Origin of the sequence: Mycobacterium sp. SMC-13, from assembly GCF_045311035.1 — a bacterium.
GTDB lineage: Bacteria > Actinomycetota > Actinomycetes > Mycobacteriales > Mycobacteriaceae > Mycobacterium.
On the sequence record NZ_JBJIAI010000004.1, the window covers coordinates 1 to 57,671 of the forward strand.

General features: G+C 68.3%; 50 protein-coding genes (1 of these 50 running past the window's edge). 20 read left to right on the forward strand and 30 right to left on the reverse strand.

The window, feature by feature from the left end; translation table 11 throughout:
• Positions 1-111: 111 nt before the first annotated feature.
• Together ACJH6I_RS07745 and ACJH6I_RS07750 are read right to left on the reverse strand one after the other, a co-directional pair.
• Entirely contained in the window at positions 112-1,470 is a 1,359-nt protein-coding gene (locus ACJH6I_RS07745; RefSeq protein WP_406783902.1) for a WS/DGAT/MGAT family O-acyltransferase, read from the reverse strand.
• Positions 1,471-1,514: 44 nt separating this feature from the next.
• Positions 1,515-3,002 (reverse strand): amino acid permease, encoded by a 1,488-nt coding sequence (locus ACJH6I_RS07750; RefSeq protein ID WP_212807951.1) that lies wholly within the window; start codon positions 3,000-3,002, stop codon positions 1,515-1,517.
• Positions 3,003-3,112: 110 nt separating this feature from the next.
• Between ACJH6I_RS07750 and ACJH6I_RS07755 the strand changes: the two genes are divergently transcribed.
• Both ACJH6I_RS07755 and ACJH6I_RS07760 read left to right on the forward strand, forming a co-directional pair.
• Positions 3,113-4,030, forward strand: coding sequence for an alpha/beta hydrolase (locus ACJH6I_RS07755; RefSeq protein WP_406783903.1), 918 nt, complete (start codon positions 3,113-3,115; stop codon positions 4,028-4,030).
• 271 nt (positions 4,031-4,301) lie between these two features.
• The gene (locus ACJH6I_RS07760; protein ID WP_020103427.1) at positions 4,302-4,571 is read left to right on the forward strand and encodes a hypothetical protein; all 270 of its coding nucleotides are present in this window, start codon (positions 4,302-4,304) and stop codon (positions 4,569-4,571) included.
• An 81-nt stretch (positions 4,572-4,652) separates the two neighbouring features.
• On the opposite strand, the gene ACJH6I_RS07765 is transcribed toward ACJH6I_RS07760, so the two are convergent.
• From ACJH6I_RS07765 to fadD4, 7 genes are all read right to left on the reverse strand, one after another.
• Positions 4,653-5,798, reverse strand: coding sequence for a Rieske 2Fe-2S domain-containing protein (locus ACJH6I_RS07765; protein ID WP_406783904.1), 1,146 nt, complete (start codon positions 5,796-5,798; stop codon positions 4,653-4,655).
• A 43-nt stretch (positions 5,799-5,841) separates the two neighbouring features.
• The gene (locus ACJH6I_RS07770; protein ID WP_406783905.1) at positions 5,842-7,392 is read right to left on the reverse strand and encodes an FAD-binding protein; all 1,551 of its coding nucleotides are present in this window, start codon (positions 7,390-7,392) and stop codon (positions 5,842-5,844) included.
• 11 nt (positions 7,393-7,403) lie between these two features.
• Entirely contained in the window at positions 7,404-9,086 is a 1,683-nt protein-coding gene (locus ACJH6I_RS07775) for an AMP-binding protein (protein ID WP_406783906.1), read from the reverse strand.
• Positions 9,079-9,636: a nuclear transport factor 2 family protein gene (locus ACJH6I_RS07780; RefSeq protein ID WP_318984801.1), complete on the reverse strand. Its 558-nt coding sequence runs from the start codon at positions 9,634-9,636 to the stop codon at positions 9,079-9,081. The genes ACJH6I_RS07775 and ACJH6I_RS07780 overlap by 8 nt, the downstream gene beginning before the upstream one ends.
• Positions 9,637-9,850: 214 nt before the next feature.
• Positions 9,851-10,882, reverse strand: coding sequence for a CdaR family transcriptional regulator (locus ACJH6I_RS07785; RefSeq protein ID WP_212807944.1), 1,032 nt, complete (start codon positions 10,880-10,882; stop codon positions 9,851-9,853).
• A 19-nt stretch (positions 10,883-10,901) separates the two neighbouring features.
• A complete protein-coding gene (locus tag ACJH6I_RS07790) occupies positions 10,902-11,885 on the reverse strand; it encodes a MaoC family dehydratase (RefSeq protein WP_371824504.1) in 984 nt (327 codons plus the stop codon).
• Position 11,886: 1 nt separating this feature from the next.
• The gene (gene fadD4, locus ACJH6I_RS07795) at positions 11,887-13,404 is read right to left on the reverse strand and encodes a fatty-acid--CoA ligase FadD4 (protein WP_212807943.1); all 1,518 of its coding nucleotides are present in this window, start codon (positions 13,402-13,404) and stop codon (positions 11,887-11,889) included.
• Between the two features lie 267 nt (positions 13,405-13,671).
• Here fadD4 and ACJH6I_RS07800 point away from each other — a divergent pair, with 267 nt between their 5' ends.
• Positions 13,672-15,381, forward strand: a complete 1,710-nt coding sequence (locus ACJH6I_RS07800) for a GMC family oxidoreductase (RefSeq protein WP_212807942.1) — start codon at positions 13,672-13,674, stop codon at positions 15,379-15,381.
• Here ACJH6I_RS07800 and ACJH6I_RS07805 read toward each other — a convergent pair.
• The 3 genes from ACJH6I_RS07805 to ACJH6I_RS07815 all read right to left on the reverse strand — a co-directional run bounded on the left by ACJH6I_RS07805 (position 15,282) and on the right by ACJH6I_RS07815 (position 20,219).
• A complete protein-coding gene (locus ACJH6I_RS07805; protein WP_212807941.1) occupies positions 15,282-16,565 on the reverse strand; it encodes a sodium:proton exchanger in 1,284 nt (427 codons plus the stop codon). The genes ACJH6I_RS07800 and ACJH6I_RS07805 overlap by 100 nt on opposite strands.
• Positions 16,566-17,177: 612 nt before the next feature.
• On the reverse strand, positions 17,178-19,007 hold the full coding sequence (locus tag ACJH6I_RS07810; RefSeq protein WP_212807940.1) for a phosphoenolpyruvate carboxykinase (GTP): 1,830 nt from the start codon (positions 19,005-19,007) through the stop codon (positions 17,178-17,180).
• Positions 19,008-19,223: 216 nt separating this feature from the next.
• Entirely contained in the window at positions 19,224-20,219 is a 996-nt protein-coding gene (locus ACJH6I_RS07815; RefSeq protein ID WP_212807939.1) for a hypothetical protein, read from the reverse strand.
• A 110-nt stretch (positions 20,220-20,329) separates the two neighbouring features.
• On the opposite strand from ACJH6I_RS07815, the gene trmB reads away from it, so the two are divergent.
• The 3 genes from trmB (at position 20,330) to ACJH6I_RS07830 (ending at position 24,904) form a co-directional block, all read left to right on the forward strand.
• Entirely contained in the window at positions 20,330-21,133 is an 804-nt protein-coding gene (gene trmB / locus ACJH6I_RS07820; protein WP_371824503.1) for a tRNA (guanosine(46)-N7)-methyltransferase TrmB, read from the forward strand.
• A gap of 14 nt (positions 21,134-21,147) precedes the next feature.
• Positions 21,148-21,828 carry an NYN domain-containing protein gene (locus tag ACJH6I_RS07825; RefSeq protein WP_244872895.1) on the forward strand — a complete coding sequence of 227 codons (681 nt, stop codon included), beginning with the start codon at positions 21,148-21,150 and terminating at the stop codon, positions 21,826-21,828.
• A gap of 97 nt (positions 21,829-21,925) precedes the next feature.
• Entirely contained in the window at positions 21,926-24,904 is a 2,979-nt protein-coding gene (locus tag ACJH6I_RS07830; protein WP_212807936.1) for an MMPL family transporter, read from the forward strand.
• On the opposite strand, the gene ACJH6I_RS07835 is transcribed toward ACJH6I_RS07830, so the two are convergent.
• A complete protein-coding gene (locus tag ACJH6I_RS07835) occupies positions 24,864-26,036 on the reverse strand; it encodes an AI-2E family transporter (RefSeq protein ID WP_212807935.1) in 1,173 nt (390 codons plus the stop codon). The two genes, ACJH6I_RS07830 and ACJH6I_RS07835, sit on opposite strands and share 41 nt — an antisense overlap.
• A 99-nt stretch (positions 26,037-26,135) precedes the next feature.
• Between ACJH6I_RS07835 and ACJH6I_RS07840 the strand changes: the two genes are divergently transcribed.
• The 3 genes from ACJH6I_RS07840 to ACJH6I_RS07850 are packed head-to-tail and all read left to right on the forward strand — an operon-like array spanning position 26,136 to position 28,858.
• On the forward strand, positions 26,136-27,299 hold the full coding sequence (locus tag ACJH6I_RS07840) for a YbhN family protein (RefSeq protein ID WP_244872709.1): 1,164 nt from the start codon (positions 26,136-26,138) through the stop codon (positions 27,297-27,299).
• Entirely contained in the window at positions 27,286-28,497 is a 1,212-nt protein-coding gene (locus tag ACJH6I_RS07845; protein WP_212807934.1) for a M23 family metallopeptidase, read from the forward strand. The genes ACJH6I_RS07840 and ACJH6I_RS07845 overlap by 14 nt, the downstream gene beginning before the upstream one ends.
• Entirely contained in the window at positions 28,487-28,858 is a 372-nt protein-coding gene (locus ACJH6I_RS07850; protein WP_212807933.1) for a DUF3054 domain-containing protein, read from the forward strand. Before ACJH6I_RS07845 ends, ACJH6I_RS07850 begins: the two co-directional genes overlap by 11 nt.
• Before the next feature lie 52 nt (positions 28,859-28,910).
• On the opposite strand, the gene ACJH6I_RS07855 is transcribed toward ACJH6I_RS07850, so the two are convergent.
• Both ACJH6I_RS07855 and ACJH6I_RS07860 read right to left on the reverse strand, forming a co-directional pair.
• The gene (locus ACJH6I_RS07855; RefSeq protein ID WP_212807932.1) at positions 28,911-29,282 is read right to left on the reverse strand and encodes a heme-binding protein; all 372 of its coding nucleotides are present in this window, start codon (positions 29,280-29,282) and stop codon (positions 28,911-28,913) included.
• Positions 29,283-29,409: 127 nt separating this feature from the next.
• On the reverse strand, positions 29,410-29,949 hold the full coding sequence (locus ACJH6I_RS07860; RefSeq protein ID WP_212807931.1) for a hemophore: 540 nt from the start codon (positions 29,947-29,949) through the stop codon (positions 29,410-29,412).
• A 410-nt stretch (positions 29,950-30,359) separates the two neighbouring features.
• Here ACJH6I_RS07860 and ACJH6I_RS07865 point away from each other — a divergent pair, with 410 nt between their 5' ends.
• Complete coding sequence (locus ACJH6I_RS07865; protein ID WP_135357940.1) at positions 30,360-33,278, forward strand: MMPL family transporter; 2,919 nt, start codon at positions 30,360-30,362, stop codon at positions 33,276-33,278.
• Entirely contained in the window at positions 33,275-33,814 is a 540-nt protein-coding gene (locus ACJH6I_RS07870; RefSeq protein ID WP_135357928.1) for a helix-turn-helix transcriptional regulator, read from the forward strand. Before ACJH6I_RS07865 ends, ACJH6I_RS07870 begins: the two co-directional genes overlap by 4 nt.
• A gap of 81 nt (positions 33,815-33,895) precedes the next feature.
• On the opposite strand, the gene ACJH6I_RS07875 is transcribed toward ACJH6I_RS07870, so the two are convergent.
• A complete protein-coding gene (locus ACJH6I_RS07875; protein ID WP_212807930.1) occupies positions 33,896-34,585 on the reverse strand; it encodes a hypothetical protein in 690 nt (229 codons plus the stop codon).
• Positions 34,582-35,262, reverse strand: coding sequence for a hypothetical protein (locus tag ACJH6I_RS07880; protein WP_135357930.1), 681 nt, complete (start codon positions 35,260-35,262; stop codon positions 34,582-34,584). Before ACJH6I_RS07880 ends, ACJH6I_RS07875 begins: the two co-directional genes overlap by 4 nt.
• Positions 35,263-35,321: 59 nt before the next feature.
• Between ACJH6I_RS07880 and ACJH6I_RS07885 the strand changes: the two genes are divergently transcribed.
• Entirely contained in the window at positions 35,322-37,295 is a 1,974-nt protein-coding gene (locus ACJH6I_RS07885) for a M13 family metallopeptidase (protein WP_406783907.1), read from the forward strand.
• Between the two features lie 61 nt (positions 37,296-37,356).
• Here the strand turns inward: ACJH6I_RS07885 and ACJH6I_RS07890 are convergent, their stop codons facing one another.
• Complete coding sequence (locus ACJH6I_RS07890; RefSeq protein WP_061006520.1) at positions 37,357-38,442, reverse strand: L,D-transpeptidase family protein; 1,086 nt, start codon at positions 38,440-38,442, stop codon at positions 37,357-37,359.
• A gap of 223 nt (positions 38,443-38,665) precedes the next feature.
• Between ACJH6I_RS07890 and ACJH6I_RS07895 the strand changes: the two genes are divergently transcribed.
• The 4 genes from ACJH6I_RS07895 (at position 38,666) to ACJH6I_RS07910 (ending at position 42,770) form a co-directional block, all read left to right on the forward strand.
• Entirely contained in the window at positions 38,666-38,965 is a 300-nt protein-coding gene (locus ACJH6I_RS07895) for an MTH1187 family thiamine-binding protein (protein WP_061006521.1), read from the forward strand.
• Between the two features lie 85 nt (positions 38,966-39,050).
• On the forward strand, positions 39,051-40,475 hold the full coding sequence (locus tag ACJH6I_RS07900) for an allophanate hydrolase (protein WP_061006522.1): 1,425 nt from the start codon (positions 39,051-39,053) through the stop codon (positions 40,473-40,475).
• Complete coding sequence (locus tag ACJH6I_RS07905) at positions 40,472-41,170, forward strand: cysteine hydrolase family protein (protein ID WP_061006523.1); 699 nt, start codon at positions 40,472-40,474, stop codon at positions 41,168-41,170. Before ACJH6I_RS07900 ends, ACJH6I_RS07905 begins: the two co-directional genes overlap by 4 nt.
• Before the next feature lie 13 nt (positions 41,171-41,183).
• A complete protein-coding gene (locus ACJH6I_RS07910) occupies positions 41,184-42,770 on the forward strand; it encodes a hypothetical protein (RefSeq protein WP_061006524.1) in 1,587 nt (528 codons plus the stop codon).
• A gap of 70 nt (positions 42,771-42,840) precedes the next feature.
• Here ACJH6I_RS07910 and ACJH6I_RS07915 read toward each other — a convergent pair whose 3' ends face one another.
• Positions 42,841-43,170: a metal-sensitive transcriptional regulator gene (locus ACJH6I_RS07915; RefSeq protein ID WP_061006525.1), complete on the reverse strand. Its 330-nt coding sequence runs from the start codon at positions 43,168-43,170 to the stop codon at positions 42,841-42,843.
• Between the two features lie 75 nt (positions 43,171-43,245).
• Here ACJH6I_RS07915 and ilvD point away from each other — a divergent pair, with 75 nt between their 5' ends.
• Both ilvD and ACJH6I_RS07925 read left to right on the forward strand, forming a co-directional pair.
• The gene (gene ilvD / locus ACJH6I_RS07920) at positions 43,246-44,946 is read left to right on the forward strand and encodes a dihydroxy-acid dehydratase (protein ID WP_061006526.1); all 1,701 of its coding nucleotides are present in this window, start codon (positions 43,246-43,248) and stop codon (positions 44,944-44,946) included.
• Between the two features lie 82 nt (positions 44,947-45,028).
• Positions 45,029-46,195, forward strand: coding sequence for an ankyrin repeat domain-containing protein (locus ACJH6I_RS07925; RefSeq protein WP_406783908.1), 1,167 nt, complete (start codon positions 45,029-45,031; stop codon positions 46,193-46,195).
• Here the strand turns inward: ACJH6I_RS07925 and ACJH6I_RS07930 are convergent.
• The 7 genes from ACJH6I_RS07930 to ACJH6I_RS07960 form a co-directional block, all read right to left on the reverse strand.
• On the reverse strand, positions 46,132-46,962 hold the full coding sequence (locus tag ACJH6I_RS07930; RefSeq protein WP_406783982.1) for a PaaX family transcriptional regulator C-terminal domain-containing protein: 831 nt from the start codon (positions 46,960-46,962) through the stop codon (positions 46,132-46,134). The two genes, ACJH6I_RS07925 and ACJH6I_RS07930, sit on opposite strands and share 64 nt — an antisense overlap.
• Before the next feature lie 94 nt (positions 46,963-47,056).
• Positions 47,057-48,268 (reverse strand): saccharopine dehydrogenase family protein, encoded by a 1,212-nt coding sequence (locus ACJH6I_RS07935; protein ID WP_406783909.1) that lies wholly within the window; start codon positions 48,266-48,268, stop codon positions 47,057-47,059.
• Positions 48,265-49,335: an alpha/beta hydrolase family protein gene (locus ACJH6I_RS07940; protein WP_406783910.1), complete on the reverse strand. Its 1,071-nt coding sequence runs from the start codon at positions 49,333-49,335 to the stop codon at positions 48,265-48,267. Before ACJH6I_RS07940 ends, ACJH6I_RS07935 begins: the two co-directional genes overlap by 4 nt.
• A 75-nt stretch (positions 49,336-49,410) precedes the next feature.
• Positions 49,411-50,157: a DAPG hydrolase family protein gene (locus ACJH6I_RS07945; RefSeq protein ID WP_133425791.1), complete on the reverse strand. Its 747-nt coding sequence runs from the start codon at positions 50,155-50,157 to the stop codon at positions 49,411-49,413.
• A complete protein-coding gene (locus tag ACJH6I_RS07950) occupies positions 50,154-51,494 on the reverse strand; it encodes an FAD-binding oxidoreductase (protein WP_406783911.1) in 1,341 nt (446 codons plus the stop codon). The genes ACJH6I_RS07945 and ACJH6I_RS07950 overlap by 4 nt, the downstream gene beginning before the upstream one ends.
• A 78-nt stretch (positions 51,495-51,572) precedes the next feature.
• The gene (locus ACJH6I_RS07955) at positions 51,573-51,968 is read right to left on the reverse strand and encodes a hypothetical protein (RefSeq protein ID WP_267324442.1); all 396 of its coding nucleotides are present in this window, start codon (positions 51,966-51,968) and stop codon (positions 51,573-51,575) included.
• Positions 51,968-52,633, reverse strand: coding sequence for an O-methyltransferase (locus ACJH6I_RS07960; protein ID WP_267324441.1), 666 nt, complete (start codon positions 52,631-52,633; stop codon positions 51,968-51,970). Before ACJH6I_RS07960 ends, ACJH6I_RS07955 begins: the two co-directional genes overlap by 1 nt.
• Before the next feature lie 85 nt (positions 52,634-52,718).
• On the opposite strand from ACJH6I_RS07960, the gene ACJH6I_RS07965 reads away from it, so the two are divergent.
• Positions 52,719-53,723, forward strand: coding sequence for a DUF4331 family protein (locus ACJH6I_RS07965; protein ID WP_406783912.1), 1,005 nt, complete (start codon positions 52,719-52,721; stop codon positions 53,721-53,723).
• Positions 53,724-53,824: 101 nt separating this feature from the next.
• On the opposite strand, the gene ACJH6I_RS07970 is transcribed toward ACJH6I_RS07965, so the two are convergent.
• The 4 genes from ACJH6I_RS07970 to ACJH6I_RS07985 form a co-directional block, all read right to left on the reverse strand.
• Entirely contained in the window at positions 53,825-54,316 is a 492-nt protein-coding gene (locus ACJH6I_RS07970) for a TIGR04338 family metallohydrolase (RefSeq protein ID WP_406783913.1), read from the reverse strand.
• Complete coding sequence (locus ACJH6I_RS07975) at positions 54,313-55,062, reverse strand: DUF2786 domain-containing protein (RefSeq protein WP_406783914.1); 750 nt, start codon at positions 55,060-55,062, stop codon at positions 54,313-54,315. The genes ACJH6I_RS07970 and ACJH6I_RS07975 overlap by 4 nt, the downstream gene beginning before the upstream one ends.
• 76 nt (positions 55,063-55,138) lie before the next feature.
• Positions 55,139-56,167 carry an alpha/beta hydrolase family protein gene (locus ACJH6I_RS07980; protein ID WP_406783915.1) on the reverse strand — a complete coding sequence of 343 codons (1,029 nt, stop codon included), beginning with the start codon at positions 56,165-56,167 and terminating at the stop codon, positions 55,139-55,141.
• A complete protein-coding gene (locus ACJH6I_RS07985) occupies positions 56,164-57,003 on the reverse strand; it encodes an alpha/beta hydrolase (RefSeq protein WP_406783916.1) in 840 nt (279 codons plus the stop codon). Before ACJH6I_RS07985 ends, ACJH6I_RS07980 begins: the two co-directional genes overlap by 4 nt.
• Before the next feature lie 60 nt (positions 57,004-57,063).
• On the opposite strand from ACJH6I_RS07985, the gene ACJH6I_RS07990 reads away from it, so the two are divergent.
• Positions 57,064-57,671: the 5' portion of a sigma-70 family RNA polymerase sigma factor gene (locus ACJH6I_RS07990; RefSeq protein WP_060999196.1), read on the forward strand. It continues 424 nt past the right edge of the window; 608 of the gene's 1,032 nt are visible here — the first part of the coding sequence; it begins with the start codon at positions 57,064-57,066; its stop codon lies off the right edge, out of view.

A 57,671-nucleotide genomic window follows, 5' to 3' on the forward strand; every position in this document is an offset into this window, starting at 1 on the left:
GACACCCCAGCCCAACGCCTAGCCGCGCTCTTGAACCAAGCCGCCTAGCCACGTTGCACTAATCGATTGACTTTGAGCGCGAAAAGTCGCCATCTTCTTCACGTTCGGCGGCTAGCGGACCGCCGCCTCCAGGTCCGTCAGCGAGTCTTCGAGGTGGCCCAGCAGTCGCTGCAGGTGCGGCACGCTGTGCCGGCAGCCGACCAACCCGAAGTCGAGGTTGTCGCCGTTGTTGACCAGCGTGATGTTGAGCGCCTGCCCGTCGAGCGCGATCGACAGCGGATAGTTCCCGTCGAGCCGGGCGCCCTTCCAGTACATCGGCACCCGCGGCCCCGGCACGTTCGAGATGACGATGTTGAACGGCGGCGGGGTGGCGTCGACGAAACCCGGCACGGCGGACAGCGCGATCGGGGACAGCAGCAGCGCCGACAGGGCCATGGACTCCGTCTTCGACAGCCCCGAGAACACCTGCTTGTTGCCGCGCATCGAGTCGGCGATGGTCTGCAGCCGCGTCGCCGGATCCTTGACGTCGGTGGCCAGGTTGCACAGGAGCGCGCCGACCTGGTTGCCGCCGGCATCCGCGTCGGCCTCGGACCGCAGGCTCACGGGGACCATCGCGATCAGCGGCGCGTCGGGCAGGGCGTTCTGCTCGAGCAGGTAGGCCCGCAGCGCACCGGCGCACATGGCCAGTACGACGTCGTTGACGGTGACGCCGCCGGCGGCCTGCTTGACGGCCTTGATCCGGGCGATCGGCCAGGACTGCGCCGCCACCCGCCGGGCGCCACCGATCTTGACGTTGAACATCGTCTTCGGCGCACTGAACGTCCGGGTCAGGTTCTGCTCCAACAACACCGCGCGAGCCACCCGGAACGCCGATGGCGCCAGACCGGCCGCCGCGCCGACGGTGCCCACCGCCGAACCGATCAGGGACGGGCTCTGCTTCGGCGCACGCTTGCGGGACGGTAGGTCCCACGGCACCCGGACCTCCTGCTCGGACGGGTCGTCGGACAGCGTGCGCATCGCCATCCGGAGAGCGGAAACCCCGTCCAGCAGCGCGTGGTGTGCCTTCGAATAGATCGCGAACCGGCCGTCGTCAAGGCCTTCCACGAGGTACGTCTCCCACAGCGGGCGGTGCCGGTCCAGCAGGCTGGTGTGCAGCCGCCCGCACAGGTCGAGCAGCTCACGAATCCGTCCCGGCGTGGGCAGCGCGGAGCGACGCAGGTGGTAGTCGACGTCGATGTCGTCGTCATACGTCCAGCCGAAGCTGGCGATGCCGCCGAGAATCCGCGCCGGGCGCTTGCGGTAGGTGGGGTTGAAGTTGGTGTGCGCCAACATGTCCCGGTGCAGGTCATGGATGAACTCGGGCCCGGCGCCCTCCGGCGGGGTGAACAGCTGCAGTCCGCCGACGTGCATCGGGTGTTCCCGCGACTCGCCGAGCAGGAACATGGCATCGGTCGGCGACATGATCTCCACCAGCCAAGTAAACCCCTAATCGGCCGGCGGTAAACCTCAACGCGTCAAGGTTGACGTTCGCCCGGTGGCGGCGGGTTGGCGACCACCGGGAACTGGCCGGTGAAGCCCTCGCGCTCCTTGGCGATCGCCAGGACCCGGCCGCGCGCCGCGTACCAGCCCAGGATCAGTGCCGGGATGATGAGCACCAGCGTCGCCACCGTCCAGGTGCCGACCGGCTTGTCGAACGCCATCAGCACCAGCACCGCGGCCAGGAACGCCAGCGTGGCGTATCCGGTGTACGGCGCGCCCCACATCCGGAACGCCGGCCTGGCGATCTCACCGCGCTGCGACCAGCGGAACAGTTGCAACTGACAGATCACGATGGTGGCCCACGACGCGATGATGCCCAGCGCCGCCATGTTCAGCACGATCTCGAAGGCCTGCGCCGGCACGACGCCGTTGAGCACGACACCGAGCAGGCCGATGCTGGCGGTCAGACAGATACCGCCATAGGGCACACCACGTTTCGACATGACGCCGGTGAACTTCGGGGCGCTGCCGTTCATCGCCATGGAGCGCAGGATGCGGCCGGTCGAGTACAGCCCGGCGTTCAGGCTGGAGAACGCGGCCGTGAGCACGACGACGTTCATCAGGGTGCCGGCGCCCTCGAAACCGATCTTCGAGAAGAACGTGACGAACGGGCTCTCCCCCGGCTTGTATGCCGAGTACGGCAGCAGCAGGCCGAGCAGCACCAGCGAGCCGACGTAGAAGAGCGCGATGCGGAAGATCACCGAGTTGATGGCGCGCGGCATGATCTTGTGCGGTTCTGCCGTCTCACCCGCCGCGGTGCCGACGAGTTCGACTGCGGCATAAGCGAAGACGACGCCCGAGGTCACCACCACCAGTGGTAGCAGGCCGGTCGGGAACAGGCCGCCGTGGTCCGCGATGACGCTGAAGCCGGTGGACTGACCGTCGACCTTGAAACGGCCCGCGAGGAACACCGTGCCGACGACCAGGAAGGTCACCAGCGCCACGACTTTGATCAGGGCCGCCCAGAACTCGAGCTCGCCGAACAGCGTCACCGAGATCAGGTTCATGCTCAGCACGATGGCCAGGGCGATCAGCGCGATCAGCCACTGCGGGATCGCGTCGAACGCCGACCAGTAGTGGAAGTAGGTGGCGATGGCGGTCGAGTCGACGATCGACGTCATGGCCCAGTTCAGGAAGTACATCCAGCCGGCGACATAAGCCGCCTTCTCCCCGAGGAACTCCCGCGCGTACGACACGAACGACCCCGACGACGGCCGGTGCAACACCAGCTCGCCCAGGGCCCGCAGGATCAGGAAGACGAACCCGCCGCAGATCAGGTAGACGAGGAACAGCCCCGGCCCCGCGTTGTGCAACCGGCCACCGGCACCCAGGAACAGGCCGGTGCCGATGGCGCCGCCGATCGCGATCATCTGCAGCTGACGCGGTTTGAGGGTGTGGTGGTAGCCCGCGTCCTCGGCCGTCAGACCGGGCGGCTCGGCATGCTTGTGCGGCGTGGAAGTCATAGCGTTTCAGTGAACACTGATGCTCAGTTTCGCGCAGGACAACGAGTTTCCTGTGTGTGAACTGCAAGCGTGTCCCGCCCTGACGCGCGCCGATCAGTAATGTCGGTTGAATGCCGGGCCTCTCGCAAACAGTCGACTTCCACCCCGAGCTGGCGCGGGCCGCACGGTTCATGCCGCGTAGTCCCATCACGCCGTGGAACCTCCGCTTCGTCCGCGTACTGTCCGACCTGCAGGAACGCCGCACCCCCGACAACGTCGAGGTGCTGACCCTGCCGTCGGGCGTCGGGATCCGGCTGCACCGCCCGTCCACCGGCGCGGACCGGGGCGGCGCGCTGCTGTGGATTCACGGCGGCGGCTACGTCATCGGCAGCCCGGCGCAGGACGACGCGCTGTGCCGGCGTTTCGCGGACGCCCTGGGCATCACCGTGGCCGCGGTCAAATACCGGCTGGCGCCCGACAATCCGTATCCGGCCGGGCTAGAGGACTGCTATACGGCGCTGCGCTGGCTGGTCGACCTGCCGGCCGTCGACCCGGCACGGGTGGCGGTCGGCGGCGCCAGCGCCGGCGGCGGCATGAGCGCGGCGTTGGCCCAGCTGGCGCATGACCGCGGTGAAATACCCCTGGCAGCACAGCTTTTGGTATATCCGATGATCGACGACCGGTCGGGTAGCCGGCCCGGGCTGGACCATCCGGGGCACCGGCTGTGGACCCAGAAGTCGAACCGCTTCGGCTGGCGCGCGTATCTTGGCGGCGCCGACCCCGCGGTGGCCGTCCCCGCCCGGCGCGCCGACCTGTCCGGTCTCCCGCCGGCCTGGGTCGGGGTCGGGACCTTCGATGTCTTCCACGACGAGGATGTCGAGTACGCCGAGCGGCTGCGGGCGGCGGGCGTGCCGTGCGAACTGGAAGTGGTGCCGGGCGCTTATCACGGGTTCGACGGCGTCGCCGCCAAGACCCAGGTGGCCCGGGCGTTCTTTGCCAGCCAGGTCGAGTTCCTGCGGCCGCTGCTGAACCCGGCGGTCGTCGGCTAGCCCCGACGGCTAACTCATCGCGCGCCGGCACCGCCGATGCGGCTGCCGCAACCCGCTGCGGCACTGACGATCCCGCCCGCCAGCTGCCGCGCGAACGTGATCTTCGTTACTTAGATTATACTATCTAATTGATGTTTATGCAGGTCATGCGTGGTTTTTGAAATATTAGCCGATCAAATAAACCCTTGCGGGGAAGCATTTCGGGGCGCATGGTTGTTGAACAGACCAACGACCACCTCGGTCGTGATCTTCACCGAGAAGAGGCACGGCAATGACCACCCTGACCCATCAGACGACCGAAAACATCGGCCCCCTGCGGCAGCTGTTCCGGCGTTCCACCGCTGTGGTGGTGCTGACGGCAGCAGGTCTGGGCGTGGCCGGCTACATGGCCCTCGGCATGCTGCAGGACAAGCCGGCCGACCCGGTGCTGCCCGCGTTCTCCGCGGTCCCCGTCCCGTCCGCTCCGGACATGGACAAGCTGCAGAACCTGGGCCAGCTGGCCGCCATCGTGCAGAGCCCGCAGGCGCACCCGGCCCGCTGAGCCCCGCCCGCTGAGTCCGACACCCCGATCTGACCACTGAGCCGCCCTCGAAAACGAGAGCGGCTCAGTGCTTTTCGGCGACTACTGGACGGCGTGTGCCTTGCCGACCGGAGTGCGGTTGGCCAGATTCTTGGCGACCTCTTCGCGCCACAGGTCGTTGGCGTGCGTGGTGTCGACCTCCTGCTCGAAGCGGGCGACCATGTCGGGCTTGATGTCGGCGACGTCGACATAGAACTGCTCGTACCAACGGCGGTGCTGGTAGACCGGACCGTCTTCCTCGGTCAGCAGCGGGTTCTCGATGCGCGTCTTGTTCTTCCAGATCTCGACGTCTTCCATGAAGCCGTCGCCGAAACTGCGGCTCAACGACGCCGCCAGCTTCTCGGTCTTGTCCGCCGGCAACGCCGGATTGTTCTGCACCGCCACTCCCCACTGCAGCACGAACGAATCATGCGTCACGGGGTAGTGGCAGTTGATCAGCGCGATCTCGACCGTGAAGTTCGGGGCCAGATCGTTGTGCAGCCAGTTGATCATGTACGCCGGCCCGAAATACGTCGCCTCCGAGCGCAGGTAGGTGCCGTCCCACAGCTCACGGGTCGCGTAGTCCGGGCGCGGCTTGGACTCCATGAACTGGCTGGCGGTGTGGCCCTCGATGACGTTCTTGAAGTACGTCGGGTAGGCGTGGTGGATGTAGAAGAAGTGCGCCATGTCGACGTTGTTGTCGACGATCTCGCGACAGTGCGACCCCTCGATCAGCAGCGAGTTCCACTGCCACGGCGACCACTGGCCCTCCTCGTAACCCTCGATGGTCGGCGGGGTCAGCTCCGGCCCGGGCGTCGAACCCTCGGGGTCGTGCCAGAGCAGCAGCTGCCCGTTGACCTCGGTGGTCTGCCAGGCGCGGGTGCGGGCCAGCCGCGGCGTGCGCTTGGCGTACGGCACCAACTGACACTTGCCGTCCCCGCCCCAACGCCAGTCATGGAACGGGCACGCCACCGCGTCGCCTTTCACGGTGCCCTGCGACAGGTCACCACCCATGTGGCGGCAGTACCCGTCGAGCACCTTGATGGCGCCGGTGGAGTCGGCGAACACCACGAGCTTGGTCCCGAACGCCTGCACCGAGTGCGGCTTTCCGTCCCGGAACGACTCGGCCAGCCCGATGCAGTGCCAGCCGCGCGCGAACCGCGTCATCTCGACGCCGGCATCGATATGCCGGACCTCGGCCTCAGTCATCTTGTGCCCCTTTCGAATTCGCCGAGCCCTGGAACCAGGACCCTTACGAAGACTCTCGTTTGACCATATCGAGCACCGCCAGGTGGGAGAACACCATGCTGGTGCCGATCGGGTTGCCACCGCCCGGGTAGGCGTAGCCGCTCGGCGCGGCCATGGTGTTGCCCGCCGCGTACAGCCCGGGAATCAGGTTGCCGGCGGTGTCGAGCACCTGACCGGTGGTGTCGGTGCGCAGGCCGCCCTTGGTGCCCAGGTCGGAGATGCCGAACTTGGCAGCGTGGAACGGCGCCTTGTCGATCCGGACCATCGGGCAGGCGCCGCCAGAGAAGGCACGGTCGTAGGCCTCGTCGCCGCGGCTGAAGTCGGGGTCGGAGCCCGCGTCGGCGTATTCGTTGAACTGTTTGACGGTCGCGGCGAGCTGCTCGGCCGGGACACCGATCTTGACGGCCAGCTCGTCCAGGGTGTCCGCGGTGTGCCACAGCCCGGCATCGACGTACTTCTCGGTCTCGACCATCGACACGTTGGTCGCCTTGATCGGCGGCACCCCACCATCGGTGTCGTCGTAGATCATCCAGAACGGCAACGTCATCTCGCCCTTGGCCAGCCGGTCCACGACGACGCGGCCGATGCGGTCGTACGCCGCGGATTCGTTGACGAACCGCTTGCCGTCCTGGTCGACGAAAATGCCGCCGGTGAACCACAGCGCGAACGCGCTGCGACCGTCCGGATGGGTCAGGCCGGGTGACCACCACGCCTGCTCCATCAGATCGGTGTCGGCGCCCACGGCGATGCCCGCCTCATGCGCCTGACCCAGATTTCCCCAGGGCCCCATGGTGTCTCGCGCCTCGCCGGGCACGCCGTACTTGTGCCGCAGCTCGTCGTTGCCCTCGAAGCCGCCGGCCGCGAGCAGCACGCCCTTGCGTGCCCTGATCGCCTTGCGGACCCCGTCGGTCTCGACAACAGCTCCGACGACGGCGCCGTCCTCGGTGACCAGCTCGACCAGTGCGGTGTTGAGTTGTGTTGTCGCCGAAGGGTATTGCTTCAGCGCCACCAGGAAGCGGGCGATCAGCGCCCGGCCGCCGATGAAGTAGTCGTCGGGCTGCGGGACGCCGAGCCGGTCGTTGTCGAGCGGGCCGCGCACCAATTCCTTGAATTCAGGCGCCTTTTCGATCTTCAGCGGACGGGCCGCGACGTGCCGCTGACCGTCCAGCCGGGCCTTGGGCATCTTCCCGAAGTAGTCGGGCCAGGGCAGCATGTCGAACTTGATGTTGGGATCGGCTTCCAGGTACTCCATCAGCGGCGCGCCGCCGCGGACGTAGGTGTCCTGCAGCTCGCGCGGCGTCCGGTCGCCGACGACGGCGTGGTAGTACTCGAGCGCATCCTCGATGGTGTCGTCGGTGCCGGCCCGCTGCAGCACGGGGTTGCACGGGAACCACACGCCACCGCCACCGGAGTAGGCAGTGGTGCCGCCGAACTTGTCGGTGGCCTCGACCAGCAGCACCTCGAGTCCCTCACGCGCGGCGGTGTAGGCGCCGGTGACGCCACCGCCACCAGAGCCCGCCACCAGCACGTCAACCGTCGAGTCCCAGTCCGTCATGCCCAAACTCCCTATAGGTATCGCTGCCGTCCGTACTGCGTGAACTCATCGTCCAACGCGCGCTTGGCATCGTCCGACATCAGGCCGTAAACCGGTACGCCCCGACCCACCCAGCGGTACACCAGTTCGTCGGTGTGCCACTTGTCCGCCTGCAGTTCGCGCTTGAGCACCTTGTTGGAGCCGGTGACCGGCAACGAATCCGAGATCCGCAGGAACCGCGGCATGCCCTTCTTGCCGAGGTCGTCCTGGTCGTTCAGGTACTGCACGAACTTGTCGACGCCGAACAGGATGGGGTCAGCGACCTCGATCGCGGCCATCACCTGATCGCCCGAGCGGGGGTCCGGCACCGCGTATACCCCGGCGGCGATCACCTCGGGATGGCGCCGCAGCACACGCTCGATCGACAGGGCCGACGTGTTCTCGCCGTCGACCCGAATCCAGTCCCCGCGCCGGCCGGCGAAGTAGATGAAGCCGTTCTCGTCGAGGTAACCCAGGTCGCCGGTCCAGTACCAGCCGTTTCGGATGCGGTCGGCGTCGGCGGAGTCGTTCTTGTAGTAGCCCTCGAACTTCTTGGTGCCGAGCTTGTCGACGATCTCGCCGACGGCGTCGTCGGGGTTGAGGATGCGGCCGTGCCGGTCCAAAACCGCCGGGACACACTCGATCATCGTTTCGGGGTTGACGATCGCGACACCCGGATGGGCGGGACGGCCGAGTGCCCCCTCGGGCTGGTTCGGGTCGAGTACGACGGCGCCGCCGCCCTCGCTGGAGCCGTACCCCTCGTACAGCTCCGCGCCGAACCGGCGCTTGAAGTAGGCCTGGTCCTCCGGTGAGGCCTCGGTGCCGAACCCGCGGTTGAGCGGGTTGTCGGCGTCGTCGGGCAATTCGGGGGTGGCCAGCAGATAGCCGAGTGCCTTGCCGACGTAGGTGAAGAACGTCGCACCGAAATACCGCACGTCGGGCAGGAAGCCGGACGCCGAGAAGCTCGGGGTCAGGCAGACGGTCGCGCCGACAGCCAGCGCCGGCGCCCACAGCGCCATGATGGCGTTGCCGTGGAACAGCGGCATACAGCAGTAGTCGACGTCGTCGCGGACGTGGTTGAACTTGTCGACGGCCGAGTAGGCGATCCACGCCAGGCGGCCCTGGCTGCACTTGACGGCCTTCGACGCGCCCGTCGTGCCGGAGGTGAACAGCAGCAGCATCAGCGTTTCGGCGCCGACGCCGTCTGCCACAGCGATTTGTGCACGATTTTCCGCGCCGGCCGCGGATTTTCGTGCACAAATCGCTTCTTGGTAGGTGGGGTCGTCGACGACGAGGATGCGGTCGGGCGTCAGCCCGAGGTCGAGGCCCGTAAGCCGTTCCCGCCCAGCCGAATCCGTGACGATCAGCTGACAGTCCGCATGGCGGACCTCGCCGGCCAGTTCCGTGTTGCCGCGCGTCGGGTTGATGCCGACGATCGTGGCCCCGGACAGCGCGGCGCCGCCCAACCAGAAGATGAAGTCGGGCACGTTGTCCAGCAGGACGCCGATGTGAAACGGCCCGTCAGCCCGCAGTTCGGCGGCGTACGCGCCGCGGGCAGCGGACTCGCGGACCACCTCGTCCCAGGTCCAGTCCTGGTCCCGGGTCCGCAGCCCCAGCCGCTCATCGCCGAGGCGGTCGAGCAGCAGGGCTGCGATGTCCTCGCGGCGTTCAGGCATTGGCGGCGGCGGCCTTCTGGTCGATGTACGCCTGCGGCAGGTCTGCCACACCGAGCTTGGTGACGCTGACCGGGCCGGTCTGATACGCGTCCTCGCCGATGATCAGGCCGTCGGCGTCGATCGGCCAGTTGATCAGCTGACGGAACACCAGCAGGTAGTCGCCGTTCGGGTCGTCGACGTCCACACCGATGGCCTGCGCGGACGCGCCCGGGTAGATCATCTTCATCCAGCCTTCGGTCATCACCAGATCATCGTCGACGGCGAGGCGATCGACCTCGAAGACCAGATGATTCGCGCCACTGGCCACGAACGCCTCGTAATAGGCGCGCACGCCTTCGGTGGTCTTCGGGCCCATGTCGGTGTTGGCGTACCAGAAGTGGTAATCCGGTTTCGGGGACAACGTGGCCATCAGACGATCCATGTCCGGCACGGCCTCCGCCTTCATGTGTTCGAGCACGATGCCCAGCACCTGGCGGTGGCGCTCGTTCGTGGTGCGCGACAGGCGTTCCTCCACCAGTTCCCAGGTCTTGGTGGGGTCGATGACGGCCATGTGGGTACTCCTTGAGTCTGTGACTGAGCGTGGGCTGTTCACGCTTGTGTGGCCATCATCACGAACCCAACGATGTCGGGTCATCCGACATACGTCGCGTCTTGGAGGGATATTTCCCGACGATCGTCGGCCGAGCGCGGCGACTACCCGCGAATGTGCAGCCAGAGAGCGAGATCTCGAAAATCGGCGATCTAGCTGCACGCTCGCGCGCCATTCAGTCCGTCAGCTCCGCCGACGACAGCGCGATCCGGCGGATCATCAGCACGAGGGTCGCCGAGAACCGGTCCAGCGGATCGTCCATATCCCAGCCCAGCTGGGATTCGATGTGCGCCAGCCGCGCCGCCACGGTGCTGTGGTGCACGTGCAGCTCCTCGGCCGTCCGCCGCAGCGAACCGAACACGCAGAACGCCTCGGCCGTCTCGACCTGCAGCCGGCCGGTGGGTGTCGCCGCGATCTCGTTGATGCGGGCCAGCGCGTGACTGCCGCGCGTGGCCTCGGGCGGCAGCTCGGCCAGCAGCTCGAGCGCGCTCAACCGCTCGTAGGCGACGGCACGCCGCCCGAAACCGGTCGACGACGCGAAGCGCAGCGCCCGCAGCGCCTGGGACCACGAGGTCGGCGCCGCGAACACGCCGCCAGCCGCCCCGAGACCGACCCACGGCCCCCGGTCGGCGCCGACCGGTAACGGCGCCGGGAATGCCGTGACGATCGCCTGGTCCAGTTCGTCGGACAGCGCACGCGTGTCGGTCCGGCCCTGGCACACCACCGCCGTCGCGGTGCCCAGGTCCGCGGTCCGCACCGACACCGCGGTCAGGGCCGACGTGATGACTCGCAGGGCTTCCGGCGACGACTGTGCCGACACCGCCAGCACCCTGACCTCGCGGGACTCGTCGAGCCCCAGCAGCCTGATCGCCCGCGCCCGGTCCTCCGGGCGCTCCCGGCTCGACAGCACCACCTCGACCAGCGCCGGGTCACCGAAGCTCGGCGGCACCCGGGCGCCGATGTCACCCAGCGTGTGCCGCACCCGGTCGAGCAGGACGCCGTCCAACGGGTGGGCCGGGGCGTCGCGCTCCAGCCAGACCTCTGGTGCCGAGCCGTCCCACCGCACGTGGACGGGACACCCGGCGACGACCTGCGCCGCCTCCAGCACCCCGTCGACACCCGAGGCATCGAGGTCGTCGAAAAACCGGACCAGCCGCAGCACCGACTCCGGGTCACTGCCCAGATCGGACAACCGCAACGCGCTCACGCCGCCATTCTGACAATGCTCAGAACTGCAGGACGCTGAACCGCCAGTCCAGTACCTGCCGGTCGGGTCCGTCGGCGTCGACCGCGAACACCACGGACCGCAGATCGAGTGTCCCGCCGCGGCCCGGCGTCTCGTGCGCGGCCTCGACGTGCAACTCGCTGTAGAGAGTGTCGCCCTCGTGCACGGGGCCGGTGTGGTCGCAGGACTCCCAGCCCAGGACGGTGACGATGTTCGGCAGGAGCCGGGTGGCCTGGGCAAGCGCCAGGCCGATGGTGTGCCCGCCGTACACCAGCCGAGTGCCGGCCACGCGCGAATCATGATGCGTGGCAGCGACGTTGAGGGTCAGGCGGGCCAGTTCCGGGGCGCTGCTGACGACGTCGGCCGTGCTGGTGAACACCTGGCCGGCGAGCTCCGGATCGAAATTCTCGCCGGGCGCCCCCGAGCGCCACGCGTCGGCATTCCACTCCGAAGTCGGGTCCGGGAGCCCGGGCGTGGCACTGCCGATGGTGCTGAGGTCGTCGGCGTGGCCGGTGTCGTCGGCGTCGTCGCGCAGGGGCAGCATGGCGCACCGGTGGAAGTCGAGCACCGTGCGGCCGTCCTGGTCGATGGTGATCATGCGCAGCGCCGCCAGCCCCGTACGCGGCCGGCCCGGCTTGACTGAATTCTGTTTGAGCCCAACGACTTCGGTGCGGGTGGTGATGGTGTCGCCGATGTGCGGGAAGCGGTGGAACCGCAGCCCGCGGTAGAACAGATTCGCCTTGACTCGTCGGGTCACCAGCGTCGACTGACCGATCGCGATGTCGCACACCAGCGCGGGGTGCGCCAGCGCCCGCGGTGATCCGGTGACCGCGGCGGCCAGAGCGGCGTCCAACGGCAGCCGCATCCGGTCACCGACGATGGCCTGGTGTACCGCCGCCGCACCGTCGGTGAGCGTCATGCCGGGCGCCCAGTCGAAGACCTGACCTATGCTGAGGTCCTCGAAAAACGGTCCGCCAGTGGGCACGTCACACAGAGTACTTCTCGATCAGCGATTGCTTGTACAGCTTGCCCGTGTCGGTCCGCGGTAATTGCGCTTCGAAGGAGATGGACCGCGGGCACTTGTAGTGCGTCAGCCGGTCCCGCAACCAGGTCAGCAGCTCCGCACCGAACTCCTCGGTGCCGTCGGCCGGATCCACGGTCTGCACAACCGCTTTCACGCTCTGGCCCATCTCGGCATCCGGAATACCGAACACCGCGGCGTCCATCACCTTGGGATGCGTGACGAGGACGTTCTCCGCTTCCTGCGGATAGATGTTCACACCGCCACTGATGATCATGTGATGCCGGCGGTCGGTGAGGTAGAGGTAGCCGTCCTCGTCGAGGTAGCCGATGTCGCCGACGGTCGCCCAGCCGTGCGCATCCCTTGAAGCCGCGGTCTTTTCGGCGTCGTCCAGGTACTCGAAGGTGTTCCCGCCCTCGAAATAGATCTCGCCCGGTACGCCCTGCGGCTGCTCGTTGCCGTCCTCGTCGAGGATGTGCAGGACGCCCAGCATGGGCTTGCCGACCGACCCGGGGTGGATCAGCCAGTCCTCGGCCGTGATCAGCGTGGAGCCGATGGCCTCGGACGACGCGTAGTACTCGTCGACGATCGGGCCCCACCAGTCGATCATCTGCTTCTTGATCTCCACCGGGCACGGGGCAGCGGCGTGCATGACGCGCTTGAGCGACGACAGGTCGTACGAATCCCGCACGGACTGCGGCAGTTTCAGCATCCGGGTGAACATCACGGGCACGAACTGGCCGTGCGTGATGCCGTAGCGCGCGATGGCGTCCAGACAGCCCTCGGCGTCGAACTTCTCCATCACGACCGTGGTGACGCCCTCGGCCTGAATCTGCATCGACCACACCGAGGGCGCGGTGTGGTACAGCGGCGCCGGGCTCAGGTAGACGGCATCCTTGGGGAGCCAGAAGCTCATCAGCATCTTCATGAGCCCGGGCACCTCGGCCGGCGGCAGATGCGTCAGCTCGCGCTTGATGCCCTTCGGGCGCCCCGTCGTGCCCGACGAGTACTGCAGCAGGTCGCCTTCGATCTCGTCGTCGATCGGCGTATCGGGATAGGCCGCAACGCATTCCGGGTAGCGATCCCAGCCTGGCAGCTCACCGTCGGCGATCATGAGCAGCTTGGGCAGCCCACCCTTCAGGTGCTCGGCCAAGCCGGCACACGTGTCACTGAGGGCCGCGGAACCGATCACCGCGGCGGCGCCACTGTTCTCGATGATGTAGGCGGCTTCAGCGGGTGTCAGGTGAATGTTGATCGGCACGTAGTACAGGCCACTGCGCCGCGCGCCCCACATCGCCGCATGCATGTGCTCGTTGTTTTCCATCAGGATGGCAACGACGTCACCCTCGGCGAGCCCGTTGGCCCGGAAGTGATGCGCCAGCCGGTTGGCTCGGGCCTCCAACTCGTCGAACGTCACCACCGTGCCGGACGGGTGCAAGATCACGGCCGGTTTCCCGCTGCCCACGTGCTGGCGAATCTGCATGACGGCACTCTACGACAGGTGACTTGACACCTGTCAAGAAGGTGGGTGTGCCGAATTCTGCGGCGTCGACAACCACCTGACGGCGGTCGGCAACGCTCGGCAGACGGCCGATATTCTGCCATCCCTGCAATTTTGGCAAACTCTCAGCTAATCGCCAGAAGTAGATTGAATCGACATATTTTGCAGATCTATGCGACTATCTGTCGATGTCGTGAGCTTGCGACTGTAGTTTTGGCAAAGTTTTGATGACGCCGACCGGAGGTCGCGATGGCCACATTCGATTACCTCGTGGTGGGCGCCGGGACGGCGGGGTGCGTGCTGGCCAATCGCCTGTCCGCCGATCCCCGCAACCGGGTACTCCTCATCGAGGCCGGCGGCCGTGCGCGTAGCCCCTACCTTCGCGTCCCCAAACTCGGCAGCCGCTTGTTCGGCGACCCGCGGTACATCTGGCAGCACCAGACCATTCCCCTCGGACCGCACGGCACCACCGAACTGTGGCCACGCGGCAAGGTCCTCGGCGGGTCCAGCTCGGTCAACGGCATGGTCTACAACCGCGGCCAGAAAGCCGACTTCGACGAGCTCGAACAGCTGGGCAATCCCGGCTGGGGCTGGGACCACATCCTCGCCGCGTACCGAAGCTTCGAACACAACACCATCGGTCAGTCGTCCACGCGCGGGTTCGGCGGCGAACTGGCGATCAGCGTCGTCCGCGACCCCGACCCGCTCGCGCTGACGACGATCGCCGCCGGTACCCGCCTGGGCCTGCGGCCCCTCTGCGACCTGAACGAAACAGACGAGCCGCGCATCGGGCTTTCGCCCGCAACCATTTACAACGGCAGACGGGTCAGCGCCGCCACCGCATTCCTGGACCCGGTGCGCGCCCGCCCCAACCTGCAGGTGCTCACCGGCGCCACGGCAGAGCGACTGGAGTTCACCCGGGGCCGCGCCACGGGGGTGAGGCTCCGGATGGACGGACTCACGACGGTGGTGCGGGCGAATCGCGAAGTGATCCTCACGCTGGGCGCGCTCGGATCACCAAAACTGTTGCAGCTCTCCGGAATCGGGCCCAGCGAAGTACTCGCGGCCGCCGGCGTGCCGCGCTACCTGGAACGCTCGAACGTCGGGCGGCGCATGCGCGACCACCGGACCCTGGTGAACACCTACCGGCTCAATCGGAACATCGGGCACAACCGCCACCTGTCGACGACGTGCGGCAAGGTCCGGTCCACCGTCAGATACGCCGCCACCGGCCGGGGACCACTGGCCGCACCGACCGGCGACGTGCTCGCGTTCTTCAAGACCGCCCCCGACCAGCCCCGCGTCGACGGTCAGATGCTCGTGACCGCGCTGACACTGGCCGGCGCCGGCGGCACCGTCGAGCGTCTGCCCGGCGTGTCCTGTATGGGTGAGATTCTGCGCCCGACGTCGGAGGGCAGCGTCTGGATCAGCTCACCCGACCCCGGCGACCCTTTGATGATCGACCCCAACTATCTGGCCACCGCCCACGACCGGACCGCCGCCATCGGGGTCCTGCGCGCCATGCGCGAGGTGTTCCAGCAGTCGCCCATTGCCGACCTCATCGCCACGGAGCTGACGCCCGGCCCCGACACCCAATCCGACGATGAACTCCTGCACGCCGCGATGACGCAGGGGCTGACGGGTTTCCACGCGATCGGCACCTGCGGCATGGGACCGGACGACGACGACATCGTCGATGACCAGTTGCGGGTCCGCGGCATCGACGGCCTACGGGTCGGCGACCTGTCGATCATGCCGATCATGTTGTCCGGCAACACAAATGCGCCTGCCATGGCGATGGCCGCGCGCGCCGCGGACCTCATCCTGGACTCGCCGGTTCGCGCCGCTCGTCACCGCGGTCAGCGACCGACGATCGACAACTCCCGGCCGTCGAACCGCACCCCGTCGACGTCGTTGTCGCCGGCGCTGAACGGCGCCCGCAGCGTCGCGACGATGTGACGACGGTTGATGATCAGGCCCACCACCGTCAGCGCGCCGTAGACGCCGCACAGCACCAGGCGGCCGGTGGTCGAGGTGATCGGGAACTGCACCACGAACAGCGCCAGCAGCAGCCACGCCGTCGCCCGGTGGAACCGCAGCGACAGGATCAGCGCGACGCCCATCATGGTCTGGGTGGCCGTCAGCAGCACCTCCTCGACCTGCCGGCCGTCGAGAACCAGCTCGGTGCCGCCACCGCCGGCGAGGTAGGCGATGGGCAGCGAGCCCATCAGCAGCGTCCACTGATTGACCTTGGATGAGATGAGGGTCGCGATGGCCGCGGTGCTCTTCCCTCGCGCGGCGAAGATGGTCGCGATGATGAACTCCGGGGCCTCCGAGGCCAGCGGCGCGAGCCACTGCACCAGCAGGAAGCGGTCGACACCCAGCTCGGTGCCCGCGTCGACCAGGCTGTTCGCGAACGGCTCCGCACACATCAGGATGACCGCACCCGATACCGCGAACAACGTCACGACGGTGATGCGGCGAGCCCGGTCGGGCAGCGCGCCGATGGCCGCGGCAGTACCGACGAGCTCGGGCTCCTCCGGCTCCCCGCGCGTCAGTTTGTAGAGGTAGAAGCCGAACCAGGCCAGCAGTGCCACGCCGAGCACCAGGTGGATGCGGCCGGTCGTCGGGATGATGAACGCGACGAGTCCGGCGATGAGCAGGAAGCCCAGCTCGACGCGGTTGCCGGGTTCCAGCGACAACATCGGTTTGCTGCTCTTGCCGGCCGACATCCGCTGCGCGACGTACAGACCGACGATCACCACGACCGGCCAGCCGATACCCATGAGCAGCCGGTTGGAGCCGGTCATGTTGGCGGCGGCGTATTGCACGTACTCGGCGTTGTGGCCGGCGACGTAGGCGTAGTAGAGGTCGACGGCGTATTCGGGCAGCACCGCGATCAGGGCCAGAACGGCGATGGCGAGGCCACCGGACACGTCGACCTGCGCTGCTTCGGCCGCCCAGGCCAGCACGAAGCTGGCGGCGACGACAGCCGCGCCGAATGCCAACAGCGAGACGACGGGGTTCGGGTGGACGCCCGCGAGACGCAGCGCCACCGCCGGGAGAACGAACGCAGCGGCCAGCAGCAGGGATCGCGCAAGCGGCCGACGCGTGGTCGGGCCGGCGGATCGGGTGCTGGTCACGCCGCTGACGCTAGCCGCCCAAAACCGTTCCAGCAACTTAGCGTTGCTACGAATTGGTTCGGCTTGTGACGCTGAATTTGCTGGTCAGCGTGCTGGACGTTTTGAGTTCGGTTACCCTAACTCGATTGTGTGGCTAATCAAGATCATTTGTGGCGGGAAGCCGTCGAGTCCTCAACGAGCCATTCACGGCGCCGAACCTGACAGTCATCGACCCAGCCTGGACCCCTGGTTGCCTTCAGGACCGGCGTCAGTGCCGGGTCCCGAGGCAAAGTACGTGGCTTCAATCATGACCGCCATTGCCGGTGTCGATTGAACTAAGGGACCGCTAGCGCCCGGAGAAAGTACTTGGCTTCAATCACCGGCAGTTCTGCAGGCCATGATTGACGCTAGGTACTTCGCTGCTGCGCCCCGGACCGGATTCGACCTCGCGGACGAGCGGGAAAGCCGTCGCGTCGCAGGCAGATATTCGCCTGTTACGCCGCGAGTGTGCACGTAGCGCGTCTCCGCCACCCGATCCGCGATCTGGACGCACATTCGCGGTGGATCGCCCCAAAACCCACGACCCCCGATCTCCTGGGAGACCGGGGGTCGTGTGTTTGTGCGAGGGAGCTCTTAGGCCTCTTCAGCCAAGCGGTGCTTGAGGGCGTCGAACTCGTCCTTGATGCCGGTCGGCAGCTTCTCGCCGACGAACTCGAACCACTCTTCGATCAGCGGCAGCTCGTTCTGCCACTCGTCGACACGCACGGCCAGCGCCTCGTCGACGTCGGCAGCCGACACGTCCAGACCCTCCAGGTCCAGGTCAGCGGCGGTCGGCACGATGCCGATCGGGGTGCTCTTGCCCTCGGCCTGGTGCTCGATGCGCTCGATGGCCCACTTCAGCACGCGGCTGTTCTCACCGAAGCCCGGCCACAGGAAGCGGCCGTCGTCGCCGCGGCGGAACCAGTTGACGAAGAAGATCTTCGGCATCTTGGACTCGTCGGCGTTCTTGCCGATGTTGATCCAGTGCTGGAAGTAGTCACCGACGTGGTAGCCGAGGAACGGCAGCATGGCCATCGGGTCGCGGCGCACGGTGCCGACCTTGCCCTCGGCGGCGGCGGTCTGCTCGGAGCCCAGGGTGGCGCCGATGAAGACGCCGTGCTGCCAGTCGCGGGCCTGCGTGATCAGCGGCACCGTCGTCTTGCGGCGGCCGCCGAACAGGATCGCCGAGATCGGCACACCCTGCGGGTCGTCCCACTCGGGGGCGACCGACGGGCACTGCGAGATCGGGGTGCAGTAGCGCGAGTTCGGGTGCGCCGCCTTGGTCTCCGTTTCCCGCAGGATCCAGTCCTGGCCCTTCCAGTCGATGAGGTGCTCCGGCTCGCCCTCGAGGCCTTCCCACCAGACGTCACCGTCGTCGGTCTTGGCGACGTTGGTGAAGACGGTGTTGCCGGCGGCGATGGTCTTCATGGCGTTCGGGTTCGACGACCAGTTGGTGCCCGGCGCGACGCCGAAGAAGCCGAACTCGGGGTTGACGGCGTACAGCCGGCCGTCCTTGCCGAAACGCATCCAGGCGATGTCGTCGCCGACGGTCTCGGCGCGCCAGCCCGGAATGGTGGGCTGCAACATCGCGAGGTTGGTCTTGCCGCAGGCCGACGGGAACGCCGCGGCAATGTAGTACGCCTTGTTCTCCGGCGAGATGAGCTTGAGGATCAGCATGTGCTCGGCGAGCCAACCCTCGTCGTGCGCCATGGCCGAGGCGATACGCAGCGAGTAGCACTTCTTGCCCAGCAGCGCGTTGCCGCCATAGCCCGAGCCGTAGCTCCAGATCTCGCGGGTCTCGGGGAAGTGGGTGATGTACTTGGTGTCATTGCACGGCCACGGCACGTCCTTCTGGCCGGGCTCCAGCGGTGCACCGAGCGAGTGCAGCGCCTTGACGAAGAAGCCGTCGTCGCCGAGCTTGGCCAGCGCCTTGGCACCCATGCGCGTCATGGTGCGCATCGAGACGACGACGTACTCCGAGTCGGTGATCTCGACGCCGAGCTTGGGATCCTCGGCGTCCAGCGGGCCCATGCAGAAGGGCACGACCCACATGGTGCGGCCGCGCATGCAGCCGCGGTAGAGGTCGGTCATGATGCCGCGCATCTCGGCGGGATCCATCCAGTTGTTGGTGGGCCCGGCGTCCTCTTCGCGCTGCGAGCAGATGAAGGTCCGCGACTCGACGCGAGCAACGTCCGACGGATCCGACAGTGCGAGATAGGAATTCGGCTGCTTCTCCGGGTTCAGCTTCTGGAAGGTGCCGGCCTCGACGAGCTGAGCGGCGAGACGGTCGTACTCCTCGGCCGAGCCGTCGGCGAACATCACCCGGTCGGGCTGAGTCAGCTCCGCAACTTCACGAACCCAGGCGAGTAGCCCGGCGTGATTGGTCGGTGCGGCGTCGAGACCGGGAATGGTCGCTGAGGTCATCAAATTCTCCTGCTCGCAAATCGCAGCTATACCTCTTTAGAGGTTAACGTGAGTGACATACAAGTGGACAATCGGGCTGCTGTCCGATCTCTCACAAGAACGATTCAGAAAGCCCAATCACGGGTCCCGAACCCGCAGGTAACGCGTTTGAGGGCGCCAACTGCCGGTTACCCGTCAGTAGCGCGAGCGCTTCGGTGGGCACAATTCGTAAAGCGGTCAATTTTTCGTTTTGTGATGTGCGGACGCCATCACCGCCTGCGCCTCCAGTAACCGGTACGCCAGTTCCTCTTCACTCGCCTGCCGTGCCGCCGCGACGGCCGTCCCGACCCACCGGTCCAGCACCGCCCGCCGATGCAGCCGGGCGCGGCCCGCGATGACCGCCGCCGTCAGCGCGAGACCGAGCACCAGCCCCACGCCGCCGCCGATGCCGTCGGGCACGCCGGCCAGCCCAGTCATCACCCTGGCCAGCCCCAATGCCGCGCCCAGGCCGAAACCCGCGCCCAGCACGAGGCCCAACCACACCTCGTCCGGGCGCTGGGCCAGCACCGGCCCCGGGATGCCGGGTGCCGGCCACCGGCCGTCGGCCTTGGGAGCGCCGAGCGCGAACGTGGTCTCGTCGCGAATCCGCGCAGCTTGCTCCACCAGCCGCTCGCGGACGCGGGCTTCGAAATTCCCGGTCGCGAGCCGCCGGGACGGCACCCGAGTGAGCAGTTCGGCGTGCAGGTCGCCGTACTGCCGGCGGGACTCGCGAAGCAGCTCCAGCCGGATGCGCTGAAGTTCCAGTCGAGACGTCACGCGTCGCACTCCCGCACGTGCGAGTAGCCGCAATGACCCGCGCGTGAGGTCCGCGGCGCAGCGTCGGTGCAGGTCGGTGGTGGTGCGACGGCCGTGACGGCGCCAGTGCAGCGCCCGCCGCAGCTGGGCGTCGGGGTCCATGGCGGCCTCGACAACCAGGCCGTCGGCTGTCAGCGCTGCCGTCGCCGCGGCCGTACGCAGGGCCGCCATCGCATCGGAGGCCAACCACCGGTGCACCCGATCGTCATCCAATTCGTTTGCCGTCCAGGCGATTTCACTCAGCACTGCACATATCGACCGGTACCGGCCGGCGGCGTCGTCCGGTTCGGGGCCCGCGACAACATGCGCCAGGCCCGGCACGTCGTTCGTCAACCGCTGCAGCTCCGCGGTGAACCGCTGCCAAAGATCCCCTGACACCACCTACCCCCGGATGCCATCGTCGCACCTCGGCGCGGGTCCGGCCGACGCCGTTTTCCAGGCAACTGTTGGGTATCAATCTGCACCACGATGCGGGCTCTCACAGCCGGATGAGAGACGATGGACGAATGTATGCCCAGCGCGAGGACGACGCTGCCTCGTCGGCCGGCGCCTCGGCGGCCGAAAACGAGCCGGCCACCGAAACCACCGCCGCACCCACCCACCAGCATCGCCGCGTGACCAGCTTCCGGTCCCGCCGGTCGACCCTGTCCACCGGACAGCAGAGCACGTGGGACCGGCGCTGGCCTGAGCTGGGCAAAGTCGCCCGCTCCGAAGATGGCACCGCGGCGGGCCTCATCGACACCGCCGCCTGGTTCGGCCGCACCGCGCCGGTGGTGTTGGAAATCGGCAGCGGCACCGGCATCTCGACCCTGGCCATGGCGCAGGAGGAACCACACCTCGACGTCATCGCGGTCGAGGTCTACCGCAAGGGCCTGGCGCAGCTGCTCGGCGGCGTCGACCGGGCCGGCCTGACGAATGTGAGATTCGTCCGCGGCGACGGCGTCGATGTGCTGGAACACATGATCGCGCCGGGCACCCTGACCGCCGTGCGCGTGTTCTTCCCGGATCCCTGGCCCAAGGCCCGCCACCACAAGCGCCGGCTCCTGCAGGCCGAGACGGTGGCGCTGATCTCCAGCCGCCTCAAGCCCGGCGGCATCCTGCACGCGGCCACCGACCACGCCGACTACGCCGTGCAGATCGCCGAAGTCGGCGACGCCGAGCCGACCCTGAAGCGCACGTCGGCCGATGCCGACCTGCCGATCTCGGTGCGACGCCCCACGACCAAATATGAGGCGCGCGGCATGCGGATGGGCAGCCCCATCACCGAACTCATCTGGGAGAAGCCCGAGTGACGATCACCGAGGCCATTCCACAGGTGAAGCCCTACCCGCCCACCCCGCCGCCGGGACCCCGGCCGCACCGGGTGCTGCTGGTCTGGGACGCACCGAACCTCGACATGGGCCTCGGGTCGATCCTCGGCGGCCGGCCGACGGCCGCCCACCGGCCCCGCTTCGACGCGCTGGGCCGCTGGCTACTGGCCCGCACCAACGAGATCGCGAACGGCCGGCGACCGGACCAGCCGCCGGTGTCCCTGGAGCCCGAGGCGACCGTCTTCACCAACATCGCACCCGGTAGCGCCGACGTCGTGCGCCCCTGGGTGGAGGCCCTGCGGAACGTCGGTTTCGCGGTGTTCGCCAAGCCGAAGACCGACGAGGACAGCGACGTCGACAGCGACATGCTGGCCCACATCGCGCTGCGCCGCAGCGAGGGTCTGGCCGGCATTTATGTGGCCTCGGCCGACGGCCAGGCGTTCCGCCAACCGCTCGAGGACATCGCCCACGACGGCACTCCCGCGACCGTGGTCGGATTTCGCGAACATGCCAGTTGGGCGTTAGCGTCGGATACCTTGGACTTCGTCGACCTGGAAGACATCCCTGGTGTCTTCCGGGAGCCGCTGCCGCGAATCGGCCTGGATTCGCTGCCTGAACAGGGCGCCTGGCTGCAGCCCTTCCGGCCGTTGTCCGCGCTGCTGAGCTCGCGCGTTTAGGAAAAACTACAGATGACGTGTGCGGTGGCTGAAAATGGCAACCTCTTAGAGGGTGCCTTTGAGCTCAAATTTATGCAGATAATCGTGAGGAGCTGACGTGTTCGCCTGGTGGGGTCGAACGGTGTACCGATTCCGATACATAGTGATCGGTGTCATGGTCGCACTGTGCCTTGGTGGCGCCGTGTACGGGTCCAGTCTCGGCGAGCATGTCACGCAGAGTGGCTTCTACAACGAAGGCAGCGAGTCCGTCGCCGCCTCGGTGCTCGGTGACGAGGTCTACGGCCGCGACCGGACCAGCCTCGTGGTGGCCATCCTGACGCCACCCGACGACAAGAAGATCACCGACCCGGCCTGGCAGAAGAAGGTCAGCGGCGAGCTGGACACCTTCGTCAACGACCACAAGGACAAGGTGGTCGCCTGGGTCGGCTGGCTGAAAGCGCCCAGCGACGGGCTGAAGAAGATGACGACGCAGGACCTGCGCCACACCTTCATCACCGTTCCGCTCAAGGGCGACAACGACGACGCGATCCTGAAGAACTACCAGTCCGTCGCCCCTGACCTGTACAAGGTCAACGGCGGCAACATCAAGCTGGCCGGTCTGGAGCCGCTCGCGAGCGAGCTGACCGGCACCATCGGCACCGACCAGAAACGCGCCGAGATCGCGATCGTGCCGCTCGTCGCGGTCGTCCTGTTCTTCGTGTTCGGTGGCGCGGTCGCCGCCGCGCTGCCCGCCATCATCGGTGGCCTGACCATCGGTGGCGCGCTCGGCATCCTGCGGTTCACCGCCGAGTTCGGGCCCGTGCACTTCTTCGCCCAGCCGGTCGTGACCATGATGGGCTTCGGTATCGCGATCGACTACGGCCTGTTCATCGTGAGCCGGTTCCGAGAAGAACTGGCCGAGGGCTACGACGTCGAAGCGGCCGTCCGAAGATCCGTCATGACCTCGGGCCGGACCGTCGCGTTCTCCGCGGTGATCATCGTCGCGTCGTCGCTGCCCCTGCTGCTGATCCCGCTGGGCTTCCTGCGGTCCATCACCTACGCGATCATCGCGTCGGTGCTGCTGGCCGCGTTCCTGTCGAACACCGTGCTGCCCGCAGTGCTGGGCATCCTGGGTTCCAACGTCGACGCGCTCGGTGTGCGCACCCTGTTGAAGGTGCCGTTCCTGGCCAACTGGCCGTTCTCGCGCAAGATCATCGACTGGTTCGCCGAGAAGACGCAGAAGACCAAGACCCGCGAAGAGGTCGAGAAGGGCTTCTGGGGCAAGTTGGTCAACGTCGTGATGAAACGGCCACTGGCATTCGCCGTGCCGATCACCATCGGCATGATCCTGCTGGTCATCCCACTGGGACAGCTGGCCCTCGCCGGTATGAGCGAGAAGTACCTGCCGCCGGACAACTCGGTCCGTACCGCGCAGGAGGAGTTCGACCAGCTCTTCCCCGGCTTCCGCACCAACGCCCTGACCCTCGTCATCAAGAGCGACAACGGCCAGCCCGTCACCGATCAGCAGATCGCCCAGGTGCGGGCCAACGCCGGCACCATCAGCGGCTTCGTGACGCCGGACGGCAACGACAAGTCGAAGATGTGGGCCGAGCGGACGTACCAGGAGGGCGGCAGCAAGGACCCGTCCGTCCGGGTGCTGTCCAACGGCCTCATCAACAGCGGTGACGCCGGCGAGAAGATCAACGAACTGCGCGCCCTGCAGGAACCGCACGGCGTCCAGGTGATGGTCGGCGGCACCCCAGCGCTCGAACAGGACAGCATCAGCACGCTGTTCGAGAAACTGCCGCTGATGGTGGCGATCCTGGTGATCACCACGACCGTCCTGATGTTCCTGGCGTTCGGCTCACTGGTGCTGCCCATCAAGGCCGCCCTGATGAGCGCCCTCACCCTCGGCTCGACCATGGGCATCCTGACCTGGATGTTCGTCGAGAACGGGCACGGCTCCGGGTTGATGAACTACACCGCGCAGCCGCTGATGGCGCCGATGATCGGCCTGATCATCGCGGTCATCTGGGGTCTGTCGACCGACTACGAGGTGTTCCTGGTGTCCCGCATGGTGGAGGCCCGCGAGCGCGGCATGTCCACCGCCGAGGCCATCCGGATCGGTACCGCCACCACGGGCCGCCTGATCACCGGCGCCGCGCTGGTGCTGGCCGTCGTCGTCGGCGCCTTCGCGTTCTCCGACCTGGTGATGATGAAGTACCTGGCATTCGGTCTGCTGATGGCGCTGCTGCTCGACGCCACCGTCATCCGCATGTTCCTGGTGCCGGCCGTCATGAAGCTGCTGGGCGACGACTGCTGGTGGGCGCCGCTGTGGATGAAGCGCGTTCAGCAGAAGCTGGGTCTCGGCGAGACCGAGCTGCCCGACGAGCGCAAGCGTCCCGCGGTCCGCGAACCCGAGGATCCCCGTGCGCTGGTCGGTTCCGGTGCCCCGGTCCGCCCGCCGCACGATCCCACGCATCCGGCCCCCGGCCAGCGCGCCGTCCCGACCCGGATCACCCCGGGGCAGCCGCAGCCGCCGAGCCAGGCACCCACCAACCGGATGCCGAGCGCTCCGCCGCAGCCCCCGGCACCGCAGGCCCCGCCCGCACCCTCGTCTGCTGAACCCGCGACCACGCGGTTCAGCGCCGCCAAGGGCGCCTTCCGCAACGTGGTGTCGAACGTGACCCGCGCCGTCACCCCGCAGAACGGGGACCCGACGCCGCCGACCACCGCGATCGGCGACCCGGCGACCACCGCCTTCGGTCCGGCCTCCGAGCCCGCCACCACGGCGTTCCGCGCGCCGGGAGCGGGCCGTCCCGCCGAGCCGGGCCAGGGTCAGGGCGGTCCGGGCAACCGGGAGATCGAGTCGTGGCTCGGGCAGCTGCGCGGCAACATCAGCGCCTCCGGGCCGCAGATTCAGACGCCGTCAGACGCACCCGGCGACCAGGGCAACGAGCCGACCACGGCGTTCCGCGCCCAGCCGGCCGACACCCCTGACGCCACCGAGAAGATCGATACCGCCGAAACTCAGCGTCGCGGCACCGGCGGCGGGGTCAGCGCTGCGGATCTGCTGCGCCGGGAGGGCCGTCTGTAGCTGGCGGCGTGTCCCCCGGCGACACCGCCGCGGCCGCGACCGAACCGGCCTCGGCGAGTACCTCGGCCTCGGTGGCGCGTGGATTGTCAGCGGTCAGCACCCGGATGGCGCTGTTGAGGAATGCGACGATGGGCACGGCGATCAACGCGCCGATGACGCCTGCGGTGACGCTGCCGCCGGCGATCGCCAGCACGACGGCGAGCGGGTGGACCGACACCGCACGGCCCATGACGATCGGCTGCAGCACGTGCGCCTCCAGCTGCTGCACGGCGATGATCAGGCCGAGCGCGATCAGCGCGTAGATCCAGCCCTTGGCGATCAGTGCCACCACCACGGCCACGAAACCGGTCACGACCGCACCGACCAGCGGGACGAACGCGCCGAGGAACACCAGCGACGCCAGCGGCAGCGCGAGCGGCACCCCCATGATCGCCAAACCGGTGCCGATACCGACGGCGTCGACCATCGCCACCACGAACGTGGCGCGGACGTATCCGATCAGGGAGCCGAATCCGGCCCGGCCGGCCTCGCGCACCCGGTCCCGCACGGACGACGGGATGATCTTGGTGACGAACGCATAGATGTCCCGCCCGCCGTGCAGCAGGAAGATCAGGGTGAAGAGGGTCAGCAGCAGGCCGGTGACGATCTCGGTCAGCGCGCCGGCGGTGGAGAAGACCCCGCTGGTGAGCTTGGACTGGTTGTTCTTGAGGGCATCGATGGCGGTCTGGCCGACGCTGTTGATCTGGTCGGCGCTCAGGTGCAGGATCGGGCCCTCGGTCAGCCACTTGCGGGCGCCGTCGATGCTCTTGGTGACCTGCTCCACCAAAGCCGGTGCGCCGTCGATGAATTGGAAGACGACGAACGTCAGGATGCCGCCCATCACCACGATGGAACTCAGCAGCATCACCGCGACGGCCGCGCCGCGCGGCAGACCGCGCCGGGTCAGCAGGTCCACGGCCGGCAGCAGGAAGGCCGTGGCCAACATGGCCAGCAGCACGGGCACCACGATGACCTCGAGCTTGATGACGATCCACAGCACGGCGAGCACCGCGCCGAAGATCGCCAAGAACCGCCACGACCAGGCTGCGGCCTTGCGTACCACCGGATCTACCGCTTCGTCGGCTTGTGACATGGGCGCCAGCGTAGCGCCGCCCGATGACACCGCGGGGTCGTTGCGCCATGCGGGCCGCGTACGGCGAGCCGCCCGCGACACGCCGGATACGCTGTAGCGGTGTCACACGAGGCTGCCCCCGGGTCTTTGACGGCCCGCCGTCGCGGCCTCTGGGCGGCGTGCCGGCGCGCCGATGCCCGTTCGGCACCGGCCCGGCCCCGCGGCAAGTACTGGTGGTTGCGCTGGGTTCTGATCGGTATCGCCGTCGTCGTGCTGACCGTCGAGGTCGTGATGGTCTGGGAGCAGCTCGCCAAGGCGTGGCGCAGCCTGTTGTCGGCGACGTGGTGGTGGGTCGCCGCCGCGGCCGTCGCGGCCCTGGCCTCGATGCACAGCTTCGCGCAGATTCAGCGCACCCTGCTCCGGTCCGCCGGTGTCCAGGTCAAGCAGTGGCGGTCCGAGGCCGCGTTCTACGCGGGCAACGCGCTGTCCACCACCCTGCCGGGCGGCCCAGTGCTCTCGGCCACCTTCGTCTACCGCCAGCAGCGGCTGTGGGGCGCCTCGCCATTGGTGGCCTCGTGGCAGCTGGTGATGTCCGGGGCCCTGCAGGTGGTCGGGTTGGCCCTGCTGGGCCTGGGCGGCGCGTTCCTGCTCGGCGCGAGCAAGAACCCGCTGTCGCTGATCTTCACGATCGGCGGTTTCGTGGCGCTGCTGCTACTGGCCCAGACCGTCGCCGCCAATCCGCAGCAGATCGACGGCATCGGCGTGCGGCTGCTGTCGTGGTTCAACTCGCTGCGCGGTAAGCCCGCCGACACCGGGCTGGAAGGCTGGCGCCGCACCCTGAACCAGCTGGAGTCGGTGAGCCTGAGCCGCCGGACCCTGACCGTCGCATTCAGCTGGTCGCTGTTCAACTGGATCGCCGACGTCGCGTGCCTGGCCTGCGCGGCGTACGCCACCGGCGGGCATCCGTCGCTGGCCGGCCTGACTGTCGCGTATGCCGCGGCCCGCGCCGTCGGCGCGATTCCCCTGATGCCCGGCGGGCTGCTCGTGGTCGAGGCGGTGCTGGTGCCCGGCCTGGTGTCCAGCGGCATGACGCTCGCGGCGGCCATCTCGACGATGCTGATCTATCGACTGGTCAGCTGGATCTTCATCTCGGCCATCGGCTGGGTGGTGTTCTTCTTCCTGTTCCGCACGGAGAAGGACTTCGACCCGGATGCGCCCGAAACCCCTTCCCCCGCACCGGGTGTGCCGCCCGCCGACCCCGAGACCTCGCATGATCCCGGGTAGCCGGCCGGCGGCGGCACTGCTGCTCGCCGCCGCGCTGACGTCCTGCACGACGGCACCGAAATCGGTCCAGTCTTCTACTCCCGCAACGACTTCCATAGGCGCCGAGCCGATCGTCACGCCCGTCCTCGTCGACGTCGTGGCCGAACCCGTGCCCGTTCCGGCGACCGACGGGAAGGTGCATCTCGCATACGAGCTGCTGCTGACCAACACCTCCCCCGAACCCGTGACCGTGGATTCGATCGCCGTCCTGGGACCCGCCGGGCCCCTGCTGCAACTGTCCGGCGCCGGCCTCGCCTACTGGACGCGGACCATGGGCACCCGCATCAGCAGCAACGATCTGGCGCCCGGACAACGGTCGATCGTCTGGCTGGACGTCAAACTGGACGCGGGTGGCGCTGCGCCCCAGCAACTTTCACACCGGGTGGTGGTCAAGGTACCCAAGCCGATGCCGCCGCTCGTGCCACCGGTGGTGACCGAGAACGTCGCACCCGTGACGGTGTCCGACCACAAGCCCGTCGTACTCGACCCGCCGCTGCGCGGCTCCGGCTGGCTCGACGCCAACGGCTGTTGCGACATGACGCCGCACCGCATGGCCCTCAACCCGATCGATGGAAAACTCTGGGCCGCAGAGCGATTCGCCATCGACTACGAGCAGCTACGGGCCGACGGGCAGCTGTTCAGCGGGGACCGCGCGAAAACGGACAGCTACCTCTACTTCGGCTCGGACGTGCACGCGGTCGCCGACGGCCCGGTGGTGGCGGTTCTCGACGGCCTGCCCGAGCAGGTGCCGGGTGTCGACCCGACCGGCCTCACGCTGGCGCAGTACGGCGGCAATCACGTCGTCCAGGACATCGGGAACGGAAACTTCGCCTTCTACGCGCATCTGAAGACCGGCAGCGTCAAGGTCAAGCCGGGTGACCGGCTGACCACCGGGCAGGTGCTGGGCAACGTCGGCAACACCGGCAATTCCAGTGCGCCGCACCTGCATTTCCACGTGATGAGCGCACCCGATCCACTGCGCGCGGACGGCCTGCCGTTCGTGTTCCGCTCGTTCCGGCTCACCGACCGACTGGCCAACATGGCAGCCGTCGACGCGCTGGAGGCCGGCGGTCCCGCGCGTCCGGAACCCGGCTTCACCGCCCGCGCCGAAAACAATGTCAGCCCACTGAATCTGGACGTGATGACCTATGACAACTGAGCAGACCACCGGAAATCGCAGTGCCGCACTGGCTTTCCTCACCGACGTGGTGTTGGTGGTGATCTTCTGCTCCATCGGCCGGCGCAGCCACGCCGAGGGCATCACGCTGGCCGGTGTGGCGCACACCAGCTGGCCGTTCCTGACCGGAACCGTGGCGGGCTGGGCGCTGGCGCGGGGCTGGCGCCGCCCAACCGCGCTGAACCCGACCGGGTTGGTGGTCTGGGTCAGCACCATCGTGATCGGCATGCTGCTGCGCAAGGCCTCGGCTCAGGGCGTCGCGGTGAGTTTCGTGATCGTCGCCTCGACCGTCACCGCCGTCTTCCTGCTCGGCTGGCGCGGCCTGGCTCGCCTCCGCAAGTGATTTGTGCACGAAAATCCGCGCCTACCGCGGATTTTCGTGCACAAATCCCGGGTTAGCGGGCGGCGGGGCCGGGGATGCCGCAGCGGTCGCGGATGTCCTTGAGCGGCTGCCGGATGCCCTGCAGCTCCGCCTTGGTCTGCGGGTTGGCGGCCAGGTACTGCTTGACCTTGGCGTGCGCCTGGTCCTTCGACAGGCCCCGGAGGCTGGTGAAGAAGTCGTTCACGTCGGGGTGGGTGAACAGGTAGGCGGAGGTCGAGGCCTCGACGCCCGACTTGACGCCGGCGATGTCCGCAGAGGTGCAGTTGGGCGGCAGGTCGTCGGCGAGGGCCGACGGCACGGCACCGAACAACATGCTGCCGGCGACCGCGCCGGCACCGATGAAACCGGCAACAACGCGTCGCTTGGCCAGAGCGGAAAGCATCATGTGGTCAAACCCCTTCGTCGAGAGCTCCGATGTCGGCGACCAGTACCGATGCCGACACTGGAAGCTAATCAGAAAGTGCGACGACTTTCGCGGGGTGCCGGATAAGGAGCTCCGGGCGCGGCCGGAACTACCGCGCGGCGGGCGCCGACACCGCCTGAGCCGCGGGCACAGACCCCGTCGCCGTCGTCACGCCAGGCAGGGTGGGCGTGAACGGCACGGCGCCGGGCACGCTCGGCATCGCGGGCAACGTGGCGGGCAGTCCGCCACCCTGCTGCGCCGACTGCATCAGGCCCATCAGCTGCGGCAGGGTCAGCGGCAGCTTGCACTGCGACGACAACGTCACCAGCGGCGCCTGCAGGTTCTGCAGCGCGGCGCCCTCCTGCGGGTTGGCATCGAAGTAGGTCTTCAGCGCTGCCAGCGACTGCGGGCCGGGCTGCTGCTGCGAGATGTTCGTCAGCGTCTGGTTCGCGGTGGGGTGCGCATCCAGGTAGGTGCCCGTCGAGGTGGCCACCATGCCGATGGTCTTGGCGACCTGGCTGGCCGCGCACGGATCCTGGCCCGCACCGGCCGACGGAGCCCCGAACGACGTCACCATCACGCCGCCGACTGCAGTTACAGCGAACGCCCCGGCAAGTCCGCGGCGAACCGCCACACTGGTCGTCTTCATGGCAAATCTCCTCACCGGTTTACGGACCAGAGACGGCCATGTAAACACTCGGCAAACACTGTTTTCCCGGGGTGGCGTCAATGGCAGCGCCGGCCTCATCCGGGATTCGGCTCCCGCCATCTTGCCATCGCGGCGCGGCCGGTGACCAATCCACACAGCAAACATCCAGGTCACTGCGGTGTTCAAACCTGGCGTCGCAGCCCGCCATCGGCCTCCGACACCGTTGCCGGCGGGGCCGGCAGTGGCCCGGTTGCAGTTGGATCAAGGTTCCCGTCAGGCGCCTCATCGCCGCTCGCGAGCCGGTCACCCTACCCCATACTGGGGTAGGGTCGGCGGCACGAAACGCCGATCAAAACACTCCGGTGGCAACCGGGACGACCGCAGGAAGAGGGTTCGCCATCCAGCAGTTGATGATGCGGCTGAGCGGTCTGCTGCGGCGCTGGCGCTGGGTGGTCTTCGCCACCTGGCTGTTGCTCATGGTGCCGTCCCTGTATCTCGCGGCGACCCAGTCCAGCAACCTCAGCGGCGGCGGCTTCGAGGTCGCCGGCTCCCAATCGCTGCACGTCCAGCGCGAACTCGAGGACCATTTCCCCGACGAGGGCGCCTCGCCGCTGGCCCTGGTCGCGGCCCCCAACGCCAACGCCACGCAGGAAGACATGACGGCCGCCGTCGACGAGCTCAAACGCATCGCGGCCGGCGTCTCCAGCGTCAAGGTCGTCCCCGACCCCACGCAGGCCGAGCCGCAGGCCGGCAAACCCTACGTCGTGACGTTGCGCCTCGACTTCAACAACAGCGGCGCCGTCGACATCGCCAAGAAGCTCCGCACCGCGATCGGCATCAAGGACGGCAAGCCCGGCCAGACCGCCGACGGCAAGGTCCGGCTGTACGTCATCGGGCAGGGCGCACTCGGCGCAGCCGCCAGTGAGACCACCAAGCACGACGTCGCCGAGGCCGAGAAGTGGAACCTGCCGATCGTGCTGATCGTGCTGCTGGCGGTGTTCGGCTCCCTGGCCGCCGCGGCCATGCCGATGCTGCTCGGCGCCTGCACGGTGATCGTGACGATGGGAGTGGTCTACCTCCTGTCCATCTGGGTCACCATGAGCGTCTTCGCGACGACGACGCTGTCGATGTTCGGTATCGCGCTGGCCGTCGACTATTCGTTGTTCATCCTCATGCGTTTCCGCGAGGAACTGCGCGCCGGCCGCGACCCGGAACAGGCCGTCGACGCGTCGATGGCGACGTCGGGCCTGGCGGTCGTGCTGTCCGGGCTCACCGTGATCGCCTCGATCACCGGCATCTATCTCATCGGCACGCCGGTGCTGTCGTCGATGGCCACCGGCGCCATCCTGGCTGTCGCCATCGCGGTGCTGACGTCGACCACCCTGATCCCGGCGGTGCTGGCCACGTTCGGCAAGCGGGTCGCCAAGCGCTCGTCGTGGCTGCACGTCTCGCGCCGCTCCGACGCCGCGCAGTCGCCGTTCTGGACCCAGTGGACCGAACGCACCATGCGCTGTCCGTGGCTGTCGGCGCTGCTGGCCACCGTCTTCCTGGTCCTGCTGGCGGCGCCGTCGTTCGGCATGCAACTGGGCAACAGCATGCTGCGCCAGTTCTCCCCGACCCACGAGATCCGCAGCGGCGTGGCCGCCGCGGCGGAAGCGCTGGGCCCCGGTGCGCTCGGCCCCCTCCGGGTGCTGGCGACGTTCCCCGATGCGACGGCCTCCGACGCCCAGAACACCGCCACGCTCGACGCGCTGCACCAGACCATGACGCAGGCGCCGGACGTGGCCCAGGTGGCGCCGCCGGTGTTCAGCAACGACAACCGCAGCGCCCTGTTCACGGTCGTGCTGTCGGTCGACCCCGAAGATCTCGTCGCGCGGGACTCGATCACGTGGCTGCGACAACATCTGCCGGGGGTCGCCGGCCCGAACGTCGCCATCGCGGTGGGCGGGCCGACGGCGCTGATCATGGACTTCGACCATCGCGTCGCGAACACCGAGGTGCTGGTGTTCGTCTTCGTGTCGCTCATCGCGTTCGTGATGCTGCTGATCTCGATCCGCTCGGTGGTGCTGGCGCTCAAGGGCGTCCTGATGACGGTGCTGTCGGTGGCCGCGGCCTACGGCAGCCTCGTGATCGTCTTCGAATGGGGCTGGTTCAAGGCGCTCGGGTTCAAGCCCCTGGAGTCGCTGGACACCACCATTCCGCCGCTGGTCCTGGCGATGACGTTCGGCCTGTCCATGGACTACGAGATCTTCCTGCTGACGCGTATCCGGGAACGCTTCCTGCAGACCGGCAACACCCGCGACGCCGTCGCATACGGCGTCAGCACCAGCGCCCGCACCATCACGAGCGCCGCGCTGATCATGATCGCGGTGTTCATCGGGTTCGCGTTCGCCGGCATGCCGCTGGTGGCCCAGATGGGTGTGGCCTGCGCCGTGGCCATCGCGGTCGACGCCACGGTGGTGCGGCTGGTCCTGGTGCCGGCGCTGATGGCGATGTTCGACCAGTGGAACTGGTGGCTGCCCAAGTGGCTGGACCGCCTGCTGCCGTCGGTGGATTTCGAGAAGCCGTTGCCCGCCACCGATACCGGCAGCCTCGTCATCATCCCCGACGACATCTCCGCACTGGGCCCGTCCGGCGCCGAACTGCGCAGCGTCGTCAAGTCGGCGGCCAAGCTGAAAAACCTTGCCGCACAGACGGTCACCGTCGCCGATCCGCTGGCGTTCAGCGGCTGCGAGCCCGGCGAGCAGCAGTACGTGCCACGCGCCGTGCCCCGCCGGATCGCGGCGGCGCCCCCACGCACGGACCGCTCGCGCACCGGGCTGGCGCTGCTGCGGCGGCGCGCGCACGGCCAGTCCCGGTCCGCGTCGGACAACCCCGACGTGCACCCCGTCACCATGTGGGGCGGCCGGCTGTCGGTCGCGCTCGACGCCCTGTCGCTCGACGAGACCGACGGCCCCGCCATCGAGCGCCGCAGCCCCGTGGAGACGACGACGGTGCTGTTGCCCACCGGCGACCGGCTCGAGATCCCGACGGGCGCCGAGACGCTGCGACTGAAGGGCTACCTGATCATGTCGCGCAACAGCGTCCAGGACTACACCGACTTCGTCGATTTGGTCTCCTGCATGGATATCCGGACCGCAGCCGCGGTTCTGGCCGGAATTGACGGGTATTACTGTGGAGAACGGTCGAAGAACCAGTGGGTGGCCACCCAGTTGGTCCGCAGGTTGGCCGACCCGCACCCGTTCGACGACCACGAATCGGCAGATTGGCCCGACGTCAAACAGCGTTGTCTGGCGGTGGCGGTGGCCATGTTGGAGGAGGCGAGGTGACGTTGACATCCGAAGTGAGGGACACCCCTTCTGGTGCCGACGGTCCCGGTAAGTCCACCGCCGCCGGCACCAACGGGGCGCCCACCGTCGCGTTCCCGGCACAGGCCCCCGGCGAGAAGCCCGTCGAGTTCTGGTCGACGTCCGCCATCCGCGCCGCGCTGGAGAACGACGACCTCGCGGTGTGGCAGCGCATCGTCGTCGCCATCAAGCGCGACCCCTTCGGCCGCACCGCCCGTCAGGTCGAAGAGATTCTGGCCACGAGCAACCCGTACGGCATCTCCAAGGCGCTGGCCGAGGTGCTGGCCCGCGCCCGCACGCAGCTCGAAGCCAACGAATGCGCCGAGGTGGCCCGCCAGATCCGGCTGCTGATGGAGCGTTCCGGTCTCAGCGAGACCGAGTTCGCGTCCCGCATCGGCGTTGGCGCACAAGAACTTTCGGCCTACACCGCCGGCACCACCAGCCCGTCGGCCGCGCTGCTGGTGCGCATGCGCCGGCTCTCCGACCGGTTCGCCCGGATGCGTTCCGCCCGCTCGTAGCCACCCGCCGAGAAGGACCAAATGGTCGCTTCTCGCGCGCCGAGACGACCATTTGGTCCCTCTCGAGCGGCCCTACCACCCCTACCGCGACGCGATCGGGGTGACGTCCATGACCAGCCAGCGTCCGTCCTGCTTCGTCAGCGTGACCCGCAGCCCCAACACCGTCGCCCGCGCGGGTTTGTTCGGGGTGTTCTGCGTGGCGCGCATGACCACGGCGACACTGGCGAAATTGGGGCCGATGGTCTCGATACCGGCCGAGATGGTGCTGGCCTGCCCGGCCACCCCACGGCTGGTCAGATCCTTGGCGACCGCGTTGAACTCGTTGCGGTAGGCCTCCGCGCGCTGCGGCGCCATCAACGCCGTGGCGCGGTCGATCGACACGTTCGGCGCGCCGGGCGTGAAGGTCGCCGACGCCTCCGCGACGCTGCTGGCGATGCCGACCACCATGGACATGTCGGCGCTCGTGGTGCGATCCGGCACCGTCCACTTGGTGTAGCCGACGATGGCGGCCGCGACCACGGCGACCGTCGTCAGCCCGACGACCGCGAGCCGCAACCTGGGCGCGTCGTCATCGGTGCCCATGGTGACGCCGTCACGGCGGAACAGCACGAAGTTGACGATCGACGCCTGCAGCACCAGCAGCCCGATGATGGTGCCCACCACGACCCACCACAGCGGCCGCTCCAGGGCCAGCCCGATGTAGACGAGGCTCGCCAGCACCGCGAGCGGCGCCAGGATGTCGAAGACCAGTACCCGCCACGCGTTCCTCATCGCAGCGTCTCCAATCGCGAGATCAGCAACTTGCCGCCGATGTCGGACACTCCGAGGCGCAACCGCCAGCGCACGGTCTGCGGCTTGGCGCCGGCGTTCTGGCTCACGGACGTCGCGATCACGAGCACCGTCGTCGTATCCGAGGAGATGGCCGCCAGCTCGGGCTGGACGGCCGGTTTGCCCTGCTCGCCCGGCGGTGCGTGGTGCAGCGTCTCCAGCGCGACGGACTCGATCTGCCCCGTGGTCTGGCTCTGCAGCTTCTGCACCAGCTGGGTGAACGGCGCGACGGTGGCATCGAAATCGGCGTTGAGCTGGCCGACGGTGCCCTCGTGCAGCTTCGGCACGTTGACGGCGACGTTGTCCTTGGTCATGTTGATCAGCAGGCCGGCCCACTCGGCGGCGGCCTTCATGGCCTGCGCCTCGTGCACGCGTTCCTTGTCGTCGGCCCGGTGCCCCAGGTAGACCCACGTCGCGACGACGACGGCGACGGCCGCGACGACACCCAGCACCGCGGAGACGATGCCGTAGCGGCTGAAGATTCCCTCAGCCTGATCGCTCGGCGCGGCAGCCTTGGCGGCGGGCTTGGCGGCGGTGGCCGCGCCGGCTGATCCGGTGTCTTTCGCTGTGTCTTTCGCAGCGTCTTTTTCGGCGGAGTCTCCGCTGCGCTCGTCGGGCATGGGCGTGAGGCTACCCGCAGCGCCCACCGGCACTGCAGCGGCGATGGCAGGATGGCGAGGTGACTCTCGAAGCTACCTCGCCCCGATCCGGTATCGACCTGAGCTACCTCGACCCCGACGCCCGCCCGCAGGACGACCTGTTCGGTCACGTCAACGGCCGCTGGCTCACCGACTACGACATCCCGGCCGACCGCGCCACCGACGGCGCCTTCCGCCTGCTGGCCGACCGTGCCGAGGAGCAGGTGCGCGACATCATCACCAACGCATCCGGCGCGCCGAACACCGATGCACAGCGCATCGGCGACCTCTACGCGAGCTTCATGGACACCGAGCGGGTGGCCGCCGTGGGCCTGGCGCCGCTGCGGGCCGAGCTGGCTCTCATCGCCGACGCTGCTACCCCAGAAGCGCTGGCCACCGTGCTCGGCGGGCTGCAGCGCACCGGCGTCGGCGGGGGCGCCGGCGCGTACGTCGACACCGACTCCAAGGATTCGACGCGGTACCTGCTGCACTTCACGCAGTCCGGGCTCGGCCTGCCCGACGAGTCCTACTACCGCGAGCCGGCACACGCGGCGGTGCTGGCGGCCTACCCGCAGCACATCGCCCGCATGCTGAGCCTGGTCTTCGGCGGCGACCAGACCGAGACCGCGGCCCGCATCGTCGCGCTGGAGACCAAGCTGGCCGCGGCGCACTGGGATGTGGTCAAGCGCCGCGACGCGGACCTGAGCTACAACCTGCGGCGGTTCGCCGATCTGGCCGACGAAGCGCCCGGTTTCGACTGGGACGGCTGGCTGGCGGCGGTCGGCGCGTCGGCCGATGTGGTCACCGAAGTCGTGGTGCGGCAACCCGATTTCCTCGTCGCCTTCGCGGCGCTGTGGGCGTCCGAGCCGCTCGAGGACTGGAAGGCGTGGTTGAGCTGGCGCGTGATCAGCGGCCGCGCCCCGATCCTGACCGACGACCTGGTGGCGGAGAACTTCGACTTCTACGGCCGCACCCTGTCGGGCACCGAGGCGATCCGGGACCGCTGGAAGCGCGGCGTCGGCCTGGTCGAGAGCCTGATGGGTGACGCCGTCGGCAAGCTCTACGTGGACCGGCACTTCCCGCCGTCCCACAAGGCGCGCATGGATGAGCTGGTGGCCAATCTGCGCGAGGCCTACCGCGTCAGCATCACCAACCTCGAGTGGATGACGCCCGAGACCCGGCAGCGCGCACTGGCCAAGCTGGACAAGTTCACCCCGAAGATCGGCTACCCGGCACGCTGGCGGGACTACTCGACTCTGGTGATCGACGCCGGCGACCTGTACGGCAACTACCTGCGCGGCCACGCCGTCGAGCACGATCGCGAGCTGGCCAAGCTGGGTAGCGAAGTGGACCGCGACGAGTGGTTCATGACGCCGCAGACCGTGAACGCCTACTACAACCCGGGCATGAACGAGATCGTCTTCCCCGCGGCCATTCTGCAGCCGCCGTTCTTCGACGCCGAGGCCGACGACGCCGCAAACTACGGCGGCATCGGTGCGGTGATCGGGCACGAGATCGGGCACGGTTTCGACGACCAGGGCGCCAAGTACGACGGCGACGGCAACCTCGTCGACTGGTGGACCGATACCGACCGCGCCGAATTCGGTTTGCGGACAAAAGCTCTCATCGAGCAGTACGAGGCCTTCACGCCGCGGGCACTGGATGCGGGCCACCATGTGAACGGCGCGTTCACCGTCGGCGAGAACATCGGCGACCTGGGCGGGCTGTCCATCGCGCTGCTCGCCTACGAGCTGTCACTGGGCGGCAAGGAGGCGCCCGTCATCGACGGGCTGACCGGCGTCCAGCGCGTCTACTTCGGCTGGGCCCAGGTGTGGCGCACCAAATCCCTTGACGCCGAAGCCATTCGGCGCCTCGCCGTCGACCCGCACTCGCCGCCGGAGTTCCGGTGCAACGGCGTGATCCGGAACATCGACTCGTTCTACGAGGCGTTCGATGTCAGCACGTCCGACGAGCTGTACCTGGATCCCGCCGAGCGCGTGCGCATCTGGAATTAGCCATACCACGCGAAAACCCCCTATTTCGTTGGAAATAGGGGGTTTTCGCGTTGTCGACGGATCAGCGCGTGCCGGCGCCCGAACCCGAGCCGCTGCCCGTGGACGGCGTCGCGGCCGGCGTCTGCATGCCCCACTGCCAGTCGCCCGCACCGTCGGAGTAGTTGTACAGGCCGACCGAGTTCTTCACGACGATCGGGTCACCACTGCCGAACTGGTCGTAGAACCACTTCGCGTTGTCGGGCGAGAGGTTGATGCAGCCGTGGCTGACGTTGCGCTTGCCCTGGTCGGAGACCGACCACGGGGCGCTGTGCACGAACGCGCCGCTGTTGTCGATACGGACCGCCCAGTTGACCTTCAGCTTGTAACCCTGCGGCGAGTCGACGGGGACGCCGTAGGTCGACGAGTCCATCACGATGTCCGGGAACTTCTCCAGCACGTAGTAGGTGCCGTTCTTGGTCTCGTCGCCGGTCTTGCCCATCGACATCGGGAAGGTCTTCTCCACGACGCCGTTGCGGCTGATGGTCATCTGGTGCGTCGCGTTGTCCGCGGTGGCGACCAGCGAGTCACCGGTGCGGAAGCTGGACTTGGTGCCTGCGGCGTCGATGTTCACGACGGTGTTGGCCGGCCAGAAGGCGATGGGCCGCCAGCGCAGCTGCGTGTCGGTCACCCAATAGAACATGCCGGGCACCGGCGGGTTGGACGAGATGTGCACCGCATCCTGCGCCATCTGCTTGTTGGCGATGGGCCGCGGGAAGTTGATGTAGATCGGCTTGGCCACCCCCACCATGGACCCGTTCACCGGGTTGAAGGTCGGCGGGTTGAACGGCGGCTGGCCGACGAACGGCGTCGGGTTCTGGCCGGCCGGGGTACCCGCCGGGATCGGCTGGGGTTCGCCCGGGATCGGGGCACCCGGGATGACGGGAGCGGGCGCGACGGGCGCGCCCGGAGCCAGCGGGTCACCGACCGGCGGGATCGGCGGCGGCAAGGGAGCCTCCGTGGGGAGACCCGGGTCGATCGGCGCGGCCGCCACACCGGGGTCCGGCGCATCCGGGTCGGCCAGCGCCGACGGGGTTGCGACGGTCATTCCGGCGACCAGTCCGGCCGCCACGACCGCGGTCAGAAGCTTGCTCTTGTTCCACTGCGGCATCCGCCACCTCCAGTTCACAACGGCCCCAGTCTCTCATAGCGCGCTGACCGGCCCCTGCCGCGAAAGCCCGTCACACCCCGATCACGGCCCTGTCGAAGGCCGCTGAACTGCACTGTTGATCGCCCCAGATATGTCGGGCGTTACTCCCACCGGCCGCGGTGGAGACCCCGGAAACGCCACGGGCGGGTGTCCAAGCCCCACGGATCCGCGCACAATCGACCGTGTGATTGTTGCCTTCAGCGTCAGCCCGATGGGTGGTGACGAGTCCGGCGGCGTCGGTGCGGCCGTCGCCGCGGCCGTGCGGGTGGTGCGCGAGTCGGGTCTGCCCAACGAGACCAACGCGATGTTCACGAACATCGAAGGCGAGTGGGACGAGGTGATGGCCGTGGTCAAACGGGCCGTGGACGCGGTGGCGGCGGCGTCCCCTCGCGTCAGCCTGGTCCTCAAAGCCGACATCCGCCCCGGCTACACCGGCCAGCTGACCGCGAAGGTGCAGCGCATCGAGGACGAACTCGGCACGTAGCGCGACCGTGCGGCGGCAAAACCGCTAACACGATCGACACACACCGTGACTGCCGGCGACATCATCGTGCCGACAATCGTCAGGCATGGGTTCAGATGCGTACGGCGGGATTGACCAGGTATTAGGTACCGGTCCGACGATCGGCCCGTCGGTGGCCGAAATCCTCGAATCCCACGCCGGTGGGACCGGCTCCCCGGTCAAGACCGCGGCCCGCGTCGCCGATGCGATCGCCGCGCGCGGGGACGACGGCACGTGGCTGTCGGTCGTGCCGCGCGAGGAGCTCCTGAAGGCCGCTGCCGAGATCGAGAACCGGCCCGGGGCGCGTACGCTGCCGCTGTGCGGCGTGCCGTTCGGGGTGAAGGACAGCATCGATGTCGCCGGGGTGCCGACGACGCTGTCCTGCCCGGACTACGCGTACGTCGCCGAGCGGACCGCGCCGGCGGTGCAACGCCTGCTCGACGCGGGCGCGCTCTACGTCGGCAAGACCAACCTGGACCAGTTCGCCACCGGCCTCAACGGCACCCGCACGCCCTACACCGTGCCGCGCAGCGTCTTCGGTGGTGGCCTCATCTCGGGTGGGTCCAGTTCCGGTTCCGCGCTGGCGGTGGCGCTGGGCCAGGTGCCGTTCGCGGTCGCCACCGACACGGCCGGATCCGGGCGGGTGCCTGCCGCTCTCAACGGCGTGGTCGGTTTCAAACCATCCCGCGGGCTGATCAGCACCGTCGGACTGGTACCGGCGTGCAAGTCGCTGGACTGCCTCAGCGTGATGGCGGGCTGCATCGACGACGTGGACCGGGTTCTCGACGTGATGGCCGGTCGCGACGACGCCGACGCCTGGTCGCGCGATCGGGGACCGCGCCACGACGGCACGCCGATCCGGGTCGGCTTGCCGCCGATCGCCGAGCTCGAGTTCTTCGACGACGACGCCATGCGTGCGGCGCACCTCAACTTTCGTGAGCACCTCGAACGCCTGGCCGTCATCGTCGAGGTGTCCCTGGCGCCGTTCCTCGCCGCGGGTGCATTGCTCTACCAGGGCCCTTGGGTCGCCGAGAGGCTCGTCGAGTTCGGCGATTTTCTTGCCGCACAACCCGATTCGATCCACCCCGTGGTGCGCGACATCTTCCGTAGCGGCCTGAACTACACCGCGGTGGACGCCTTCGCCGCCCTGCAGAAACTGCAGGAACTCAAAGCCGAGGTGGGCCGCCTCTGGCAGAGCATGGACGTCCTCGTCGTGCCGACCATCGGGACCACCTTCACCGTCGAACAGGTGCAGGCGAATCCGATCAACTGCAACACGATGCTGGGCCACTACACGCACTTCGGCAATCTGCTCGATCTGTTGGGCGTCGCGGTCCCGCTGGGCGTGACCAGTGACGGACGGCCGTCCAGCGCGATGCTGCTGGGCAACGCGCTGTCGGACGACACCGCGCTGACCTTGGCCGCCCAAATCCTCGACGAGCCCCGCGCGACAAACGAAGTCGCCGCAGCGACGGTCAAGGAGTCCGCATGACATCTGTCGAGGTACCGGCCGCACCGACACCGTTCTCGCTCGTCCCGGGGCAGACCGCGCTGATCGTCATCGACATGCAACGCGACTTCCTGCTGCCCGGCGGGTTCGGCGAAAGCCTCGGCAACGACGTGGACCAGCTGCTCAAAGTGGTGCCACCGCTGGCGGCGCTCATCGCCGCGGCCCGCGCGGCCGGGATCATGGTCATCCACACCCGCGAGGGCCACGAACCCGACCTGTCGGACTGCCCGCCCGCCAAACTCAATCGCGGTGCGCCGTCGAAGCGGATCGGTGACCCCGGCAAGTACGGGCGCATCCTGATCCGCGGCGAATACGGTCACGACATCGTCGACGAGCTGGCCCCGATCGACGGCGAGCTCGTGATCGACAAGCCGGGCAAGGGCGCCTTCTACGCCACCGGGCTGCAGGACGCGCTGACTGGCGCGGGCATCACGCAGCTGCTCGTCACCGGCGTCACCACCGAGGTGTGCGTGCACACCACCACGCGTGAAGCCAACGACCGCGGCTACGAGTGCCTGGTCGTATCCGATTGCGTCGGTTCATATTTCCCCGAGTTCCAGCGCGTGGGCCTGGAGATGATCGCCGCCCAGGGCGGCATTTTCGGCTGGGTCGCGGACACCGCGGCGGTCATCCCCGCACTGCAACAACTTGCCGCCCCGTCAGCTTCTGCGGTTTAGAGAGGACCTGCCCATGTCCACCGACGTCTCCGATCCCCCGGCCGCCGATACCCCCAAGCTGTCCATCCCGTGGTGGACGCGCGGCGACACCAACGCGTTCTTCGGACTGGGGTTCAACATCCTCGTCAACGTGCTGACGCTGACGGGTCTCATGATCGGCGTCGTCAAGGTGCCGGCCGGTGACGTGCTGGGCACCATCCTGCCCGCGCTCGGGGTGGCCCTGATCCTGGGGAACCTCTACTACACGTTCCTGGCCCGCCGCCTCTCCCGGCGCGAAAACCGCACGGACGTCACGGCTTTGCCCTACGGCCCGAGCGTGCCGCACATGTTCATCGTGGTGTTCGTGGTGATGCTGCCGGTGTATCTGCACACCAAGGACGCGATGCAGGCGTGGCAGGCCGGGCTGGCGTGGGCCTTCATGATCGGCATCATCGTCATGATCGGTGCGTTCGTCGGGCCGTACATCCGCAAGCTGACGCCGCGGGCGGCCATGCTCGGGACGCTGGCGGGCATCTCCATCACCTTCATCTCGATGCGGCCGGCCGCGCAGATGTGGGAGGCGGCGTGGATCGGCCTGCCGGTTCTGGCGATCATCCTCATCGGGTTCTTCACCGACGTGAAGCTGCCGTTCGGCATCCCGACCGGACTGGCCGCGTTGCTCGTCGGTACCGCCATCGGGTGGATCGGCGGGTTCATGTCGGCGCCCGACGTCGCAAAAGCGTTGTCCGACATCGCGATCGGGCTTCCCGACCTGCGGATCGGCATGCTGTTCTCGGGGCTCTCGCATCTGGCCCCGCTGCTGGGGACCGCGATTCCCCTCGGCGTCTACAACTTCACCGAGGCGATGAGCAACGTGGAGAGCGCGGCCGCCGCCGGCGACAACTACAACCTGCGCAGCGTGCTGCTGGCCGACGGCGCGGGTGCGGTGATCGGGTCGGCCTTCGGCTCGCCGTTCCCGCCCGCTGTGTACATCGGCCACCCCGGCTGGAAGGACGCCGGCGGCCGAGCCGGGTATTCGCTCGCCAGCGGCGTGCTGATCGGGGCCTTCTGTTTCCTGGGCCTGTTCGGTGTGCTCGACGCGCTGTTGCCGGTGCCCGCGATCGTGCCGATCCTGCTGTACATCGGTCTGCTGATCGGGGCGCAGGCCTTCCAGGCCGTACCCCGCCTGCATGCCGTCGCCGTCGTGGCCGCCCTGCTGCCCAACCTCGCGCAATGGGCCGGCGGCCTGGTCGACAACGCGCTGAACGCGGCGGGCACGTCGGCCGCGGCGGTGGGGCTGGACAAGCTCAACGGCGCGGGCGTGGTCTACCAGGGTCTGCAGACTCTCGGCGAGGGCGCGGTGCTGGTCGGGCTGATCCTGGGCACCATGGTGACCTTCATCCTCGAGAAGAAGTTCCTGTACGCGGCGATCGCGTCGGCCGTCGGTGCGGCGTTGTCCTTCATCGGCCTGATCCACGCACCCGAGGTGTCGTGGGCCGCCAGCCCGCAGGTCGCCCTGGGCTATCTGCTCTTCGGGCTGGTGTGCGCCGCGTACTCGCGGTTACCCGGCGCCGACGACCCGGTCACGGTCGACGAGTCGGACGTCGTCGCCGGGCACTAGGCACCGTTGACCCTGTAGTGAGGGCTGGGCTTACTCACACGAATGCGCCCTCAGCGCAGGGTCAACCGGTTCAGGAGCGCACCAACCGCGCGATCGCCGCGGACGCCTCGGCGAGCTTCTGCTCGGCCTCGTCGCCGCCGACCGCCACCGCGTGGCTCACGCAATGCCCCAGGTGCTCGTCGAGCAGCGCCAGCGCGACCGACTGCAGCGCGCTGTTCACCGCGCTGATCTGCGTCAACACGTCGATGCAGTACTTGTCCTCGTCGATCATCTTCGCGATGCCGCGGACCTGTCCCTCGACCCGCCGCAGCCGCTTGGCGTAGTTATCCTTGTTGGGCGAGTAGCCGTGCTGGGGCTCGGCGTGGCCTGCCTCAGGTGCGCCCGACTCTTCTGCCGTCATGAGCCCAGCGTACCGCATACCCCTTAGGGGTATCCAATGAAATTCGGTTTGCCGGCGATTGGCATACTTACCTGCATGTCTTCTGACCAGCCCGATATCAAGCCCCGCAGCCGCGACGTCACCGACGGCCTGGAGAAAACCGCAGCCCGCGGCATGCTGCGCGCGGTAGGGATGGGTGACGACGACTGGGTCAAGCCGCAGATCGGCGTCGGATCGTCGTGGAACGAGATCACCCCCTGCAACATGTCGCTGCAGCGGCTGGCGCAGTCGGTCAAGGAGGGCGTGCACGCCGCCGGCGGTTACCCGCTGGAGTTCGGCACCATCTCCGTCTCCGACGGCATCTCGATGGGCCACGAGGGCATGCACTTCTCGCTGGTGTCGCGTGAGGTCATCGCCGACAGCGTCGAGACCGTCATGCAGGCCGAGCGCCTGGACGGCTCGGTGCTGCTCGCCGGCTGCGACAAGTCGATCCCCGGCATGCTGATGGCCGCCGCCCGGCTGAACCTGGCCAGCGTCTTCTTCTACAACGGCTCGATCATGCCCGGCGTCGCGAAGCTGACCGACGGCACCGAGAAGGAAGTCACCATCATCGACGCCTTCGAAGCGGTCGGCGCGTGCGCCCGCGGGCTGATGTCCCGCGAGGACGTCGACATCATCGAGCGCGCGATCTGTCCGGGTGAGGGTGCCTGTGGCGGTATGTACACCGCCAACACCATGGCCTCGGCGGCCGAGGCCCTCGGTATGTCGTTGCCGGGCAGCGCTTCTCCCGTCGCCATCGACAAGCGCCGCGACGAGTTCGCCCGCAAATCCGGTGAGGCCGTCGTCGAGATGCTGCGCCGCGGCATCACCGCCCGCGACATCCTGACCAAGGAAGCGTTCGAGAACGCCATCGCCGTCGTCATGGCCTTCGGTGGTTCCACCAACGCGGTGCTGCATCTGCTGGCCATCGCCCGCGAGGCCGAGGTCGAGCTGACCCTTGCCGACTTCACCCGCATCGGCAACAAGGTGCCGCACCTGGCCGACGTGAAGCCCTTCGGCCGCCACGTGATGAAGGACGTCGACGAGATCGGCGGCGTGCCCGTCGTCATGCGCGCACTGCTGGATGCCGGTCTGCTGCACGGTGATTGCCTCACCGTGACCGGCAAGACCATGGCCGAGAACCTCGCCCACATCGCGCCGCCCGACCCGGACGGCAAGGTGCTGCGCGCGATGAACAACCCGATCCACCCGACGGGCGGCATCACCATCCTGCACGGCTCGCTGGCTCCCGAAGGCGCCGTCGTGAAGTCGGCCGGCTTCGAATCCGACGTCTTCGAAGGCACCGCAAGGGTTTTCGAGCGCGAGCGAGCCGCCCTCGACGCGCTGGAGGACGGCACCATCACGCACGGCGACGTCGTCGTCATCCGCTACGAGGGCCCCAAGGGCGGTCCGGGTATGCGCGAGATGCTGGCCATCACGGGCGCCATCAAGGGCGCCGGCCTGGGCAAGGACGTACTGCTGATGACCGACGGCCGCTTCTCGGGCGGCACGACGGGCCTGTGCGTCGGGCACATCGCGCCGGAGGCCGTCGACGGCGGGCCCATCGCGTTCGTGCGCGACGGTGACCGGATCCGGCTGGATGTCGCCAACGGCAAGCTGGACCTGCTGGTCGACGAGGCCGAACTGGCTTCGCGCCGTGAGGGATTCGAGCCGCTGCCGCCGCGCTACAAGACCGGCGTGCTGGCCAAGTACACCAAGCTGGTCCAGTCCGCCGCCGTCGGCGCCGTCTGCACCTAACCGGGATTTGTGCACGATTTTCCGCGGTAGACGCGGAAAATCGTGCACAAATCACTCTGTGGGCGCATGAGAGGAGGCCGTCATGGCCAGCACACTGCCCACCAATCCGTCCCTGGACAAGCTCCGCGTGGAAGCACGCGAACTGCAACGGGCGAATGGCATCCCGCTGCACGCCGCCCAACTTGCCGTCGCCCGCCGCTATGGCTTCACCGGGTGGCCGGCACTCGTGCACTACCTGCGGCTGGCCGCTGATCTGAGCGCCGATCCCGGCGCCGTCGACGAGGACGCCCTCGACCCGGCCGACCGGTTCTGCTCGTGGGCATCCTTGCGCTACGACCAATCCGATGCCCCGCCCCGCTGGCAGTCGGCCGCCGACCTGTTCGCCGCCGAGCCCGAAGTGGTCACCCGCACCATCTGGGCCGCGGCCTCAGCCGCCGACCCGGTCGCGATTGCCGATCACCTCGCCAGGCAGCCGGCACTGGCCAACACCGCAGGCGGACCGTTCGGCTGGGTCCCCCTGATGTACCTCTGCTACTCGCGGATTCCCCTGGGCCGCAGTGCAAATGACGTCGTGGCGGCCGCGGCGCTGCTGCTCGACGCCGGCGCTGATCCGAACGGCGGGTACCTGTGGTGCGGCATGTCGACGCCGTTCACGCTGTTGACCGGCGTGTTCGGCGAAGGCGAGCAAGGGCCGCGGCGGCAGCCCCGGCATCCGTACGCACCCGAACTCGCCACGCTGCTGCTGAGCCGCGGCGCCCACCCGGTCGACCAGCAGGCGCTCTACAACCGGATGTTCCGCCCCGACAATTCGCACCTGGAGCTGCTGTTCGCCCACGGGCTCGCCGACGCCGGGCCCAGCCCGTGGGAGCGCCGCTTGGGCGAGGCCATGGAAGCCCGAGAACAGATGTGGCAGAGGCAGATTCAGTGGGCGGCAGCGCACGGGTTCAGTGACCGTCTCGCGCTGCTCGAGCGGGAGGGCATCGATGTCTCCGGCGTCGAAATCGTCGAGCCGGCCTTCCCTGACGATCCGAATGCCCGCGACGACGAGGGCGCGACGCCGCTGCACCAGGCCGCCTGGGCGGGTGACCTGGCGCTGATCCGACGGCTATTGGAGGCGGGCGCCGACCCGGCGCTCACCGACGGCCGATTCGGCTCGACCCCGCTGCAGTGGGCCGAGCACGCCTATCAGACCGAGGCGGCGGAACTGCTCCGCGCCGCGACCTCCGCCACCACTTCCGAGTACCACTGAAACAGCTTGATGCGTTGTGGTCCATCACTTTTGAGCAGCTCCGCCCAGCAGTCCGCGACCTTCGCCCGAGCGGCCACGCCGATCCACGGCTGCGGCAACAACTCCGGCGGCAGCAGTGGGTCGGGCTCGACGGCGCGGGTGAACTCGGCGGCCAGTTCGATCGCGACGGTGAGCTGCGCCGTCGGGGAGGCATCCGGCAGCACGGCCAGTGCCCGCTCAGCGACGGCAAGCAACCGCCGGTGCCGTTCGGCAATGTCGCCCAGGGGCCAGAGGAGGCCGGCGACGCCACGGGGCTCATCGGTGCCACCGACGGTCAGATCCGTGGTGGTCAACGTGGTGACGTGCTCGGCAATCGCCAATTGTTCTGCTGCGGCCGCTATCTCGCTGTCCCAATCGTTCGGGGAGACGTACAGACCACCTTGAACCGCGGCGCCACCGAGGCGCACGATCGCGTCACGCATGGCGTCACGCGCGGGCCGGACGGACTCCGGGACCGCGAACGCCACCACGTGCCAGCGACCATCCCACGGCGCGTCGCCCCGGTCCTGGGCATACATGAGCCGCAGGTAGTCGAGGTCCGGCGTGATGGTGCTGCGCAGCTCGTCTGTCGCGCGCAGCACAGCTTTTCGGCCGCGCCCGTCCTGGACGAACTGCCCGTCGGCGACCAGTCGTTTGATGCACAACCGCACCTGCTGGTCCGTCATGCCGAGCTCGCCCGCGACGTCATACAGTGCTCCGGCATCGATGGTCGCGTCGTCCCGCAGCATGCTCTCGACGAGCGTGCGGGTCGGCACTTCGATGGGTGCGTCTTCCAACGGTCAACTCCTTGCGCCCGCGGCACGACGTGCGGGGCTCCCAAGTCTAGGCACGCTCGTCCCGTTCGACGACGACGAGCGGCCGGCCGGCGGGCTGATCGAGCCGGCGGGCAAGGTCGGCGAAAAACCGTGGCGCGTCGATGACGGCATCTGGTGGGTGCACTCCCGGACGCCGAGCGGTCCCGTCGACGATCTGTGCCAGGCCCAACGCCAACGGGATACCGGTGGCCCGGGCCATGTCTCCGAACAGCCCTGCCGCGCTACCGGACAGGTCGAGGTGGGCCAGCACCACATGCTCGCGTCCGGCACGGGTGCCGGACACCGCGGCGAAGAACGGCGGCAGCGTGCCCGGCCCCTTGCGGCGTAGGGACGATGGGACAGACCGCAAGTAGCGCAACAGATTCGGTTTCGCGAACTGCAGAGCCGCCGTCTCGTGGGTCAACCGGCGCCGGTCGGTGTCCCGGCGCAGCACGTCGAGATACGCCAGCGTCTGCGGCCGGACCACCATGAGGTTGACGGCCTCGCCGCTGAGCCCGAGCGTGCGCCGCAGCGTGATGGGCTCGGGATGTCCGACCGTGTACGCGGTGCCGCGGCGTCCGCGCGGCAAGGTCAGCCCGACCGGCCGCAACGGACGCTCGAATGTCAGCTGTCCGCTCCGGACGGTGCAAATCTTGCCGCTGCTCTGCAGCATCCAGTGCACGGCCGCGGCCGAGGGCCGGCCGTCGGGGTCCAACAGCACCTCACCGCCGTCGGCTCCCCCACCGGGCACGTCCACCGGCCACGCGGTGTAGGCGTCGCGCACTGTGTCGAGTTCGGCCGCCGCGGTGGCGGCGAGCAGGTTGCTCACACCCGGGCTGGCCCCCATGCCGATGACAGCGCAAATGCCTGCGGCACGGGCGGTTTCGTCCAATTCGAGCATCTGCACCGTTGGTTCCCAGTCGTCGCAGATGTCGACGTAGTGCGTCCCCGCCGCGATCGCGGCCCGCAGCACGGGGACCCCGAAGCGGTAGTACGGCCCAACGGTGTTGACGACGAGGTCGGCGGGTTCCAGCGCCTGGCGCAGGGCCGTGTCGTCCGTGACATCGACGTGGACGGCGCTGACCCGCACCGGAGCGTCGGCGAGTTGTCCGCACAGCCGGTGTGCGGCGGCAGCGTTGCGGTCCGCGATGACAATCTCGTCAACCCCGGGCAGCTGCGCGGCCAGTCGGACCGCGACGGCGCCCATCGCACCGGGGCCGCCCAACGCGAGGATCCTCATCGGGCCTCCTTGGCAGCCGGCAGTTCCTGCACATAACGCCGGAGATTGTCGAGATAGCTGGGTGCATAGATCTGCCGAGGTGCGAAAGTTCCTATCGCGTAGGCCTTTACGCTGTCGGGATTGTTCTCCAGGTCCTCCTTCGCGAGGCTGTGCGAAGCGTGCGGGTAGGTCTGGACCGTCAGCAGATCGGGACGTACCAGTGCGCGGTAGACGCGCTCGGTCTCGGCCACGTCGACATTCCGATCGGCCTCGCCCAGCTCGAGCAGCACCGGGACCGTGAGATGCGGCAGCATCGCGCTTATGTCGGCGCGGTAGTTGCGCGCGACGAAACCCCAGCGGTCCGCAGACATCGGCGACGCGTCGATGCCGGCCATACGGTACTGGTGGTAGGTGGCGCCGTCGCGCAGCAGCTGGTTCGTCCGTTCCCGCCGCGCCAGGGCCGCCGTCAGCTCGGCCTGCGGCGCCGCACGCGCCCGCAGTTCGGCGCGCAGGTTGTATTCGCCCTGGCGCATCCAATTGATCGCTGGGCCAACGAGAATCAGGAACTGCAGGTCCGGCTTGCGCACCGCCACCTCGGGCGCCACCCAGCCGCCCTGGCTGATGCCCCAGACACCGACGCGGTGTGGATCGATGTCCGGCTGGGTGCGGGCCCAGTCGATCGCGGCGCTCGTCTCGTCGACCCGGTCGGCCATGCTCTGGTTCAGCCAGTTGCCGGGAGCGCCGCCGATGCCGGGCTTGTTCCACGACAACGACGCATAGCCGGCTTTCGCGAAGGACTCCCAGATGGGCCGGTAGAACCCGTCGCGGCCGGCGTCGGCGGGACCGTCACCGTGAACGAACACCACCAGGCCGAACGGCCCCTTCCCGTTCTTGGGCAGGGCCAGCACGCCGTCGAGCGGCTGCGCCGGCGCAGGGATCGTGACGCGCTGCTCGCGGATCGCGAAGTCGTTGGCGTACAGCACCCAACCGCCCGCCGACAGCGCCACGGCGACAACAGCGCCCAAGGCGATCAGCGTGCGACGCACCCAGCCGGGCAGTCGACGAGTCGACGCAGAACTATCACTCATGTCACGATCGTAGCGTGATTGATAGTTTTATGTCGGTGGCGTCGGCCACACCCCGCTCGCAGTAGATCCCAGCGGCTAGCTGAACTGCGCGTGGAGCTGCGGCAGGAAGCCGGCGAGGTGGTTCATCTCCTGCGCGCAGTGCACCAGCAGATCACGCGGGTGCGGCAGCTGACGCGCGGCGAGAACCCGAAACGCGTGATCTGCCAAGGACTTACCCGCACGGAAGCTGACGTGCTGCCCGCCCATCCAGAACCTGGAGCGCATCTCGGCGCCGTCGGCCGTCGGCCGCACTTGATGGACGAGCCAGCCGATGTCGACCGGGATGTCCGCCGAGCCGAGGCGAGCGACGATGGCCAGCCCGGCGTGCCCTTGCGAAGCGGGATCGACGAACTGGATCGCCACCGAGCTCAGCGACGAGCCGAGGTACTCCTCGACCAGTGAGGTCCGGCCGACGTAGGCCAGATCGTCGCGGCCGTCGCGCCACTGCGCCGATACGTGCGCCCGCGGATGCCACAGCTTGTAGCGGCGCGCGTCGCAGCCGTGCCAGCCGAACCACCAGTCCCACATCTCGGGCGTCACACCAGGCATGTCGGTGCGGACGGCGACGGTGTAGCCGCCGTCGGACAGCGTGCCGTAGCCGTTCTCGGTCTGCTGGTAACCGTCCGCGGCCAACGGATCGTCGAAGTCGGGCAACACCGGACCGGCCTGCGGCCCATGCTCGAGCGCCTCGACCACATGACGTGGCAGCGCCGCCATCTCCGGATTGAAGAACCTGCCGAACGGTGTGTCCGCGTCGTCGCCGCGGTAACCCAGGTAGCTCATGTCCGTCCCATCCAGGCGTAGAACCGACCTTCCGGGTCATATTGTGCGCGCACCGCGTCCAGTCGCGCCATCGCCGCGTCGGTGGCGAACCGGGCCGGGCGGGCCCCCAGATTCTCGTCGGCCAGCTGTATGCCGGTGGCCAGGTGGGACATCGCCGACATGTTGGAGCGGGCCCAGTCGCCGTACTTCTCGTCGTCGGCGGCATCCGACCAGCCGGCGTACAGCGCCAGGTAGACCTCGTCCTCGAGGCTGTAGGCCATGTCCTGCCGTGCGGGCGACGGCCCCCAGTTCAGCCAGAGGAAATGTGACGGGTGCGGCGGCATGGTCTCGAGGATGTTCCGCACGCCCGGCAGCAACTCGGCCGTCGACGCCGACGTCCACATGTTGTCCGCGGCGTAGCGGTGGTCGTTCAGGTAGTTGCTCATCACCGCGTCGTACCAGGTGGGCAGGTTCGTCGGCGCGTACGGCACGGCCATCAGGGCATGTGAGCGCGCCGGGCACGTATCCAGCAGCGCCACTGCATCTTTCGCGTCGTCGTCACTGTCGGCGAACACCGGTGAGGCCAGCACGATGCCCGGCGTTTTCAGACCCGAACTCGGCATCGACCGGGAGGCGACGATCTGCAGCTCCACCCGTCGGTCCACGTCGGCGCTGATGCGGCGGGCCCACGCATAGATCTCGTCGGCGGCCTCGAAAGGGTAGACGTACAGGCTGCTGCCGCACACCGGCGGCTTCGGATAGAGGCGCAGGTGGAACGCCGTCACGACACCGAAGAACCCGGGACCGGATCCTCTTGCCGCCCAATATAAGTCGGGGTGTTGCTCGGCATCGCAACGAATCTGCTCACCGTCTGCGGTGACCACATCGAGAGCCAGCACGCTTTCGCAGGCCGGCCCCAGCACGCGGCTGTTCCACCCGTAGCCGCCTTGCAGCAGGTACCCGCCGAGCCGCACGCCCCGGCAGTGTCCCGACGGGAAGAACAGGCCCTGCTGCTCCAGTTCGGTCGCCAGCACGCTGCCGCCTTTTCCGGGCCCCACCACGGCGGTCATCGCATCGCGATCCACCCGGCAGGTGTCCAGCCGGCTCACGTCGAGCAGCATGCCGCCGTCGCGCAGGTGGTTGGCCGACCAACTGTGCCCGCCGGACCGGACACCGACCGCCAAATTGTTCGCACCGGCGTACCGGACCGCCAGCACCACGTCTGCCGTGCACGATGCCTGCACGATGACGTCCGGAAAGCGCTGCGGCACAAGGGCATTCCACACCGTCTCGCAGCGCGCCTCGTCGTAGCCCGCGTCGCCGCGGCGGAAATGTCGGACCTCGGCCAAAGCTGTCACCGCAACTCCTCACGCCTCGACGCCCCAGCGAAACGTAACACCGGGAATCGGCGGTTGCGTCAAATTCGCGTTGCGGACCTATGCGGTCGTGAGCACCGCCCGACCACCGACAGGATTGGCCAGCGGCACGACGATCGTGCCGGGCATGATCATCATGGTGCAGACCATGCGTTCGCGATCCGACCGCCGGCCGGCCGTCAATGTGACCGTCACGGCCTGGTCTGTCTCCACCGCGGTGGCGTGCACCCCGTAGCAGTCGGGCGATCCGAGCGAAATATTCAGCGCCACGGCTGGTTCCGGGTCCAGCCGGCTCCAGGACTCCGCGGCCAACGGATGGGGGTCGACGATCGCCGGATCGTCGACGAACGTCGTCCCCGCCGAGACTGGCACCTCCGGTAGCGGCGTCGCGTCGGCCGAGGCCGTCGGCGCGAGGCCGACGGCCAGCGCGAGTCCCGCGGCGACGACCCTGAGCACTACTTTCCTACCCGCGCCACGGCGAAGCCGTCCCAGCCCTTGGCGCCGACCGTCTGGATGGCGGCAGCCTCGAGACGCGGGTGGTTACCCAACAGCTCGAGCATGTTGCGCACGCCTTGCGCCTGCAGATCATCGGCGGCCGGATCGAGCACCCGGCCCATGCGCGTGACATTGTCGACGACGATCACCGCGCCGGGCGCCGCCAGTCGCACCGCCCAGTCGACGTAGGCAGTGTTGTTCTCCTTGTCGGCGTCGATGAAGAAGAAGTCGAACTGCTCGCCGCGCTCCGCCAGCTGCGGCAGGGTGTCCAGCGCCGCTCCGACCAGCACCTCCACCTGATCCGCGACGCCGGCCCGCTCGAAGTTGGCGCGCGCGACGGCGGCGTGTTCCGGGGAGTACTCCAACGTCGTCACGCGGCCCTCGGCGCCGATACCGCGCGCGAGGTTGATGGTGCTGTAGCCCGCGAGTGTGCCGATCTCCAGCACCCGGGTTGCGCCACTGATGGTCGCCAACAGCGACAACAACTTTCCGTGCTGGGCAGACACCTCGATGGCCGGCATACCGGCCGTCACGGCCGACTGACGGGCCGCGGCGAGTACGTCATCCTCGGTGTGCAGCACCCGGTTGAACATCTCGTCGACAGCCTGCGGTTCGGGTTGCGTCATGGCCCCAGGTTAGCGCGGGAGAATCAGGTCCCCAGATTGGCCGATTCCCCGTCGGCGGGGCCCGCCGACCACTTGAATGACGGCTATGTCAAATCATTTCACGGGCCTCAGCCTCGGCCCGCCGCTGGGCGACCAGCGCCTGGACCTCTGCGATCTGTACGCGTTCCAATCGCCGGCCGACCCGGCGCGCACGGTGCTGATCCTCAACGCCAACCCCAACGCCGACACGCTGCATCCCGATGCGATCTACCGTCTCGCCATCGACAACGACGGCGACCTGCGCAACGACATCGCATTCAGCTATGTCTTCTCGGAGCCGGACTCGGGACGGCAGACCGTCGATGTCTACCTGGCAACCGGAGAGGCCGCTGAGTCACCGGAAGCGGTGGGCGACAAGATCTTCGAGGGCGTCGAGGTGGCGTTCGGCAAGGAGCCGGCGATCGCGGAGTCCGGCGACTACACGTTCTTCGCCGGCGCCCGCAGCGACGCCTTCTTCTTCGACTTCGACGGCATCAAGAACCTGTTCGACATCAGGGGTGGCCGCAACTTCACCGCCCTGCACCTCAGCGGCGAATTCCCTTGGACCGGAGTGGATTCCAACACCCAGGCCAACGTGTGCTCGATGGTCCTGGAACTGCCGACCGCGCAGCTGCTGGGCACCACGCCCGACATCCGGATCTGGGGCCGCTGCAGCGTCCGCCGCGACGGCACGCTGCTGCACGTCGACCGGGCCGGGCACCCGTCGGTCAGTAGTTTCTTCAACACCGATGACACCAAAGAGGAGTACAACGCCAGCGAGCCGGAGCACGACCGGGACCGCTGGATGCCGATGTTCGTGCACCTCCTGGGGCACACGGGTGGTTACACCGATGAGGAGGCCGTCGCCGCGGTCGACGCCGAGGGCATCCTGCCCGACATGCTGACGTTCAACCCAGCACTGCTGGCCAAGTACCCGAACGGGCGGGTGTTCACCGATGACGTCATCGATTACCGGCTGGCCTCGCTGACCAAAGGCGACTGCCCGCCGTCGGGCTTGAGCCCGCACACCGACACCCTGCAGGTCTTCCCGTATCTGGGGCCGCCGCATTAGGACGGCACTGGAAACGCACGCTCGCCGGCCGCGAGCGTGCGCGGACTACACACCGAACGCGGCGTGTCCACGTACAAACACGGACGCTCGCGGGAAAGGGGTCAGCGCACGCCCTCTTTGGCGTACACCACCCGCAGGATGTGCCCGACCTCCGGGCCCATCACCATGTCAGCGAGCTCGCAGAATGCCGCGGTGAACACCGGCCCGTGCGGCGGCACCGCGGCGGACAGGTGGTGCGCCACCTCGTGCAGGACGACCAATTCCCGCAGCGCCCAGGTGGATTGGCGTTCGGGGACGGCGATGACCGCGCCACCGGCACCGGATTCGTAGTGCGCGGCCGTCACTCCCCGGCGCGCCCGCACCGCCACCGCACCGGCGTCGGGCCACCGTGCCGCCACCGCCGGCATGGCCAACACTTGGTCGACATAGCGCCGCACCGCGTCGAGGGATCCGAACCGCGCCTCGGGCGGCAACGTCAACTGCGTCCCGAAGAACTCGACCGCCCGGTTGCCGCGTTCCCCGGCGCGGTCGAACAACGTGCGCACGAACTGCTCAGCGGCATACACCGCGGACCGTTGTACGTCGCGGGTCATCGCTCCAGAGCCGTACGCGCCCCGGACAATTCGGGACTCGGCCCCAGCCGCGCCCGGCGCCCAGCCCGGTCCCCGGCCCGCCGCGCTGCCGACGAGTAGCCCGCCGAAGCACTCGTCGCCCGCCAGCTCCCCCGCGCCTGCGACGTCTTCTTGTAGAACGACACCAGTTCAAGATCCTTGTTGCGCAACGCAAGCGCCGTCCCGGGCTGGTCGGCGCGCTCGGCCGTCGCCGCCTGCCTGGCCTCCTCCCGCGCATCGACCAGCCGCTGCCCGACCCGGGCGCCGAACGCCAGCTGGAAGTTGAGCCGGGCGGTGATCGTCGGCGTCGGCCGGTGCGCACCCGTCGAGATGTACGCGTCCGACGACTTGACCATCTGCACCACCACGCTGGCGTACAGCGCGTGGGTGGCGTCGATGTCCTCTGCGAATCCGTAGGCGTAGACGAACGTCGAGTTTGACGCGATGTCGCATTTCACGTCGTTGGCCCGGGCGATCAGCACGAACAACTGCACGAACGTCCGCAGCCCCCGGGTGCCCGCCTCGCCGATGGTGACGGTGCGCTGCACCGGCTCCTGCGCCGCGGTCCGGGTCGCCGAATGCGCCCGCGCCACCGCCAGGTCGATCGACGTCGTGGTGGCCAGGCGCTGCGCGGCCGCCATGAACGCCTCGGCCTCGTGCGCATTGTCGGTGTTCTCGGCCTGCCGCAGCAGCGCCGCGATCCGTGCCAACATCCTGTCGTCACTCATGGCGCCAACCACCTTGTCCGACAAGAACTTTCAGATTCATAACGCTTGATTTATCCCCCATGGCGGCAGTGTACGGCTACCGTCCGACAAATCCGTCCAGCGCGGTGATCAGCTGCGGAGACAGCGGCGCCTTGTTCGCGTAGTTGGCGACGTTGTCGGTGGGATCGTCACGCAGCACATGACTGACGCCCTTCAGCGGGACCACGGTCAGCGCGGTGTGCGCCAGCGCCTTGATCAGCGGCTGCTCCGCCTCACAGAACGCCTGCACGTCCGAGTCGGAGCAGGTCAGCAGCACCGGGGTGCCATTCGGGACCTCCGCCGCCAGCGCCAGCGGGTCGATGGCGTCGGCCTCCAACACCACCTTGGCGTTGCCGGGGTTGAGGATCGCGCCGAGGCCTTCGGGCAGCTTGGCCGGAGGGACCCCGGTGGCGCGCGTCGTCGCGACGGCCGCGGCCCAGTCCGCCAGCACCTGGTCGGCCTGCTCCCGGGTCTTGGCCCCGGCCTTCACGTCGGCATCGACCGACGCCCGCACCCGGTTGGTGATGACGTCCAGATACCGTCCGGCCAGCGGCTGCAGCAGCGCTAGCGACCGGATCTTGGGTGCGCCCGCGCCGGTGTCGGTGGCGAGCGCCAGCGCATGCACGGTGCCTTCGCCCAAGCCGTACACCGAGATTCGCGACGTGTCGGTGCCCTTCTGGGCGGCCAGGAACCGCACGGCCGCCTTGGCGCCGGCGGTGTAGACGGCGCTGCCCACGTCGCGCAGGTTCTGTGCGTGCGGCCCGACGCCCGTCTTGCCGGTGCCCACCTTGTCGTAGCGCAGGCTGTCGACGTTCTTGCCGGACAGGTACTCGGCGAGCTGCCGCATGTTGCCGACCTTGCCCGCGACGGCGTTGTCGCCGTTGCGGTCGGTCTGACCGCTCTCGGAGATCAGCAACACCGACGGCGCCGCGGCGGCACCGGGCACGTGCCGGTAGCTGCCGTGGATGGTCAGACCGTCGGCGACGAAGGTGACATCCTCATCGACCCAGTCGGTCCGGGCGTCCGACCCGCAGGCCGCCACCGCCAGCACCGCCAGCCAAACCACCAGGCGGACAGCCCATTTCACAGGCGCACTTCGATCCAGCTCACGACGTCGTCGAGCACCACTGCCTTCTCGGGCTCGTTGAACACCTCGTGGTACAGCTCCGGGTAGACCTTCAGCGCCACGTCGGACGAGCCGACGCACTCCACCAGCTTGCGGCTGCCGGCCACCGGGACGAGCTTGTCCTCCTCGCCGTGCACCACCAGCAGCGGTGCGGTGAGCGCGGCGGCGCGCTGCGGCATGGTCTCGCCGACCCCGATCAGCACCTTGCCCACCCCGGCGGGCACCTTGCCGTGGTAGACGAGCGGGTCGGCGTTGTAGGCCGCGACCACCTCGGGATCACGCGACACCGCGTCGAACGGCAGGCTCTGCGCGGGCAGCCCGGGCAGGATGGAGCCCAGCAGCTTGGCCGCCAGCGCCAACGGCAGGCCGACCTGGGACCGGGCGTCGACCGCGGGACCGGACAGCACCATGAGGTGATAGTCGTCGGGGTGCTCGACGCCGTACGCGAACACGATGCCGCCGCCCATGCTGTGGCCGAGTACGACGCGCTTCAGTTCGGGGTATTCGGCGGTCGCGATGCCGACCAGGTGGTGAAAGTCGCCGGTGTACTCGGAGATGTCTCGGACCAGCACGCGCTTGCCGCCCGAGCGGCCATGGCCGCGGTGGTCGAGCGCGAAGGTGATCAGACCGGCCTCACCGAACCGTTGCGCGACATGGTCGTAACGACGCGCGTGCTCACCGAAACCGTGGGATAGCACCACCACGCCCGTCGGGTCGGTCTCGGGCACCCAGACGTCGTAGACGATCTTGGTGCCGCCGATACCGTCGAAGCTACGTTCGCTGCGGGTCGTGGCCATGGAGAGACAATATCCGGGGTCCGGCCCGGGCGCGTCCGTCGCCGCCGTGACGCCCGCCGGATGTCACACCCCCTGCGTACCCTGGGTCACGTGAGTGTCCTCAGAGAAGACGCGGCAGCCGCACCGGCACTGTCCAGGGATGCGTTCCTGGCCGACGCCCAACGGCACCGGCGCGAGCTGCTGGCCCACTGTTACCGGATGACCGGTTCTCTGCACGACGCCGAGGACCTGGTGCAGGAGACCTACCTGCGGGCCTGGAAGGCCTACGACAACTTCGAGGGCAAGTCGTCGGTGCGGACGTGGCTGTACCGCATCGCCACCAACACCTGCCTGACTTCATTGGAGGGCCGTCAACGCCGGCCGTTGCCGTCCGGGCTCGGCCAGCCGGCGGCCGACCCGCAGGCCGAGATCACCGAGCGCACCGACACCGCCTGGCTCGAGCCGCTGCCCGACGTGCATGACGCACCGGGTGATCCGCAGACCATCGTCGGCTCCCGCGAGTCGGTGCGGCTGGCGTTCATCGCTGCGCTGCAACATCTTTCGCCGCGGCAACGCGCGGTCCTAGTGCTGCGCGACGTGCTGCAGTGGAAGGCCGCCGAGGTCGGCGAGGCCGTCGGCACGTCCACCGCCGCCGTCAACAGCCTGCTGCAACGGGCGCGCGCCCAGCT

Coding starts and splice junctions, on each gene's coding strand:
- ACJH6I_RS07750 (WP_212807951.1), bottom strand. CDS start 3,002: ATGACTTCCACGCCGCACAAGCATGCCGAGCCGCCCGGTCTGACGGCC.
- ACJH6I_RS07755 (WP_406783903.1), top strand. CDS start 3,113: ATGCCGGGCCTCTCGCAAACAGTCGACTTCCACCCCGAGCTGGCGCGG.
- ACJH6I_RS07760 (WP_020103427.1), top strand. CDS start 4,302: ATGACCACCCTGACCCATCAGACGACCGAAAACATCGGCCCCCTGCGG.
- ACJH6I_RS07765 (WP_406783904.1), bottom strand. CDS start 5,798: ATGACTGAGGCCGAGGTCCGGCATATCGATGCCGGCGTCGAGATGACG.
- ACJH6I_RS07770 (WP_406783905.1), bottom strand. CDS start 7,392: ATGACGGACTGGGACTCGACGGTTGACGTGCTGGTGGCGGGCTCTGGT.
- ACJH6I_RS07775 (WP_406783906.1), bottom strand. CDS start 9,086: ATGCCTGAACGCCGCGAGGACATCGCAGCCCTGCTGCTCGACCGCCTC.
- ACJH6I_RS07780 (WP_318984801.1), bottom strand. CDS start 9,636: ATGGCCGTCATCGACCCCACCAAGACCTGGGAACTGGTGGAGGAACGC.
- fadD4 (WP_212807943.1), bottom strand. CDS start 13,404: ATGCAGATTCGCCAGCACGTGGGCAGCGGGAAACCGGCCGTGATCTTG.
- ACJH6I_RS07800 (WP_212807942.1), top strand. CDS start 13,672: ATGGCCACATTCGATTACCTCGTGGTGGGCGCCGGGACGGCGGGGTGC.
- ACJH6I_RS07810 (WP_212807940.1), bottom strand. CDS start 19,007: ATGACCTCAGCGACCATTCCCGGTCTCGACGCCGCACCGACCAATCAC.
- trmB (WP_371824503.1), top strand. CDS start 20,330: ATGAGAGACGATGGACGAATGTATGCCCAGCGCGAGGACGACGCTGCC.
- ACJH6I_RS07835 (WP_212807935.1), bottom strand. CDS start 26,036: ATGTCACAAGCCGACGAAGCGGTAGATCCGGTGGTACGCAAGGCCGCA.
- ACJH6I_RS07845 (WP_212807934.1), top strand. CDS start 27,286: ATGATCCCGGGTAGCCGGCCGGCGGCGGCACTGCTGCTCGCCGCCGCG.
- ACJH6I_RS07850 (WP_212807933.1), top strand. CDS start 28,487: ATGACAACTGAGCAGACCACCGGAAATCGCAGTGCCGCACTGGCTTTC.
- ACJH6I_RS07855 (WP_212807932.1), bottom strand. CDS start 29,282: ATGATGCTTTCCGCTCTGGCCAAGCGACGCGTTGTTGCCGGTTTCATC.
- ACJH6I_RS07860 (WP_212807931.1), bottom strand. CDS start 29,949: ATGAAGACGACCAGTGTGGCGGTTCGCCGCGGACTTGCCGGGGCGTTC.
- ACJH6I_RS07865 (WP_135357940.1), top strand. CDS start 30,360: ATGATGCGGCTGAGCGGTCTGCTGCGGCGCTGGCGCTGGGTGGTCTTC.
- ACJH6I_RS07875 (WP_212807930.1), bottom strand. CDS start 34,585: ATGAGGAACGCGTGGCGGGTACTGGTCTTCGACATCCTGGCGCCGCTC.
- ACJH6I_RS07880 (WP_135357930.1), bottom strand. CDS start 35,262: ATGCCCGACGAGCGCAGCGGAGACTCCGCCGAAAAAGACGCTGCGAAA.
- ACJH6I_RS07890 (WP_061006520.1), bottom strand. CDS start 38,442: ATGCCGCAGTGGAACAAGAGCAAGCTTCTGACCGCGGTCGTGGCGGCC.
- ACJH6I_RS07900 (WP_061006522.1), top strand. CDS start 39,051: ATGGGTTCAGATGCGTACGGCGGGATTGACCAGGTATTAGGTACCGGT.
- ACJH6I_RS07905 (WP_061006523.1), top strand. CDS start 40,472: ATGACATCTGTCGAGGTACCGGCCGCACCGACACCGTTCTCGCTCGTC.
- ACJH6I_RS07910 (WP_061006524.1), top strand. CDS start 41,184: ATGTCCACCGACGTCTCCGATCCCCCGGCCGCCGATACCCCCAAGCTG.
- ACJH6I_RS07915 (WP_061006525.1), bottom strand. CDS start 43,170: ATGACGGCAGAAGAGTCGGGCGCACCTGAGGCAGGCCACGCCGAGCCC.
- ilvD (WP_061006526.1), top strand. CDS start 43,246: ATGTCTTCTGACCAGCCCGATATCAAGCCCCGCAGCCGCGACGTCACC.
- ACJH6I_RS07925 (WP_406783908.1), top strand. CDS start 45,029: ATGGCCAGCACACTGCCCACCAATCCGTCCCTGGACAAGCTCCGCGTG.
- ACJH6I_RS07930 (WP_406783982.1), bottom strand. CDS start 46,962: ATGCTGCGGGACGACGCGACCATCGATGCCGGAGCACTGTATGACGTC.
- ACJH6I_RS07935 (WP_406783909.1), bottom strand. CDS start 48,268: ATGAGGATCCTCGCGTTGGGCGGCCCCGGTGCGATGGGCGCCGTCGCG.
- ACJH6I_RS07940 (WP_406783910.1), bottom strand. CDS start 49,335: ATGAGTGATAGTTCTGCGTCGACTCGTCGACTGCCCGGCTGGGTGCGT.
- ACJH6I_RS07945 (WP_133425791.1), bottom strand. CDS start 50,157: ATGAGCTACCTGGGTTACCGCGGCGACGACGCGGACACACCGTTCGGC.
- ACJH6I_RS07960 (WP_267324441.1), bottom strand. CDS start 52,633: ATGACGCAACCCGAACCGCAGGCTGTCGACGAGATGTTCAACCGGGTG.
- ACJH6I_RS07965 (WP_406783912.1), top strand. CDS start 52,719: ATGTCAAATCATTTCACGGGCCTCAGCCTCGGCCCGCCGCTGGGCGAC.
- ACJH6I_RS07970 (WP_406783913.1), bottom strand. CDS start 54,316: ATGACCCGCGACGTACAACGGTCCGCGGTGTATGCCGCTGAGCAGTTC.
- ACJH6I_RS07975 (WP_406783914.1), bottom strand. CDS start 55,062: ATGAGTGACGACAGGATGTTGGCACGGATCGCGGCGCTGCTGCGGCAG.
- ACJH6I_RS07985 (WP_406783916.1), bottom strand. CDS start 57,003: ATGGCCACGACCCGCAGCGAACGTAGCTTCGACGGTATCGGCGGCACC.